Source organism: Pelomonas lactea (assembly GCF_043555885.1).
Lineage (GTDB): Bacteria > Pseudomonadota > Gammaproteobacteria > Burkholderiales > Burkholderiaceae_C > Pelomonas > Pelomonas lactea.
The window spans coordinates 510621-565672 of the sequence record NZ_JBIGHX010000002.1 but is presented as its reverse complement, the minus strand read 5'-3'; the positions used below and the strand labels follow the sequence as shown (position 1 = coordinate 565672).

General features: G+C 67.3%; 58 protein-coding genes, 1 tRNA gene and 1 other RNA gene (2 of these 60 cut by a window edge). 38 read left to right on the top strand and 22 right to left on the bottom strand.

Going from position 1 to position 55052, the window contains the following annotated elements:
* The 6 genes from ACG04Q_RS06850 to ACG04Q_RS06825 form a co-directional block, all read right to left on the bottom strand.
* A protein-coding gene (locus ACG04Q_RS06850; RefSeq protein WP_394510477.1) for a TRAP transporter large permease crosses the window boundary here: on the bottom strand, positions 1–507 show its 5' end (the start). 1062 nt of this gene lie to the left of the window's left edge; the window shows 507 of its 1569 coding nt (coding positions 1–507); the start codon lies at positions 505–507; its stop codon lies beyond the left edge, outside the window.
* On the bottom strand, positions 507–1115 hold the full coding sequence (locus ACG04Q_RS06845; RefSeq protein ID WP_394510152.1) for a TRAP transporter small permease subunit: 609 nt from the start codon (positions 1113–1115) through the stop codon (positions 507–509). Before ACG04Q_RS06845 ends, ACG04Q_RS06850 begins: the two co-directional genes overlap by 1 nt.
* Before the next feature lie 100 nt (positions 1116–1215).
* Positions 1216–1560 (bottom strand): protein tyrosine phosphatase family protein, encoded by a 345-nt coding sequence (locus ACG04Q_RS06840; protein WP_394510151.1) that lies wholly within the window; start codon positions 1558–1560, stop codon positions 1216–1218.
* A 9-nt stretch (positions 1561–1569) separates the two neighbouring features.
* Positions 1570–2016, bottom strand: a complete 447-nt coding sequence (locus tag ACG04Q_RS06835; RefSeq protein WP_394510150.1) for a GatB/YqeY domain-containing protein — start codon at positions 2014–2016, stop codon at positions 1570–1572.
* 110 nt (positions 2017–2126) lie between these two features.
* Positions 2127–2339: a 30S ribosomal protein S21 gene (rpsU, locus tag ACG04Q_RS06830; protein ID WP_012346814.1), complete on the bottom strand. Its 213-nt coding sequence runs from the start codon at positions 2337–2339 to the stop codon at positions 2127–2129.
* Between the two features lie 158 nt (positions 2340–2497).
* Positions 2498–3718 carry a BaiN/RdsA family NAD(P)/FAD-dependent oxidoreductase gene (locus ACG04Q_RS06825; protein ID WP_394510149.1) on the bottom strand — a complete coding sequence of 407 codons (1221 nt, stop codon included), beginning with the start codon at positions 3716–3718 and terminating at the stop codon, positions 2498–2500.
* 220 nt (positions 3719–3938) lie between these two features.
* On the opposite strand from ACG04Q_RS06825, the gene ACG04Q_RS06820 reads away from it, so the two are divergent.
* Positions 3939–4940, top strand: coding sequence for a GGDEF domain-containing protein (locus tag ACG04Q_RS06820; RefSeq protein ID WP_394510148.1), 1002 nt, complete (start codon positions 3939–3941; stop codon positions 4938–4940).
* Here the strand turns inward: ACG04Q_RS06820 and ACG04Q_RS06815 are convergent.
* From ACG04Q_RS06815 to ACG04Q_RS06780, 9 genes are all read right to left on the bottom strand, one after another.
* Positions 4937–5791 carry a sulfite exporter TauE/SafE family protein gene (locus tag ACG04Q_RS06815; RefSeq protein WP_394510147.1) on the bottom strand — a complete coding sequence of 285 codons (855 nt, stop codon included), beginning with the start codon at positions 5789–5791 and terminating at the stop codon, positions 4937–4939. The genes ACG04Q_RS06820 and ACG04Q_RS06815 overlap by 4 nt on opposite strands.
* A complete protein-coding gene (locus ACG04Q_RS06810; RefSeq protein ID WP_394510146.1) occupies positions 5788–6246 on the bottom strand; it encodes an EVE domain-containing protein in 459 nt (152 codons plus the stop codon). Before ACG04Q_RS06810 ends, ACG04Q_RS06815 begins: the two co-directional genes overlap by 4 nt.
* A 25-nt stretch (positions 6247–6271) precedes the next feature.
* A non-coding RNA gene (ssrS, locus tag ACG04Q_RS25705) (6S RNA) lies at positions 6272–6452 on the bottom strand.
* Positions 6453–6469: 17 nt separating this feature from the next.
* Entirely contained in the window at positions 6470–6769 is a 300-nt protein-coding gene (locus tag ACG04Q_RS06805; RefSeq protein ID WP_394510145.1) for a cell division protein ZapA, read from the bottom strand.
* Positions 6766–6978, bottom strand: a complete 213-nt coding sequence (locus ACG04Q_RS06800) for a DUF904 domain-containing protein (RefSeq protein ID WP_268165868.1) — start codon at positions 6976–6978, stop codon at positions 6766–6768. The genes ACG04Q_RS06805 and ACG04Q_RS06800 overlap by 4 nt, the downstream gene beginning before the upstream one ends.
* 14 nt (positions 6979–6992) lie before the next feature.
* The gene (gene nth / locus ACG04Q_RS06795; RefSeq protein ID WP_394510144.1) at positions 6993–7637 is read right to left on the bottom strand and encodes an endonuclease III; all 645 of its coding nucleotides are present in this window, start codon (positions 7635–7637) and stop codon (positions 6993–6995) included.
* 21 nt (positions 7638–7658) lie between these two features.
* Positions 7659–8303: an electron transport complex subunit RsxB gene (gene rsxB / locus ACG04Q_RS06790; RefSeq protein WP_394510143.1), complete on the bottom strand. Its 645-nt coding sequence runs from the start codon at positions 8301–8303 to the stop codon at positions 7659–7661.
* Complete coding sequence (locus ACG04Q_RS06785; RefSeq protein WP_394510142.1) at positions 8300–9622, bottom strand: polyhydroxyalkanoate depolymerase; 1323 nt, start codon at positions 9620–9622, stop codon at positions 8300–8302. The genes rsxB and ACG04Q_RS06785 overlap by 4 nt, the downstream gene beginning before the upstream one ends.
* 128 nt (positions 9623–9750) lie before the next feature.
* Positions 9751–10938: an amino acid aminotransferase gene (locus tag ACG04Q_RS06780; protein ID WP_394510141.1), complete on the bottom strand. Its 1188-nt coding sequence runs from the start codon at positions 10936–10938 to the stop codon at positions 9751–9753.
* A 106-nt stretch (positions 10939–11044) separates the two neighbouring features.
* Here ACG04Q_RS06780 and uvrB point away from each other — a divergent pair, with 106 nt between their 5' ends.
* From uvrB to tsaD, 9 genes are all read left to right on the top strand, one after another.
* Positions 11045–13171, top strand: a complete 2127-nt coding sequence (gene uvrB / locus ACG04Q_RS06775; protein WP_394510140.1) for an excinuclease ABC subunit UvrB — start codon at positions 11045–11047, stop codon at positions 13169–13171.
* Between the two features lie 186 nt (positions 13172–13357).
* Positions 13358–13891: a Fe-S cluster assembly transcriptional regulator IscR gene (iscR, locus tag ACG04Q_RS06770; RefSeq protein WP_025563988.1), complete on the top strand. Its 534-nt coding sequence runs from the start codon at positions 13358–13360 to the stop codon at positions 13889–13891.
* 28 nt (positions 13892–13919) lie between these two features.
* Entirely contained in the window at positions 13920–15140 is a 1221-nt protein-coding gene (locus tag ACG04Q_RS06765; RefSeq protein WP_394510139.1) for an IscS subfamily cysteine desulfurase, read from the top strand.
* 18 nt (positions 15141–15158) lie between these two features.
* Positions 15159–15545, top strand: coding sequence for a Fe-S cluster assembly scaffold IscU (iscU, locus tag ACG04Q_RS06760; RefSeq protein WP_394510138.1), 387 nt, complete (start codon positions 15159–15161; stop codon positions 15543–15545).
* Position 15546: 1 nt separating this feature from the next.
* The gene (gene iscA / locus ACG04Q_RS06755) at positions 15547–15870 is read left to right on the top strand and encodes an iron-sulfur cluster assembly protein IscA (protein WP_056876585.1); all 324 of its coding nucleotides are present in this window, start codon (positions 15547–15549) and stop codon (positions 15868–15870) included.
* Positions 15871–15929: 59 nt separating this feature from the next.
* Positions 15930–16448, top strand: a complete 519-nt coding sequence (hscB, locus tag ACG04Q_RS06750) for a Fe-S protein assembly co-chaperone HscB (RefSeq protein WP_394510137.1) — start codon at positions 15930–15932, stop codon at positions 16446–16448.
* A gap of 6 nt (positions 16449–16454) precedes the next feature.
* Positions 16455–18299 (top strand): Fe-S protein assembly chaperone HscA, encoded by a 1845-nt coding sequence (gene hscA / locus ACG04Q_RS06745; RefSeq protein ID WP_394510136.1) that lies wholly within the window; start codon positions 16455–16457, stop codon positions 18297–18299.
* A 10-nt stretch (positions 18300–18309) separates the two neighbouring features.
* A complete protein-coding gene (fdx, locus tag ACG04Q_RS06740) occupies positions 18310–18648 on the top strand; it encodes an ISC system 2Fe-2S type ferredoxin (RefSeq protein WP_394510135.1) in 339 nt (112 codons plus the stop codon).
* Positions 18645–19688, top strand: a complete 1044-nt coding sequence (gene tsaD / locus ACG04Q_RS06735) for a tRNA (adenosine(37)-N6)-threonylcarbamoyltransferase complex transferase subunit TsaD (RefSeq protein WP_394510134.1) — start codon at positions 18645–18647, stop codon at positions 19686–19688. The genes fdx and tsaD overlap by 4 nt, the downstream gene beginning before the upstream one ends.
* Here the strand turns inward: tsaD and ACG04Q_RS06730 are convergent.
* Positions 19685–20074 (bottom strand): Hsp20/alpha crystallin family protein, encoded by a 390-nt coding sequence (locus ACG04Q_RS06730; protein WP_394510133.1) that lies wholly within the window; start codon positions 20072–20074, stop codon positions 19685–19687. The two genes, tsaD and ACG04Q_RS06730, sit on opposite strands and share 4 nt — an antisense overlap.
* A 384-nt stretch (positions 20075–20458) precedes the next feature.
* Here ACG04Q_RS06730 and rpsO point away from each other — a divergent pair, with 384 nt between their 5' ends.
* The 24 genes from rpsO to ACG04Q_RS06610 all read left to right on the top strand — a co-directional run bounded on the left by rpsO (position 20459) and on the right by ACG04Q_RS06610 (position 45726).
* Complete coding sequence (rpsO, locus tag ACG04Q_RS06725) at positions 20459–20725, top strand: 30S ribosomal protein S15 (RefSeq protein WP_268165882.1); 267 nt, start codon at positions 20459–20461, stop codon at positions 20723–20725.
* Positions 20726–20943: 218 nt separating this feature from the next.
* Positions 20944–23097, top strand: coding sequence for a polyribonucleotide nucleotidyltransferase (gene pnp, locus ACG04Q_RS06720; protein WP_394510132.1), 2154 nt, complete (start codon positions 20944–20946; stop codon positions 23095–23097).
* Positions 23098–23106: 9 nt separating this feature from the next.
* Positions 23107–24093, top strand: coding sequence for an NAD(P)H-quinone oxidoreductase (locus ACG04Q_RS06715; RefSeq protein ID WP_394510131.1), 987 nt, complete (start codon positions 23107–23109; stop codon positions 24091–24093).
* Positions 24094–24103: 10 nt separating this feature from the next.
* Complete coding sequence (tpiA, locus tag ACG04Q_RS06710) at positions 24104–24847, top strand: triose-phosphate isomerase (RefSeq protein WP_394510130.1); 744 nt, start codon at positions 24104–24106, stop codon at positions 24845–24847.
* Positions 24848–24907: 60 nt separating this feature from the next.
* Positions 24908–25297, top strand: a complete 390-nt coding sequence (secG, locus tag ACG04Q_RS06705; RefSeq protein ID WP_394510129.1) for a preprotein translocase subunit SecG — start codon at positions 24908–24910, stop codon at positions 25295–25297.
* A gap of 111 nt (positions 25298–25408) precedes the next feature.
* A tRNA-Leu gene (locus tag ACG04Q_RS06700) sits at positions 25409–25493 on the top strand.
* 185 nt (positions 25494–25678) lie between these two features.
* Complete coding sequence (locus tag ACG04Q_RS06695; protein ID WP_268165887.1) at positions 25679–26038, top strand: NADH-quinone oxidoreductase subunit A; 360 nt, start codon at positions 25679–25681, stop codon at positions 26036–26038.
* A gap of 30 nt (positions 26039–26068) precedes the next feature.
* Positions 26069–26545: a NuoB/complex I 20 kDa subunit family protein gene (locus ACG04Q_RS06690; RefSeq protein ID WP_046113908.1), complete on the top strand. Its 477-nt coding sequence runs from the start codon at positions 26069–26071 to the stop codon at positions 26543–26545.
* A gap of 10 nt (positions 26546–26555) precedes the next feature.
* Positions 26556–27152, top strand: coding sequence for an NADH-quinone oxidoreductase subunit C (locus ACG04Q_RS06685; RefSeq protein ID WP_394510128.1), 597 nt, complete (start codon positions 26556–26558; stop codon positions 27150–27152).
* Between the two features lie 3 nt (positions 27153–27155).
* On the top strand, positions 27156–28412 hold the full coding sequence (locus ACG04Q_RS06680; RefSeq protein WP_394510127.1) for an NADH-quinone oxidoreductase subunit D: 1257 nt from the start codon (positions 27156–27158) through the stop codon (positions 28410–28412).
* 13 nt (positions 28413–28425) lie between these two features.
* On the top strand, positions 28426–28938 hold the full coding sequence (locus ACG04Q_RS06675) for an NADH-quinone oxidoreductase subunit NuoE family protein (RefSeq protein WP_394510126.1): 513 nt from the start codon (positions 28426–28428) through the stop codon (positions 28936–28938).
* Positions 28939–28946: 8 nt separating this feature from the next.
* Complete coding sequence (gene nuoF / locus ACG04Q_RS06670) at positions 28947–30287, top strand: NADH-quinone oxidoreductase subunit NuoF (RefSeq protein ID WP_394510125.1); 1341 nt, start codon at positions 28947–28949, stop codon at positions 30285–30287.
* A gap of 21 nt (positions 30288–30308) precedes the next feature.
* Entirely contained in the window at positions 30309–32615 is a 2307-nt protein-coding gene (gene nuoG / locus ACG04Q_RS06665; RefSeq protein ID WP_394510124.1) for an NADH-quinone oxidoreductase subunit NuoG, read from the top strand.
* 14 nt (positions 32616–32629) lie between these two features.
* Complete coding sequence (nuoH, locus tag ACG04Q_RS06660; RefSeq protein ID WP_394510123.1) at positions 32630–33727, top strand: NADH-quinone oxidoreductase subunit NuoH; 1098 nt, start codon at positions 32630–32632, stop codon at positions 33725–33727.
* 10 nt (positions 33728–33737) lie between these two features.
* A complete protein-coding gene (gene nuoI / locus ACG04Q_RS06655; protein ID WP_119046407.1) occupies positions 33738–34226 on the top strand; it encodes an NADH-quinone oxidoreductase subunit NuoI in 489 nt (162 codons plus the stop codon).
* A 53-nt stretch (positions 34227–34279) separates the two neighbouring features.
* A complete protein-coding gene (locus tag ACG04Q_RS06650) occupies positions 34280–34912 on the top strand; it encodes an NADH-quinone oxidoreductase subunit J (protein ID WP_394510122.1) in 633 nt (210 codons plus the stop codon).
* Positions 34909–35223 carry an NADH-quinone oxidoreductase subunit NuoK gene (nuoK, locus tag ACG04Q_RS06645; RefSeq protein ID WP_394510121.1) on the top strand — a complete coding sequence of 105 codons (315 nt, stop codon included), beginning with the start codon at positions 34909–34911 and terminating at the stop codon, positions 35221–35223. Before ACG04Q_RS06650 ends, nuoK begins: the two co-directional genes overlap by 4 nt.
* A 7-nt stretch (positions 35224–35230) precedes the next feature.
* Positions 35231–37273, top strand: a complete 2043-nt coding sequence (nuoL, locus tag ACG04Q_RS06640; protein ID WP_394510120.1) for an NADH-quinone oxidoreductase subunit L — start codon at positions 35231–35233, stop codon at positions 37271–37273.
* Positions 37274–37293: 20 nt separating this feature from the next.
* Positions 37294–38769, top strand: a complete 1476-nt coding sequence (locus ACG04Q_RS06635) for an NADH-quinone oxidoreductase subunit M (RefSeq protein ID WP_394510119.1) — start codon at positions 37294–37296, stop codon at positions 38767–38769.
* A 20-nt stretch (positions 38770–38789) separates the two neighbouring features.
* On the top strand, positions 38790–40271 hold the full coding sequence (gene nuoN, locus ACG04Q_RS06630) for an NADH-quinone oxidoreductase subunit NuoN (RefSeq protein ID WP_394510118.1): 1482 nt from the start codon (positions 38790–38792) through the stop codon (positions 40269–40271).
* A 7-nt stretch (positions 40272–40278) separates the two neighbouring features.
* Positions 40279–40581, top strand: a complete 303-nt coding sequence (locus ACG04Q_RS06625) for a DUF2818 family protein (protein WP_394510117.1) — start codon at positions 40279–40281, stop codon at positions 40579–40581.
* Positions 40481–41146 carry an NUDIX domain-containing protein gene (locus ACG04Q_RS06620; RefSeq protein WP_394510116.1) on the top strand — a complete coding sequence of 222 codons (666 nt, stop codon included), beginning with the start codon at positions 40481–40483 and terminating at the stop codon, positions 41144–41146. Before ACG04Q_RS06625 ends, ACG04Q_RS06620 begins: the two co-directional genes overlap by 101 nt.
* A 210-nt stretch (positions 41147–41356) precedes the next feature.
* On the top strand, positions 41357–42508 hold the full coding sequence (locus tag ACG04Q_RS06615) for an efflux RND transporter periplasmic adaptor subunit (RefSeq protein ID WP_394510115.1): 1152 nt from the start codon (positions 41357–41359) through the stop codon (positions 42506–42508).
* 17 nt (positions 42509–42525) lie between these two features.
* The gene (locus tag ACG04Q_RS06610) at positions 42526–45726 is read left to right on the top strand and encodes an efflux RND transporter permease subunit (protein WP_394510114.1); all 3201 of its coding nucleotides are present in this window, start codon (positions 42526–42528) and stop codon (positions 45724–45726) included.
* Here ACG04Q_RS06610 and ACG04Q_RS06605 read toward each other — a convergent pair whose 3' ends face one another.
* On the bottom strand, positions 45727–47130 hold the full coding sequence (locus tag ACG04Q_RS06605; protein WP_394510113.1) for an FAD-binding oxidoreductase: 1404 nt from the start codon (positions 47128–47130) through the stop codon (positions 45727–45729). It abuts the gene before it with no gap.
* Complete coding sequence (locus tag ACG04Q_RS06600; protein ID WP_394510112.1) at positions 47127–47507, bottom strand: DUF2069 domain-containing protein; 381 nt, start codon at positions 47505–47507, stop codon at positions 47127–47129. The genes ACG04Q_RS06605 and ACG04Q_RS06600 overlap by 4 nt, the downstream gene beginning before the upstream one ends.
* A 21-nt stretch (positions 47508–47528) precedes the next feature.
* Here ACG04Q_RS06600 and ACG04Q_RS06595 point away from each other — a divergent pair, with 21 nt between their 5' ends.
* Positions 47529–48827 (top strand): YihY family inner membrane protein, encoded by a 1299-nt coding sequence (locus ACG04Q_RS06595; protein ID WP_394510111.1) that lies wholly within the window; start codon positions 47529–47531, stop codon positions 48825–48827.
* Here the strand turns inward: ACG04Q_RS06595 and ACG04Q_RS06590 are convergent.
* The 4 genes from ACG04Q_RS06590 to ACG04Q_RS06575 all read right to left on the bottom strand — a co-directional run bounded on the left by ACG04Q_RS06590 (position 48799) and on the right by ACG04Q_RS06575 (position 52132).
* Positions 48799–49758, bottom strand: coding sequence for a tripartite tricarboxylate transporter substrate-binding protein (locus ACG04Q_RS06590; protein WP_394510110.1), 960 nt, complete (start codon positions 49756–49758; stop codon positions 48799–48801). The two genes, ACG04Q_RS06595 and ACG04Q_RS06590, sit on opposite strands and share 29 nt — an antisense overlap.
* 65 nt (positions 49759–49823) lie before the next feature.
* Complete coding sequence (locus ACG04Q_RS06585) at positions 49824–51047, bottom strand: RNA polymerase sigma factor (protein ID WP_394510109.1); 1224 nt, start codon at positions 51045–51047, stop codon at positions 49824–49826.
* A 20-nt stretch (positions 51048–51067) separates the two neighbouring features.
* Positions 51068–51445, bottom strand: coding sequence for a YciI family protein (locus ACG04Q_RS06580; protein WP_394510108.1), 378 nt, complete (start codon positions 51443–51445; stop codon positions 51068–51070).
* A gap of 126 nt (positions 51446–51571) precedes the next feature.
* Positions 51572–52132 carry a helix-turn-helix domain-containing protein gene (locus ACG04Q_RS06575; RefSeq protein WP_394510107.1) on the bottom strand — a complete coding sequence of 187 codons (561 nt, stop codon included), beginning with the start codon at positions 52130–52132 and terminating at the stop codon, positions 51572–51574.
* Positions 52133–52242: 110 nt separating this feature from the next.
* Between ACG04Q_RS06575 and kbl the strand changes: the two genes are divergently transcribed.
* The 3 genes in view from kbl to ACG04Q_RS06560 are tightly spaced (at most 36 nt apart) and all read left to right on the top strand, a layout consistent with a single transcriptional unit that may run on beyond the window.
* Entirely contained in the window at positions 52243–53439 is a 1197-nt protein-coding gene (gene kbl / locus ACG04Q_RS06570) for a glycine C-acetyltransferase (RefSeq protein ID WP_394510106.1), read from the top strand.
* Positions 53436–54392 carry an NAD-dependent epimerase/dehydratase family protein gene (locus tag ACG04Q_RS06565; RefSeq protein ID WP_394510105.1) on the top strand — a complete coding sequence of 319 codons (957 nt, stop codon included), beginning with the start codon at positions 53436–53438 and terminating at the stop codon, positions 54390–54392. The genes kbl and ACG04Q_RS06565 overlap by 4 nt, the downstream gene beginning before the upstream one ends.
* 36 nt (positions 54393–54428) lie before the next feature.
* Positions 54429–55052: the 5' portion of a MipA/OmpV family protein gene (locus ACG04Q_RS06560; RefSeq protein ID WP_394510104.1), read on the top strand. Its footprint extends 234 nt past the window's final position; only the first 624 of its 858 coding nucleotides appear in the window; it begins with the start codon at positions 54429–54431; its stop codon lies off the right edge, out of view.

The following is a 55052-nucleotide window of genomic DNA, read 5'->3' as shown; positions in this document are numbered from 1 at the left end:
CAGCACGACGAGCACCAGAGACGGCGGCACCAGCTGCGTGATCGTGCCCGAGGCGGCCAGCACGCCGGTCGCGTAGCGCATGTTGTAGCCGTAGCGCATCATGACCGGCAGCGAGATCATCGCCATCGCGATGACCTGGCCCGCCACGGTGCCCGTGATGGCGCCGAGGATGAAGCCGACGATGATGACCGAGTAGCCCAGGCCGCCACGCACCGGGCCGAACAGCTGGCCCATGGAGTCGAGCATGTCCTCGGCGAGCCCGCATTTCTCCAGCAGCGAGCCCATCAGCGTGAAGAACGGGATGGCCAGCAGCAGGTCATTGGACAGGATGCCGAACACGTTCTGCGGCAGCGCGCTCATGAACTCCGGCGGGAACCAGCCCTGGCTGACGGCGAAGAAGCCGCAGGCCAGGCCCAGCGCCGCCAGCGAGAACGCGACGGGGAAGCCGATCAGCATGACGACGATCAGCCCCGCGAACATCAGCGGCGGGAAGCTCTCCATCGAGATCATTGCAGCGGCCTCTCGTAATGCGTGTCCATCTCGAACTTGTGCGCGAGCCAGGCCACGCGCTTGATGATCTCGGCCACGCCCTGCATCGCGACGAGCGCGAAGCCCAGCGGCAGCACCAGCACGGCCGGCCAGCGGATCAGGCCGCCGGCATTGCTGGACACCTCACCGGTCGTCAGCAGCTTGACCCAGTAGCCCGTGAAGCCGAGGCTGGCGACCGAGTCCGTGGCGCTCATGCCCGTGCTGAGCTTGACGACGAACAGCCCCCACGACAGCCAGGCCATGTAGCAGATGACCGGCAGCAGGAAGACCACGAGCCCGAACAGGTCGACATAGACCTTGCCGTGCCCGCTGAGGCGGCTGTAGACCAGGTCCACGCGCACGTGTTCGTTCAGGCGCAGCACCTGCGCCGCGCCCAGCATCACGCAGGTGGCGAACAGGTACCACTGGATCTCGAGGAAGGCGTTGGAGCTGTAGTCCAGTCCGTAGCGGACGACGGCGTTGGCGGCGCTGATGAAGCACGACAGCAGCACGGCCCAGGCGGCAAGCTTGCCGAAGCGGTCGTTGAGGCTGTCGATGTGCCGCGCAAGAGAGAGCAGGGCGTTCATGGGACGGGGCGGCTGAAATGCAAAGCGGTCGCCAATGTAGCGACCGCTCGAGCGCCGACGGCTTCTTTGAGCCGTCGTTCAGGGTAAGCCCCGACGGGGTTCAGCCGAGTTGCTGCGCCTGGACGAAGAGCCGGGTCGAGCGTGCGCCCGAACGGCAGAACACCAGCAGCGGGCGCGGCAGTTCTTCCAGCAGCCGGGCGAACGCGGCAATCTCCTCGGGCGACTGGTGGCCACCCGCCACTGGCAGATGCCGGTACTGCAGGCCCGCGGCCTCGGCGGCGGCCTGGATCTCGGCCGACGTCGGCTGATCCGGCCCGTGCTCGAAGTCGGGCCGGTTGTTGACGACGCTCTTGAAGCCCATCGCGGCGGCCTCGGCCATGGCGTCGGGCGTCAGCTGCGGCGCGGCGCAGATGTCAGGGGCGATCGCTTGCAGGGGCAGGCTCATGGCGGCTCCTTACTTGGCCAGCGCGGCCTTGACCGCAGCCGACACCGCGCTCATCTCCGCGGAGTTGCCCAGGGCAGCCTTGGCGGCCGCCATGACCTTGCCCATGTCGCCGGGGCCGCTGGCACCCAGTTCGGCCACGATGGCGGCCACCTTCTCGGCCACGGCCTCGGCGGACAGGCGCTCCGGCAGATAGCCCTGCAGCACGGCCAGCTCCGCGGTCTCCTTGGCGACGAGGTCGTCACGTCCGGCGGCGGCGAACTGGCTGATGGAGTCCTTGCGTTGCTTGACGAGCTTGTCGACGATGGCCACGAGCGCGGCGTCGTCCACAACGATGCGCTCATCGACCTCTTTCTGCTTCACGGCAGCCAGCAGGCCACGGATGGTCAGCAACCGGTCGCTTTCCTTGGCGCGCATCGCGGCCTTCATGTCTTCGGTGATGCGGTCTTTGAGGCTCATGGGAGGGTCCAGTTCAGAAAGACAAAAACCCGCGACAGCGTCCTGTGGCGGGTTCTGGAGTTCACCGGAACTGCTCTCTCAAACAGGTTCCGGATCGCGTCAGGAGGCTATCAGTACAGCTTCTTGGGCAGCTGCATGCTGCGCACGCGCTTGTAGTGGCGCTTGACGGCGGCAGCCTTCTTGCGCTTGCGCTCGGCGGTGGGCTTTTCGTAGAACTCGCGGGCGCGCAGTTCGGTCAGCAGGCCCAGCTTTTCAATGGTGCGCTTGAAGCGACGCAGGGCGACGTCGAACGGCTCGTTTTCCTTGACGCGGATGGTGGTCATGTATTTCCTTCAGATTGCGCTCGGTGTTCGCGGCCAGTTTCAGCAGCAGGTTCCGGATTACTGCGTCACTTCTTGACGACGGCAGCGAATCGACGCGCGGGGTTTGCCAGCAAAGCCGAGGATTGTAGCCGGGAAATCAAGGACTTGCCAAGATTTGCTCACGCGGGTTTTGAGGCGGCCGCCAACGCGTCCGCGCAGGCCGCCGCGCTGGCCCAGGCCCACTGGAAGTTGTAGCCCCCCAGCCAGCCCGTCACGTCCACCACTTCGCCGATGAAATGCAGGCCTGGCACATGCTTGCTTTCCAGCGTCTGCGAGCTGAGATCCTTCGTGCTGACGCCGCCGCGCATGACCTCCGCCTTGCGCCAGCCCTCGTCGCCGCTGGGCATCAGCTGCCAGTCGTGCACGCTGCGGCCCAGGCGCTGCAGATCGGCGTCGCGGCATTCGGGCAGCGGCCGGGCGGCGTCCAGCCTCGCACGCTCCAGCCAGGCAGCGGCCAGCCGCTGTGGCAGGTGGGCGCCGAACTCGTTGCCCAACTGGCGGCGCGACGTGGCCTTGGCCTCGGTCAGTTCCTTGTCGAGCTGCAGTTCCGGCGCGAGATTGATCTGCAGCGGCTGGTCTGCGGCCGTGCGGTAGCTGGAGATCTGCAGGATGGCCGGGCCGCTCAGGCCCCGGTGCGTGAACAGCAGGTCCTCCAGGAAGCGTCCGCGCGCCTTGCCGCTGCCGACACTGACCTCCACGGGCAGTGACAGCCCGGCCAGTGCCGCGAACGGCGCCCAGGCGTCGGCGTCGAAGGTCAGTGGCACGAGGGCAGGGCGGGGTTCGACGATGGTGTGGCCAAGGCGCTTGGCCAGCCGCAAGCCCCAGTCGCTGGCGCCGATCTTGGGCACCGGCAACCCGCCGGTGGCAACGACGACGCGTGGTGCGGTCACGGATCCCTGGCTGGTATCGAGCTCAAAGCCGCCGTCAGGCAGCGGTCGTACATCGGCCACGGTGCAGGGCTGCCAGCGCGTCACGCCGCCGACCTCGCACTCCTTGAGGAGCATCTGGATGATCTGCTCGCTGGAGTCGTCGCAGAACAGCTGGCCCTTGTGCTTCTCGTGGAAGGCGATGCCGTGGCGCTGCACCAGCTTGATGAAATCCTGTGGCGTGTAGCGCGCCAGCGCCGAGCGGCAGAAGGCGGGGTTTTCTGACAGGAAGTTCGCCGGCCCGGCGTCGCGATTCGTGAAATTGCAACGCCCGCCGCCGGAGATACGGATTTTTTCAGCCAGCTTGGGTGCGTGGTCGATGAGCAGCACCCGCAGGCCACGCTGGCCCGCAAGCCCCGCACAGAAAAGGCCTGCGGCACCTGCCCCCACCACCACCACATCAAAACCCTGCATAGACCTCCCGCGAATGGGGACGCATTCTCGCGGGTCGCGGTGTTGAAACTCTGTAGGATGCCTGCAAGTGATCCAGCGGGGCTTCTAGGGGGGAGGCCCGGTTTGTGGGGTGAGCCGGCCTTGCTGGTGCGGTTTGCGCCCCACTACAGTCATTCGACACCCGGACCCGCCCCGGTTCCCCGCCGACGGCACGCGATCGCACCCAGACGATTCCATGGACATGACCGCCGACACTTCCGCGACGCCGCCCGGCAGCCTGGCACATTGGCTGGCCGGTCACGCCGAGCTGGGCGGTGAAGCACTGGCTGGCCTGGTGACCTTGATTGAGCCGTTAGGCAGCCAGGCCGCGATCAAGGCCGTGGCCACCGGCCGCTATGTGTTTGCGAGCTCCGGCCTGGCGCAGCTGTTCGAATGCGACGCCGTCGTGGGGCGCAACGATGCGGAGCTGCTGCGGCCCGATGAAACGACGGCGTTGCGGCGTGTCGAGCAGACGGTCATGGCGCAGCGCCATGCGGTCGTGTCCGAGCACAAGCTGGAGATCAACGGTCGCCGGCGCGAGTTCAGCGTCACGCGGATGGCTCTGGGGCAGGAGTTCCTGCTGGCGGTCTGGCACGAGCGCACCGAGGAGCGCCATCGCGAGTCGCACCTGCAGCGCGCGCTGGCGCAGATCGAGCAGCAACAGAGCGCCATCGAGCAGATACGCCGCGAACTGCAGCAAGGCTCCGGCCGCGACGACGTGTCGGGCCTGTACCTGCGGCCGCAGTTCGACGATCAGCTGCTGCGCGAGATCGACCTCTCGTCGCGCGAACACCGCGAGTTCGCGCTGGTCGTCATCGCGCTGGACGCTTCGCCGGCCGTCGCGACGCTGGGCGAGGAGGCCCAGCAGCGGCTGCTCGAAGGCATCGGTCGCATGCTGCGCGCCAACACCCGGGCGATGGACTCGGCCTGCCGCATCGGCGCGCAGCGGTTTGCGGTGCTGCTGTCCGGCGTGGGCCTGGCCACCGCGCATGCGCGCATGGAGCAGCTGCGTCGCCAGTGCGCCGCGCAGATCGTCGTGCTGAACGGTCAGGACCTGGGCCTGTCGGTCTCCATGGGCGTGTCCAGCTTCCCGCACACCGCGTCACGGCAGGACGAGCTGATGAACGCCAGCGAGAACGCCGTGCACGAGGCCCAGCGCCGCGGCGGCAACCAGGTCGTGCTGGCGTCCATCGCGTTCGGCTAGAGCAACTCGCTCAACCCCTTCCAGAGCATGTAGGCCGCGAGCGCGAACAGCAGCGTCGCGAAGGCCTTCTTCAGCTGCGCGACGTTCATCGCATGCGCGGCGCGCGCACCCAGCGGCGCCATCGTCACGCTGGCAGCGGCGATGACGGCCAGCGCCGGCAGGTAGAGGTAGCCGAAGGCGCCTGGCAGCGCGGGCTGCAAGCCCCAGCCACCGACGACATAGCCCAGCGTGTTCGCGACGGCGATGGGAAAGCCCAGCGCCGCGCTGGTGGCCACGGCGAAGTGCACCGGCACGTTGCACCACACCATGAATGGCACGCTGACGAAGCCGCCGCCCGCACCCACCAGGCCCGACAGCAGGCCGATGCCAGCACCCGTGCCGAACTGGCCGGCCGTGCCGGGCATCTGCCGGCTCGGCTCGGGCCGCTTGTTGCGCAGCATCTGCCACGCCGAGAAGCTGACGAAGGCCGCGAAGAACAACGCCAGCCAAGCGCCCTTGAGCAGCGCAAACAGGCCCGCGCCGGCCAGCAGGCCGCCGGCCAGGATGCCGGGCGCCAGCCCCTTGACGAGGTCCCAGCGCACGGCGCCTCGCCGGTGGTGAGCGCGTACGCTGGACAGCGACGTGGCCATGATGGTCGCCATCGACGTGGCGATGGCCATCTTGACGGCCAGGCCTGGCTCGACGCCGCGCTGGCTCAGGATGAAGGTCAGGAAGGGCACCAGCAGCATGCCGCCGCCTATGCCCAGCAGCCCGGCCAGAAAGCCGGCGGCGAGGCCCAGCGCCAGCAGCCCGGCCAGAAAGCCGGCGGCGAGGCCCAGCGCCAGCAGCTCGGCGATGAAGCCGGCGCTCATGCCGAATGCAGCCGCGCGAGCACGGCCTGCCATTCGGCGGGCGTGACCGGCGTGATCGACAGCCGGCTGCCGCGCTGCAGCACGCCCATGCTGGCCAGCTCGGGCGCGTCGCGCATCTCCTTCAGGCTCAGCAGCCGCGTCGTCTCGCGCCAGCGCACGTCCACATGCACCCAGCGCGGCGCCTCGGGCTTGGACTTGGCGTCGAAGTAATGGCTGGCCGGGTCGAACTGCGTGCCGTCCGGGTAGGCGGCGCTGCAGACCTCGGCGAGGCCGGCGATGCCGGGCTCGGCGCAGGACGAGTGATAGAACAGCACGCCGTCACCGATGCGCATGGCGTCGCGCATGAAGTTGCGTGCCTGGTAGTTGCGCACGCCGGTCCACGGGAGCGTGCCGGCCTTTTGCAGATCGAGGATGGAGGCCTCGTCGGGCTCGGACTTCATCAGCCAGTAGTTCATGGGGCTGATGCTAGGGGAGGAAGAGGTGTCCACCGCGATCCTGGGGGCCGAGATCCTGAACACCCAGGGGTAATCAGGTGGGCCAGGTCATCCGGACTTCGGGTTCATCTGACGCGAGACGCTCACGCCCATCCGGCATATTCCAAGCCCTTGCTCATAGAGCATCGGATGAAGGAAATTAAAGCCCCGGAGGAACGCAGTGGACGGGGCGGAGTTTACGCCGTCAGAGCAGCTGGCCGTCGTGTCCCAGTGCTTCGTCCAGGCGCTTGATGAGGGTATCGACATCAAGCGATGCTGGCGCGGAGGCTGGGGCGGCCTCGCGCGGCGTGTCTGCCAACTGGTAGGCCAGGTTCAGCGCGGCCAGCACGGCGATGCGCTCGCGCGCCTTGACCTTGCCAGCGTCGCGGATGGCGCTCATCTCGCGGTCCACCTGCGCCACGGCGGCGGTCAGCGCGGCCTCACCGCCAGGCGGGCAGCCCAGCAGGTAGCTCTGGCCCATGATGGTGACTTCCATCTGCTTCATGGCTGCTCCTCCTTGGGAGCCTCGGCGGGCAGGCGTTCCAGCAGCGCGTCGACGCGGGCGCGGGCGGCGCTCAGGCGCGAACGCAGGCTGTCGCGCTCCTGTGTGATGGCGGTCAGCTGTACCTGCAGCAGCAGGTTGGTGCGCAGGATTTCGTCGTGGCGCACGAGCAGGCGCTCAACGCGGTCGGTCAGGTCGGTGAGGCTGGCCATGGAGGGGCTTCTGATCAGGCGGATGCTGATTTTAGGTGGCGACCGTGGTCGCATTCGTCGATGACGGCGCAAACGTTGCACAGGGGCTTGCGCGCCTGGCAGACGTAGCGGCCGTGCAGGATGAGCCAGTGGTGAGCATCGACGAGATAGGCCGCGGGCACGCGCTGCAGCAGGCCCTGCTCGACGGCCAGCGGCGTCTTGCCCGGCGCGAGGCCGGTGCGGTTGCTGACGCGGAAGATGTGCGTGTCCACCGCCATCGTCGGCTCGCCGAAGGCCACGTTGAGGACGACGTTGGCGGTCTTGCGGCCGACGCCGGGCAGGGCCTCGAGCGCCTCGCGGGAGCGCGGCACCTCGCCGCCATGCTGCTCGATGAGGATCTGGCAGGTCTGCAGCAGGTGCCTGGCCTTGCTGCGGTACAGGCCGATGGTCTTGATGTGCGATTCGAGGCCGTCCTGACCCAGCGCCAGGATCTGCGCCGGCATGTTGGCGACGGCGAACAGGCGCCTGGTGGCCTTGTTGACGCCGACGTCGGTGGCCTGCGCGGACAGCAGCACGGCCGTCAGCAGCTCGAAGACGCTGGAGAACTCCAGCTCGGTCTGCGGCGCCGAATTGGCGGCTTTCAGTGTGGCGAAAAAGCGTTCGACTTGAGCGGCGTTCATGCCGTCAATTGTCAGCCGCCTTCAGCCTCGCTTGGCACGTGCTCGGGCCAATGCCGCCTCGATGGCGGCGCGCTTGCGGTCCAGCTGCGCCGGGTCGGTGATGTGCGATGCCGCTGGCAGGTCGGCCAGCTTGGCCTCGGCCTTGGCGGCCAGGCGGGCGTCGTTCTCCTCGGCCTCGCGGTGGCGGCGGAACTGCTTGAAGGCGTAGCGCTCGCGCGCCTCGTCGGCCTGCGGCTGGCTCCAGGCGGCCCAGCCGGTGGCGGTGGTCACCTCGGGCATGGAGATGCAGTCCACCGGGCAGGCCGGCACGCACAGCTCGCAGCCGGTGCATTGCGCCGTGACGACGACGTGCATGGCCTTGGGTGCGCCGACGATGCAGTCCGCCGGGCAGGCCTTGATGCACAGCGTGCAGCCGATGCACCAGGCCTCGTCGATGACCGCCACGCCGCGCGTGGCTTCGATGCCGTTCGCCGGGTTCAGCGGCAGCACCGGGCGGCCGGTGACGGCGGCCAGCCGGGCCACGCCTTCGGCGCCGCCGGGCGGGCACTGGTTGATTTCCGCCTCACCGGTGGCGACGGCTTCGGCGTAGCGGCGGCAGTCCGGGTAGCCGCAGCGGGTGCATTGGGTCTGCGGCAGTGCGGCGTCGATGAGGGCCGCGAGGCTCACGCGCGGCGGGTGCGCTTGGTGGCGGGCTTGGACGCCGCCTTCACCGGCGGGGCCTTGGCCGTCTGCTTCAGCGGGGCGGCTTCGTACTTGGCGATGAAGTCGCGCACCTGCGGGTAGACCTTCTCGCGCCAGCGGCGGCCCGAGAAGATGCCGTAGTGGCCGGCGCCGAGCGCGTCGTAGTGGAACTGGTGGGCCTTGGGCACGCCTTCGCACAGGTCATGCGCGGCACGGGTCTGGCCGGCGCCGGAGATGTCGTCCAGCTCACCTTCGACCGTCAGCAGCGCGGTCGTTTTGATGTCCTGCGGCCGCACCTGCTGGCCGTCGACGAACCAGGTGCCATTGACCAGCGCGAAGTCCTGGAACACGGTCTTGATCGTGTCCAGGTAGTACTCGGCGGGCATGTCCAGCACGGCGTTGTACTCGTCGTAGAACTTGCGGTGCGCCTCGGCGCTGTCGTCGTCGCCACGCACCAGGTCCAGGAAGTAGTCGTAGTGCGAGGACAGGTGGCGGTCCGGGTTCATTGCGACGAAGCCGGTGTGCTGCAGGAAGCCCGGGTAGACGTTGCGGCCGGCGCCGGGGAAGTTGGTCGGCACGCGGTAGATGACGTTGTTCTCGAACCAGCTGAAGCTTCGGTTCATGGCCAGGTTGTTGACGGCCGTGGGGCTCTTGCGGGCGTCGATGGGGCCGCCCATCATGGTCATGGAGCGCGGCGTGGCCTCGCCGGCGGATGCCATCAGCGAGATGGCGGCCAGCACGGGCACGGTCGGCTGGCAGACGGACATCACGTGGCAGTCGGCGCCGCCAACGTGGCGGATGAACTCCTGCACGTAGCGGATGTAGTCGTCCAGGTGGAAGGGGCCCACTTCCAGCGGCACCATGCGCGCGTCGGTCCAGTCGGTGATGTAGACCTTGTGGTCCTTCAGCAGTTGCTTGACGGTCTCGCGCAGCAGCGTGCTGTGGTGGCCCGACAGCGGCGCCACGACCAGCACTGTCGGCTGGTCCTTCATCTTGGCCAGCACGTCGGAGTCGTCGGTGTAGCGCTTGAAGCGCAGCAGGCGGCAGAACGGCTTCTCGATGGCCACCAGCTCCTGGACGGCGACGTCGACACCGTCGACCTCCACCGTCTTGATGTCGAACTCGGGCTTCTCGTAGTCCTTGGCCAGGCGGTGCATCAGGTCCAGCCCGGCGGACAAGCGCTGCGCCATCGGCGTGTGCGTGAACGGCGACAGCGGGTGGCTGTAGAGCTTGGCCGACGCGGCGGCGAACTCGGAGAACGGGCTGAGCAGGGCGCGCTGGGTTTCGAAGAATTGATACAGCATGGCCGGCCTTGGCAAGGGTCAGGAATGGCCCGATGGTGCCAGAAAACGCTTGCAGCGTTGTGCGCTGCAACATGGATTGGCGGTCAAACCGCCAATCCTGCGCACTTCAACGGTGCGTTGAGGGGCGGTCAGCCCTTCATGACGGCCGCCATGCCGGCGGCCACGACGGGCAGGTTGCCCTCGTTCAGCGCGGCGACGCAGATGCGGCCGGAGTCCACGCCGTAGACGCCGAACTCGCTGCGCAGGCGCTGCATCTGGGCGGCGGTCAGGCCGGAGTAGCTGAACATGCCCAGTTGCTCGGTGACGAAACCCAGGTCCTGCGTGACGCCGGCGGCCTTCAGTGCCGCGACCAGCGCCGAGCGCATGGCCTTGATGCGCGCGCGCATGCCGGCCAGCTCGTCCTCCCACATCGCACGCAGCTTGTCGTCGGACAGCACGGCGGCCACGACCTGCGCACCGTGGGTGGGCGGGTTGGAGTAGTTGGTGCGGATGGCGATCTTCAGCTGCGACAGCACGCGCACGGCCTCTTCATCGCTGCTGCAGACGACGCTCAGCGCGCCGACGCGCTCGCCATACAGCGAGAAGCTCTTGGAGAAGCTGGTCGACACGAAGAAGCCGACGCCGGCGGCCATGAACTGGCGCACGGCTTCGCCGTCTTCCTTCAGGCCGAAGCCGAAGCCCTGGTAGGCCATGTCCAGGAAGGGTGTCAGGCCCTTGGCCTTGACGACGGCCACCACTTCAGCCCACTGGGCGGCGGTGATGTCGTAACCGGTCGGGTTGTGGCAGCAGGCGTGCAGCACGACGACGGTGCCGGCGGGGGCGGCGTTCAGCGCGGCCAGCATGCCGGCGAAGTTGACGCCCTTGTTGACGGCGTCGTAGTAGGGGTAGGTCTCGACCGTGAAGCCGGCCTGCGTGAACAGCGCGCGGTGGTTCTCCCAGCTCGGGTCGGAGATCAGCACCTTGGCGGTCGGGTTGAGCTGCTTCAGGAAGTCGGCGCCGACCTTCAGCGCGCCGGTGCCGCCGATGGCCTGCACGGTGGCGACGTTCTTCAGCTCGCTGCCGAACACCAGCTTCTGCACGGCCTTGTCATAGGCGGCGATGCCGTCGATGGGCAGATAGCCCCGCGGCTTGGGCACCGCGGCCATGGCGGCCTCGGCTTCGCGCACGCACTTCAGCAGCGGCAGCTTGCCGTTCTCGTCGTAGTACACGCCCACGCCGAGGTTGACCTTGCCGGGGCGGGTGTCGGCGTTGAACTGCTCGTTCAGGCCCAGGATGGGGTCACGGGGGGCAAGGGCGACGTCGGCGAACAAAGACATGTCGAGATTCCTGAAGGGGCGTTGGCAGCAGGGGGAGGGGGTCAGCGAGGGACTGCGCTTAAGCTGACGGATTGCGCAAGCCGCAGATTTTCCCAGGATTTACCCGATGCAAGACGCCCTGAACGCCCAGACCGCCCCGGAGGGAGACGCCGAGGAACGCAAGGGCGAATTCGTCAGCTTCGAAGGCTCCCCGTTCCAGCTGTTCCAGCCTTTCCCGCCGGCGGGGGATCAGCCGACGGCCATCGCCCAGCTGTGCGAGGGGGTCAACGACGGCCTCAGCTACCAGACGCTGCTGGGCGTGACCGGCTCGGGCAAGACCTTCACGATGGCCAACGTCATCGCGCGCCTGGGCCGCCCGGCCATCATCTTTGCGCCCAACAAGACGCTGGCCGCGCAGCTGTACAGCGAGTTCAAGGACTTCTTCCCGAAGAACGCCGTCGAGTACTTCGTCAGCTACTACGACTACTACCAGCCCGAGGCCTACGTGCCGCAGCGCGACTTGTTCATCGAGAAGGACAGCGCGATCAACGAGCACATCGAGCAGATGCGGCTGTCCTGCACCAAGAGCCTGCTGGAGCGGCGCGACGTCGTCATCGTCGCGTCCGTGTCGGCCATCTACGGCATCGGCTCGCCGGCGGACTACCACCAGATGGTGATGACGCTGCGCGTGGGCGACAAGCTGGGCCAGCGCGACGTCATCGCGCACCTGATCCGCATGCAGTACACGCGTAACGAGATGGAGTTCAGCCGCGGCCACTTCCGCGTGCGCGGCGACACCATCGACGTGTTCCCGGCCGAGCATTCGGAGCTGGCCATCCGCATCGAGCTGTTCGACGACGAGATCGAGGCGCTGTCGCTGTTCGACCCGCTGACCGGCCAGATCCGCCAGAAGATCCCGCGCTTCACCGTCTACCCCAGCAGCCATTACGTGACGCCGCGCGAGCGCGTGCTGGCCGCCGCCGAGGCGATCAAGGAGGAGTTGCGCGAGCGCGTGGCCTTCTTCGTCAAGGAGGGCAAGCTCGTCGAGGCGCAGCGCGTGGAGCAGCGCACCCGCTTCGACCTGGAGATGCTGCAGGAGGTGGGCCACTGCAAGGGCATCGAGAACTACACGCGGCACCTGTCCGGCGCGCAGCCCGGCGACCCGCCGCCGACGCTGGTGGACTACCTGCCGCCCGACGCGCTGATGTTCCTGGACGAAAGCCACGTGCTGATTGGCCAGTTCGGCGGCATGTACAACGGCGACCGGGCGCGCAAGACGACGCTGGTGGAGTACGGCTTCCGACTGCCGTCGGCGCTGGACAACCGGCCGCTGAAGTTCGCCGAGTTCGAGCGCAAGATGCGCCAGGCGGTGTTCGTGTCGGCCACGCCGGGCCAGTACGAGCAGGACAACGCGGGGCAGGTCGTCGAGCAGGTCGTGCGGCCGACCGGGCTGGTGGATCCCATCGTCGAGGTGCGCCCGGCGACTCATCAGGTGGACGATGTGCTGCAGGAAATCCGCGGGCGCGTCGACGTCAACGAGCGCGTGTTGATCACCACGCTGACCAAGCGCATGGCCGAGCAACTGACGGACTATCTCAGCGACAACGGCGTCAAGGTGCGCTACCTGCACTCGGATGTGGATACGGTGGAGCGCGTCGAGATCCTGCGCGACCTGCGGCTGGGCGCGTTCGACGTGCTGGTGGGCATCAACCTGCTGCGCGAGGGGCTGGACATCCCCGAGGTGTCGCTGGTCGCTATCCTCGACGCCGACAAGGAAGGCTTCCTGCGCGCCGAGCGCAGCCTGATCCAGACCATCGGCCGCGCCGCGCGCAACCTGAACGGCAAGGCCATCCTGTACGCGGACAAGATCACCGAGTCCATGCGCAAGGCCATCGGCGAGACCGAGCGCCGGCGCGCCAAGCAGATCGCATTCAACGAGGCTCACGGCATCACGCCGCGCAGCGTGCAAAAGCGCATCAAGGACCTCATCGACGGGGTCTACTCGGAGGAGTCGGGCCGCGACGAGGCGAAATTGCTGGCGGCGGCCAAGGTCGAGGAACTGTCCGAGAAGGACCTGGCCAAACGTATCGCGCAGCTCGAAAAGCAGATGCTGGAACACGCCCGCAACCTGGAGTTCGAGAAGGCCGCGCGGTTGCGCGACCAGCTGGCCCAGTTGCGGGAACAGGCGTTCGGCGCCCGCGTGCACGACAACATCGTGCCGCTGGACTCGGCTCGCAAGACCGGTTCGCGCTGAGCCTGCTGCGGCGCAGCAAAAAGTCCCGCCAAACGCTGGGGATACGCGGCCGCCCTAGGCCGAGCTTGAGTAGTCGAGTAAAATCATCGGAAATGATTCGCTCGGCTATTGTCCGGCCGTCCCGGGTTAACCCCGAATCAATGGCCTGGACAAATCCGGTCCGGGCAACTCGCCAAGGAGTTTCACATGCGTCTCACCACCAAAGGCCGGTTTGCAGTCACCGCGATGCTGGACTTGGCGCTGCGCGAGAATACCGGCCCGGTCGCCCTGGCGGCGATCAGCCAGCGGCAGCAGATTTCGCTGTCCTACCTGGAGCAGTTGTTCGGCAAGTTGCGTCGCCACGAGCTGGTGGAGTCCACCCGCGGCCCCGGCGGCGGCTACTCGCTGGGCCGCAAGGCTGAGGACATCACGGTCGCCGACATCATCGTCGCTGTGGACGAGGCGCTGGACGCCACCGGCTGCGGTGGCAAGGAAAACTGCATGGGCGAGGACAGCGGTCGCTGCATCACCCACGAACTCTGGACCAATCTGAACGCCAAGATGATCGAGTACCTCGACTCTGTGTCGCTGCGCAAGCTGGCGGACGAGCAACTCGCCAAGGGCTTCGAGGTCGAGGCGGCGCCGGTCAAGCGCGCCATCTCCAGCCAGCCGGTCCTCAAGCCCATCCGCGTGACGGCGCCGAACTCGGTGTTTGCGCTGGGTGGCGCGTTCAGCAAGTAAGACAAGAACTCAGAAAAGTAGTCGTTCCATGGACATGACCCCGCACTTCCCGATCTACCTGGACTACGGCGCGACGACGCCGTGCGACCCCCGCGTGGTGGACGCGATGATTCCCTGGCTGCGCGAGCACTTCGGCAACCCGGCGTCGCGCAGCCATGCCTGGGGCTGGGAGGCGGAAGAGGCGGTCGAGAAGGCGCGCGTGCAGGTGGCCGAGCTGATCGGCGCTGATCCGCGCGAGATCGTCTGGACTTCCGGCGCCACCGAGTCCAACAACCTGGCGTTGAAGGGCGCTGCGCAGTTCTACAAGACGCGTGGCAAGCACCTGATCACCGTGAAGACCGAGCACAAGGCCGTGCTGGACACCATGCGTGAGCTGGAGCGCCAGGGTTTCGACGTGACCTATCTCGACGTGCTGGAGAACGGCCTCGTCGACCTGGAAGCGTTCAAGGCCGCGCTGCGCCCGGACACCATCCTGGCCTCGGTCATGTACGTGAACAACGAGATCGGCGTCATTCAGGACGTCGTCGCGCTGGGCAATCTCTGCCGCGAGCGCGGCGTCATCTTCCATGTCGATGCGGCCCAGGCCACCGGCAAGGTGGAGATCGACCTCGCCCAGTTGCCCATCGACCTGATGAGCCTGGCCTCCCACAAGAGCTACGGCCCCAAGGGCATCGGCGCGCTGTACGTGCGTCGCAAGCCGCGCGTGCGCCTGGAAGCGCAGATGCACGGCGGTGGCCACGAGCGCGGCATGCGCTCGGGCACGCTGCCGGTGCACCAGATCGTCGGCATGGGCGAGGCCTTCCGCATCGCCCGCGCAGAGATGGGCGCCGAGAACGAGCGCATCCGCGCGCTGCACAAGCGTCTCATCGACGGCCTGTCGGGCATCGAGCAGACCTTCATCAACGGCGACCTCGAGCGGCGCGTGCCGCACAACCTGAACATTTCGTTCAACTACGTCGAGGGCGAGTCGCTGATCATGGGCGTCAAGGGCCTGGCGGTGTCGTCGGGCTCGGCCTGCACGTCGGCCAGCCTGGAGCCCAGCTATGTGCTGCGCGCCTTGGGCCGCAGCGATGAGCTGGCCCACAGCTCGCTGCGCATGACCATCGGCCGCTTCACGACCGAAGAAGAGATCGACTACGCCATCAGCGTGCTGACCGACCGTGTCGCCAAGCTGCGCGAGCTGTCCCCGCTGTGGGACATGTACAAGGATGGCATCGACCTCAGCACGATTCAGTGGGCCGCGCATTAAGCCCATCAGGAGAACAACATGGCATACAGCGAAAAAGTCGTTGACCACTACGAGAACCCCCGCAACGTCGGCAACTTCGACAAGGGCGATGAGGATGTCGGCACCGGCATGGTCGGCGCCCCGGCCTGCGGCGACGTGATGAAGCTGCAGATCAAGGTGAACCCGGCGACCGGCCTCATCGAAGACGCCAAGTTCAAGACCTATGGCTGCGGCTCGGCGATCGCTTCCAGCTCGCTGGTGACCGAGTGGGTCAAGGGCAAGAGCCTGGACGAGGCGCTGACGATCAAGAACACGCAGATCGCCGAAGAGCTGGCGCTGCCGCCGGTGAAGATCCATTGCTCCATCCTGGCCGAAGATGCCATCAAGGCGGCGGTGGACGACTACCGCGCCAAGCACAGCAGCTGATATGTCCGTCACGCTGACCGAAGCTGCGGCCCGCCACGTCAAGCGCTACATCGCCAAGCGCGGCAAGGGCGTGGGTGTGCGCTTGGGTGTGAAGACGACCGGCTGCTCGGGCCTGGCCTACAAGCTGGAGTACGCCGACGACGTTGCGCCGGAAGACGTGGTGTTCGAGGGGCACGAGGTCAAGATCCTCATCGACCCCAAGAGCCTGCCCTATCTCGACGGCACCGAGCTGGACTTCGTGCGCGAAGGGCTGAACGAAGGCTTCAAGTTCCGCAACCCGCGTGAGAAGGACCGCTGCGGCTGCGGCGAATCCTTCCGTGTCTGACCGACCCTGACGTTTCGCGGAGCGCGGCCCTGCCGCGCTTTTGCTTTTCATCGACCGCCATGCGCCTGACCGACAACGACTTCCAGCTTTTCGGCCTGCCCGAGACGCAGGCCCAGGACCGCGCCGCCATCGATGCGCGCTGGAAGGTGCTGCAGGCCGAGGTGCACCCGGACCGCTTCGCGGCCGAAGGCGCCGCGGCCCAGCGTGTGGCGATGCAGTGGGCCATGCGCGTCAACGAGGGCTATCGGCGCCTGAAGGATCCGCTCAAGCGAGCCGCCTATCTGTGCGAGCTGCGCGGTGCGCCGGTGCAGGCCGAGAACAACACGGCCATGCCGGCGGCCTTCCTGATGCAGCAGATGGAATGGCGCGAGGCGCTGGACGACGCCGACGACGAGGCGGCGCTGACCGCCCTCGACGATGACGCGGCGCAGGCTGAAGCTGCGGCGCTGGCGCACACCCAGCGCCTGCTTGACGACAACCACGACGCGCCGGCTGCCGCCGCGCAGGTGAGGGCGCTGATGTTCATCCAGCGTTTTCGCAACGACATCGACCAGCGTCTTGCGGCGCTGGATGCCTGACCTCCTATGGCTCTCCTTCAGATTTCCGAACCCGGCGCGTCGCCCGACCCGCACCAGCGCCGCATCGCCGTCGGCATCGACCTCGGCACGACGCATTCGCTCGTCGCTTCCGTGCGCCACGGCGTGGCCGAGTGCCTGCCCGACGAGCAGGGCCGTGTGATCCTGCCGTCGGCCGTGCGCTACCTGCCCGAAGGCCGCCGCCAGATCGGCGCCGACGCGCTGGCCGCCCAGGCGGAGGACCCCGAGAACACCATCGTCTCGGTCAAGCGCTTCATGGGCCGCTCGCTGGCGGACGTCGCCAATCGCGAGCATCTGCCCTACCAGTTTGAAGACCGTCCCGGCATGTTGGCCATCGCCACGCGAGACGGCGTGAAGAGCCCCGTCGAGGTGTCGGCCGAGATTCTGGCGACGCTGCGCTTCCGAGCGGAGGACAGCTTCCTGGACGACTTGTTCGGTGCCGTCATCACGGTGCCGGCCTACTTCGACGACGCCCAGCGCCAAGCCACCAAGGATGCCGCCGAGCTTGCTGGCCTGAAGGTGCTGCGCCTCATCAACGAGCCGACCGCCGCGGCCATCGCCTACGGGCTGGACAACGCCAGCGAAGGCCTTTACGCCGTCTATGACCTGGGCGGCGGCACCTTTGATATCTCGCTGCTGCGCCTCACGCGCGGCGTGTTCGAGGTGGTGGCGACCGGCGGCGATGCGGCGCTGGGGGGCGACGACTTCGACCGCGCGCTGGCCGAGTGGGCCTTGGGTGGGCGCGCGCTCGAATCGGCTCACGACAAGCGCGCGGTGCTCGTCGCTGCGCGTGCGGCCAAGGAGGCGCTGTCCGAGGCGGACTCGACCGAGCTGGTCGCCGCGTTGGACGCAGGCGAGCTGCGCGTGACCGTCACGCGATCGCAGTTCGAGGAACTGGCCCAGCCGCTGATCGCCAAGACGCTGTCGTCCGTGAAGCGCGTGCTGCGCGACGCCAAGGTCAAGCCCGCCGATGTGCAGGGCGCAGTCATGGTCGGTGGCTCCACGCGCATGCCGGTCGTGCGGCGCGCCGTCAGCGCGCTGTTCGGTCGCGAGGTGCTGACCAACCTGAATCCGGACGAGGTGGTGGCGCTGGGTGCGGCCATCCAAGCCAACCAACTGGCCGGCAATGCCGCCGATGGCGAGATCCTGCTGCTGGACGTGATCCCGCTGTCGCTGGGACTGGAGACCATGGGCGGCCTGGTCGAGCGCGTCATCGAGCGCAACTCGACGATCCCGGTCGCCAAGGCCCAGGACTTCACCACGTTCAAGGACGGTCAGACGGCGATGGCCGTCCATGTCGTGCAGGGCGAGCGTGAACTGGTCAGCGAGTGCCGGTCGCTGGCGCGCTTCGAGCTGCGCGGCATCCCGCCGATGGCGGCCGGTGCGGCGCGCATCCGCGTCAGCTTCCAGGTCGATGCCGACGGTCTGCTCAGCGTATCGGCCGAGGAGCTGACCTCCGGCGTGCAGGCGGCCATCACCGTGAAGCCCAGCTACGGCCTGGCCGACGATGAGATCGCCCGCATGCTGAAGGACGGCTTCGCCAGCGCCGACGCCGACATGGCCGCGCGCAAGCTGCGCGAGGCGCGCGTCGAGGCCGAGCGCATGGTGCTGGCCACGCGCAGCGCGCTGGCAGCCGATGGCGACCTGTTGCCCGAGCCAGAGCGCGAGGCACTGGAGGCGCGCCTGTCGGCCCTGGCCGCGATGAACGACGACGCCGATGCCATCGACGCGGCGGTCAAGGCGCTGGCCGAGGCCACCGAAGGCTTTGCCGCCGAACGCATGAACCGCTCCATCGCCCGCGCCCTGACCGGCCGCGATGTCAGCCAGCTCTGAGACTCACACCATGCCCGTCATCAAGATTCTGCCGCACGCCGAATACTGCCCCGAAGGCGCGACGCTGACCGGCGCGCCCGGCGCGTCGATCTGCGAAGTGCTGCTGGCCAACGACATCCATATCGAGCACGCCTGCGATCAGGTCTGTGCCTGCACGACTTGCCACGTCATCGTCCGCGAGGGCGGCCGCTCGCTGAGCGCGATGGAGGAGGACGAGGAAGACATGCTGGATCGGGCGTGGGGGCTGGAGCCCGACTCCCGCCTGTCGTGCCAGGCGCTGCTGCGCCAGCAGGACATCACGGTCGAGATTCCCAAGTACTCGATCAACCACGCCAAGGAAGGCAAGTGAGTGCTGTTCAGCGCATCCTGGGTTTTGAGTCGTCGTGTGACGAAACTGGGGTTGCGCTCGTCGAGGTGACGGATGACGCGCCGCCCAGGCTGCTGGCGCAGGCGCTGCACAGCCAGATCAGCATGCACCAGGCCTATGGCGGCGTCGTGCCGGAGCTGGCCTCGCGCGACCACGTGCGCCGCGTGTTGCCGCTGACGCGCGAGGTGCTGTCGCAGGCCGGTCTGGCGCTGCACGACATTGATCTGATCGCCTACACGCAAGGCCCGGGCCTCGCGGGCGCGCTGCTCGTCGGCGCCGGCGTAGCGGTGTCGCTGGCCGCGTCGCTGGATGTGCCGGCGCTGCCCATCCATCACCTGGAAGGGCATCTGCTGTCGCCCTTCCTGTCGGCCGACCCGCCGCAGTTCCCATTCGTCGCGCTGCTGGTCAGCGGCGGCCACACGCAGTTGATGCGCGTGGACGATGTCGGCCGCTACGAGATCCTCGGCGAAACCATCGATGACGCCGCCGGCGAGGCCTTCGACAAGAGCGCCAAGCTGCTGGGCCTGCCGTATCCCGGCGGCCCGCATCTGGCGCGCATGGCCGAGTTCGGCAACCCGCAGGCCTACGAACTGCCACGCCCGCTGCTGCACAGCGGCAAGCCGGACTTCAGCTTCGCCGGCCTGAAGACGGCCGTGCTGACGCAGGTGAAGAAGATCGGCGAGGCCGCCTGTGATCAGACCCGGGCCGACCTGGCTGCATCCACGCAGGCGGCCATCGTCGACGTGCTGGTGAAGAAGTCGCTGCTGGCGCTGAAGGAAACCGGGCTCAAGCGCCTGGTGGTGGCGGGCGGCGTGGGCGCCAACGCGAGGTTGCGCGAGCAGTTGAGCGCCACCTGTGCCAAGCGCGGCGTGCGCGTGCACTACCCGGAGCTATCGCTGTGCACCGACAACGGCGCCATGATCGCGATGGCGGCCGCGCTGCGCGTGCAGCGCGGCATGGCCAAGCCCAGGCGGGACGGCGGCTTCGAAGTGCGCCCGCGCTGGGATCTCTCTGCGGCTTAGTTGATGGTCAACTCGCCGCCGTTCTCGGCGACGCGCTTGACGAGGTTCAGCGTCAGCACGCCGTTCTCGAAGCGGGCTTGCGACTGACCTTGATCGATCTCGACCGGCAGCGAAAAGCTGCGGGCGTAACTGGCGGCGCGGCGTTCGCGGTAGAGCACGCGGGAGCCATCGGTCGGCGCGGCAGCGTCGGCGCTGGCGGTCTCGATGTGCACACGGCGGCCTTCGACGCGGACCTTGACCGCATCCTTGGTGACACCGGGCATGTCCACGGTCACGCTGTAGGCCTTGTCGTCCTCGGCGATGTCCAGCGCCGGCGTGCGGGCGACGTCGGCATCGAACTGGCGCAGGGCGCGGGCGACACGGGCAGGGTGGGTCAGGTAGAACATGGAAAGACTCCGTTGGTTTGCACTGCTGAACCGTTCGGGAGCAGCACCCGATGACCCGGAGATAGGGCGGCCACCAGGCGCTTCAAGGGCGTTTGTGCAGGCCGGCAAGAGAAGTCACGCATTTGCAGGCCAGGGCGGTTTCGGCTCTTGAAACCCAGCGTGCGCACCCCGACTTGCGCCCGCCTGGCCGGCCGCGGTTCGGGTGGCTTCCGGGTTTGAGCTAGAATCCGCGAGTTCTGCGTACCGGGTTCCCTGTACACGGAGCACTAGCACGGCTCGGGGTGGTTTCCCCCGTGTCCGCAAGTCAACCCCGGAAACCGTCTGCGGCAGCGCTCAAGCAGTGCGTCTCGCCCGGCCGGACTTCCGAAACCTTTTGGAAAACAAATGTCCATCGCCGAAAAGAAGGCCGAGATCGTCAAGGCCAACGCACGCAGCGCCAACGACACCGGTAGCCCGGAAGTCCAGGTCGCTCTGCTGACCGCCCGCATCAACGACCTGACCCCCCACTTCAAGACGCACGCCAAGGACCACCACGGCCGTCGCGGTCTGCTGAAGATGGTCAACACCCGCAAGAGCCTGCTGGCCTACCTGAAGCGTGTTGACTCCGCCCGCTACGTCGCCCTGATCCAGAAGCTGGGCCTGCGCAAGTAAGCTAGCGAATCCGTCAAGGAGCCTGTCTGGTCCTCAAAGTCCAGCACAGGCTCTTTGTCCATCTGCCGGAACCAAGCTGACGTGGTCGCGGATCATTCCAAGACGGCTCTCCACCGAGTCGCCCTGGAATGGCATCTGGGCCAAACCCAGCCTCGTTTCCGGCGTTCACCGGGTTGCCTGCGTGTGATGCAGGCGCCCACCACAACCAGGAGATGAGCATGTCCATGTTCAACAAGGTCACCAAGTCCTTCCAATGGGGCCGCCACAACGTCGTGCTGGAAACGGGTGAGATCGCCCGCCAGTCCACCGGCGCCGTCCTCGTCAACATCGAAGGCACCGTCGTGCTGGCCACCGTGGTCGCCAAGACCGAAGCCAAGGCCGGCCAGGATTTCTTCCCGCTGACCGTCGACTACCTCGAGAAGACCTACGCCGCCGGCAAGATCCCCGGCAGCTTCTTCAAGCGTGAAGGCCGCCCGAGCGAGCACGAGACGCTGACCAGCCGCCTGATCGACCGCCCGATCCGCCCGCTGTTCCCCGAAGGCTTCTTCAACGAAGTCCAGGTCGTCGTGCACGTCGTCAGCCTGAACCCTGAAGTGCAGGCCGACATCGCCGCCATGATCGGCACCTCCGCCGCGCTGGCCGTGTCCGGCATCCCCTTCAACGGCCCGATCGGCGCCGCCCGCGTGGGTTACGTCAACGGCGAGTACACGCTGAACCCCAGCAAGTCCGAGCTGGCCAACAGCCAGATGGACCTGGTCGTCGCCGGCACGCAAGCCGCCGTGCTGATGGTCGAGTCCGAGGCTTCGGGCCTGTCGGAAGAAGTCATGCTGGGCGCCGTCGTCTTCGGCCACGAGCAGGGCAACGTTGCGATCGCCGCGATCAACGAACTGGTCAAGGAAGCCGGCAAGCCGTCGTGGAACTGGGTTGCCCCGGCCAAGGATGAAGCCTTCATCGCCAAGGTCAACGGCCTGGCCGAAGGTCCGCTGCGCGAGGCCTACCAGATCCGCTCCAAGCAGGCCCGCACGCAAGCCTGCCGCGCTGCGACCGCCAACGTGTTTGCTGCGCTGACCGCCGAAGGTGTGGCCTTCGACAAGGTCGAGGTCGAAGGCCTGCTGTTCGAGATCGAAGCCCGCATCGTCCGTAGCCAGATCCTGGCCGGCGAACCGCGCATCGACGGCCGCGACACCCGCACCGTGCGCCCCATCGAGATCAGCAACGGCATCCTGCCGCGCACCCACGGCTCGGCGCTGTTCACGCGCGGCGAGACGCAGGCGCTGGTCATCGCGACGCTGGGCACGGACCGCGATGCGCAGCGCATCGACGCGCTGGACGGCGAGTTCGAAGACCGCTTCATGATGCACTACAACATGCCCCCCTTCGCCACCGGCGAGACGGGGCGTGTGGGCTCGCCCAAGCGCCGCGAAATCGGCCACGGCCGCCTGGCCAAGCGCGCGCTGATCGCCGCGCTGCCGAGCAAGGAAGACTTCCCGTACTCGCTGCGCGTCGTCTCCGAAATCACCGAGTCCAACGGCTCGTCGTCGATGGCTTCCGTCTGCGGCGGCTGCCTGGCGCTGATGGATGCCGGCGTGCCGATGAAGGCCCACGTGGCCGGCATCGCCATGGGCCTGATCAAGGACGGCAACCGCTTCGCCGTGCTGACCGACATCCTGGGTGACGAAGATCATCTGGGCGACATGGACTTCAAGGTGGCCGGCACGACGACCGGCATCACAGCCCTGCAGATGGACATCAAGATCCAGGGCATCACGAAGGAAATCATGCAGGTCGCGCTGGCCCAGGCCAAGGAAGCCCGCCTGCACATCCTGGGCAAGATGGTCGAAGCCATGGGCACGGCCAACACCGAGGTGTCGCAGTTCGCCCCGCGCCTGTACACGATGAAGATCAACCCGGAGAAGATCCGTGACGTCATCGGCAAGGGCGGCGCCACCATCCGTGCGCTGACCGAAGAAACCGGCACGACCATCGACATTGGCGAAGACGGCACCATCACCATCGCTTCGACGGACGCCGAGAAGGCCGAGATGGCCAAGAAGCGCATCGCCGAGATCACCGCCGAAGTCGAAGTCGGCAAGGTCTACGAAGGCCCGATCGTCAAGATCCTGGACTTCGGTGCCCTCGTGAACCTGCTGCCCGGCAAGGACGGCCTGCTGCACATCAGCCAGATCGCCCACCAGCGCGTCGAGAAGGTGACGGACTTCCTGCAGGAAGGCCAGGTCGTCAAGGTCAAGGTGCTGGAGACCGATGAGAAGGGCCGCATCAAGCTGTCCATGAAGGCGCTGATCGATCGCCCCGAGCGCGAGTCGCGCGAAGCTGCTCCGGCAGCCGAGCAAGCCCCGGCCGCTGCGGAGTAAATCACCCGCATGCGAGCCATCGCGATCACCCGCCCCGGCGGGCCCGAAGTGCTGGAGCTGGCCGAGCGGCCGGATCCGGTCGCGGGCCCGGGTGAGTGCCTGATCCGCGTTGCCGCGTCGGGCATCAACCGCCCGGACGTGCTGCAGCGCAAGGGCGCTTACCCGCCGCCGCCGGGTGCGAGCGATCTGCCGGGGCTGGAGGTCGCTGGCGAGATCGTCGCGGGCGATGCCGACGCGCTGGCCGCGCAGGGCTTCAAGCTGGGCGACAAGGTCTGCGCGCTGGTCAACGGCGGCGGCTACGCCGAGCTGTGCACTGCGCCGGTCGGCCAATGCCTGCCGGTGCCCAAGGGCTGGACGCTGACGCAGGCGGCCACGCTGCCCGAGACCTGCTTCACCGTCTGGGCCAATGTGTTCGACCGCGCCGGCCTGCAAGCCGGCGAGACGCTGTTGATCCACGGCGGCTCCAGCGGCATCGGCGTGACGGCCATCCAGATCGCCAAGGCACTGGGTGCTCGCGTGCTGGTGACCGTGGGCAGTGCCGACAAGGCGGAGGCCTGCAAGGTGTTGGGTGCCGATGTGGCGATCAACTACCGCGAGCAGGACTTCGTCGCCGAAGCCAAGGCTGCCACGGGCGGCTGCGGTGTCGATGTGATCCTGGACATGGTGGCGGGCGACTACATCGCCCGGGGCGTGCAGGCGCTGGCCGACGACGGTCGCCTCGCGCTGATTGCGGTGCAGGGCGGTGTGAAGTCGGAGCTTGACGCTGGCCTCGTGCTGCGCAGGCGCCTGACGATCACGGGCTCGACGCTGCGCCCGCGCTCGGCGGCCTTCAAGGCCGGTCTGGCGCACTCGCTGCGCGACAAGGTCTGGCCGCTGATCGAGGCGGGCCGGATCAAGCCGGTCGTTTACCGCGAGCTGCCCGCTGCCAGCGCGGCCGAGGCGCACGCGCTGATGGAATCCAACCAGCACATCGGCAAGATCGTGCTGACCTGGTGATGGAGCTGAGATGAGAAAGAAACTCGTCGTGGGCAACTGGAAGATGCATGGCAGCCGCGCTGCCAATGCGCAGTTGCTCGCCGGCCTCAAGGAGGCCGGCCCCTGGAACGCCGACGTCGCCGTCTGCGTGCCGTTTCCCTACATTGCCGAGACGGCGCTGGCGCTGACCGGCACGGCGGTCGCCTACGGCGCGCAGGACTGCTCCTCGCACGAGCAGGGTGCCTACACCGGCGAGGTGTCGTCGGCCATGCTGCAGGACATTGGCTGCCGCTATGTCATCGTGGGCCACTCGGAGCGCCGCGCCTACCATGCCGAGAGCGATCAGCTGGTCGCCGACAAGGCCAAGGCGGCGCTGGCGCACGGTGTGACGCCCATCGTCTGCGTTGGCGAAACGCGCGCCGAGCGCGAGGCCGGCCAGACGGAAGCGGTCGTCAAGCGGCAACTTGCCGCCGTCATCCACACGCTGGGTCATTGCACCGGCGAGATGGTCGTGGCCTATGAGCCTGTCTGGGCCATCGGCACGGGCCTGACCGCCACGCCGGCCGAAGCGCAGGCCGTGCACGCGGTGCTGCGTGCGCAATTGCATGCGGCCACCGACAAGTCGGGCGCGATGCGCATTCTGTACGGCGGCAGCGTCAAGGCCGACAACGCGGCCGAGCTGTTCGCGCAGCCCGACATCGACGGCGGCCTCATCGGCGGCGCGTCGCTGAAGGTGGCCGACTTCGCAGCGATCTGCCGGGCCGCTGCTCACTGAGTTTCCCCGGCGCTCAAGCCAAGGGCAGGGCGCCAAACGTGTTTTGATGGAGTGTTTGGAATGCATTTCTTTGCGAATCTGGTGCTGATCGTTCAGTTGCTCTCGGCTCTGGCGATCATTGGTCTGGTGCTGGTGCAGCACGGCAAGGGCGCGGACATGGGGGCCTCGTTCGGCAGCGGCGCGTCGGGCAGTCTGTTCGGTGCCACGGGCAGTGCGAACTTCCTGTCGCGCAGCACGGCCGTTGCGGCCACGCTGTTCTTCGGCTGCACGCTGGGCCTGGCTTTTCTGGCCAACGGCAACCCGTCGGCGTCGACGGGTGCAGACACCGCGCTGGACCGCGCTCCGGTTGTTGCGCCAGCGCCCGCTGCGTCCGGCGCCGCTGCCATCCCGGGCGCCGTTGTGGCGCCTGCGGTGACGGCACCTGCGGCTGCTTCGGCTGCGTCGAACTAATCCGACTAAAAACCTCGCTTCCTTACCGGGAAGTCCCTTGTTTTCGGTATAGAATGCGAGGCTGTCTGGCAAGCAAACCCTCCCCAGTTGCCAGGCAATATCTGAGTACCTGCCGTCGTGGTGAAATTGGTAGACACGCTATCTTGAGGGGGTAGTGGCGAAAGCTGTGCGAGTTCGAGTCTCGCCGACGGCACCAGAACAATGAAGCGGCCTGTCGCTGCGGTCGCCCGAGTCAATCGGGTTGGTTGTGGCAAGGTTCCAGGCGGGCGCGATCCGCGAGCGACATCCTTCGATCTCGCTGGTGGCGCGCCTGTTTGCTTTTGTGGTCGGCTTGTGTAGCGGTCACGTTCACAGAAGTTTTACCGGCCCGGGAACTCAACGATGAATCTCGAACAATATCTGCCCGTCATCCTCTTCATCTTGGTCGGCGCAGTGGTCGGGATCGCGCCCCAGGTGCTCGGCGCCCTGCTGGGGCCCAATCGGCCGGACGAGGCCAAGAATTCCCCCTACGAATGCGGCTTCGAGGCCTTTGAAGACGCGCGCATGAAATTCGACGTGCGCTACTACCTCGTCGCCATCCTGTTCATTCTTTTCGACCTGGAAATTGCCTTCCTGTTCCCCTGGGCCGTGGCGCTCAAGGAAATCGGTGCCACCGGCTTCTGGGCGATGATGATCTTCCTCGGCATTCTGGTCGTCGGCTTCGCCTACGAGTGGAAAAAAGGCGCCCTGGACTGGGAATAAACGCCACGCCAACCACGCTGGGAATTCGATATGGGTATTGAAGGCGTCCTGAAAGAGGGCTTTGTCACCACGTCGGTCGACAAGCTCATCAACTGGTCCAAGACCGGCTCGCTGTGGCCGATGACGTTCGGCCTGGCCTGCTGCGCCGTCGAGATGATGCACGCGGGGGCCGCGCGCTACGACATCGACCGTTTCGGCATGCTGTTCCGTCCTAGCCCGCGTCAGTCCGACCTGATGATCGTGGCCGGCACGCTGTGCAACAAGATGGCGCCGGCGCTGCGCAAGGTCTACGACCAGATGGCCGAGCCGCGCTGGGTGCTGTCGATGGGTAGCTGCGCCAACGGCGGCGGCTACTACCACTACAGCTACTCGGTCGTGCGCGGCTGTGACCGCATCGTGCCGGTCGACGTCTACGTGCCGGGCTGCCCGCCGACGGCCGAGGCGCTGCTGTACGGCATCCTGCAGCTGCAGGCCAAGATCCGCCGCGAAAACACCATCGCCCGCTGAGCACCAAGGTATGAGCCTGAACCTCGAAACCCTGGCCCAGCAGATTGGCGCCATCCTCGGCGAGCGCGTCGTCGACCTCAAAAATGCGCTGGGCGAACTGACGCTGACCGTCCGTGCCGGCGACTACTTTGCCGTGGCCACGACGCTGCGCGACCATCCCGAGCTGAAGCTCGAGCAGCTGATCGACCTCTGCGGCGTCGACTACAGCGAGTATGGCAACGGCGGCTACGAAGGCCCGCGCTTCGCGGTCGTCAGCCACCTGCTTTCTGTCACGCACAACTTCCGGCTGCGCCTCAAGGTCTTTGCTACGGACGATGACTTCCCCTGCGTGGCCTCGGTCACCCCGGTGTGGAACTCGGCCAACTGGTTCGAGCGCGAGGCGTTCGACATGTACGGCGTCATCTTCGACGGCCACGATGACCTGCGCCGCATCCTGACGGACTACGGTTTCATCGGCCATCCGATGCGCAAGGACTTCCCGGTGTCGGGACACGTCGAGATGCGCTACGACGCCGAACAGAAGCGCGTGATCTACCAGCCGGTGACGATCGAGCCGCGTGAGATCACGCCGCGCATCATTCGCGAAGACAAGTACGGTGGTCTGTAAGCCATGGCCGAAATCAAGAACTACACGCTGAACTTCGGTCCCCAGCACCCGGCCGCCCACGGCGTGCTGCGCCTGGTGCTTGAGCTGGACGGTGAAGTCATTCAGCGCGCCGACCCGCACATCGGCCTGCTGCACCGCGCGACCGAGAAGCTCGCCGAGCAGAAGACCTTCATCCAGTCGCTGCCCTACATGGACCGTCTCGACTACGTGTCGATGATGGCGAACGAGCACGCCTACTGCCTGGCCATCGAGAAGATGCTGGGCATCGATGTGCCCATCCGCGCGCAATACATCCGCGTGATGTTCGCGGAGCTGACCCGCATCCTGAATCACCTGCTGTGGCTGGGCTGCCACGGGCTGGACTGCGGTGCGATGAACATCCTCATCTACTGCTTCCGCGAGCGTGAGGACATCTTCGACATGTACGAGGCGGTGTCGGGTGCGCGGATGCACGCGGCCTACTTCCGTCCGGGCGGCGTCTACCGCGACCTGCCGGACAGCATGCCGCAGTACCAGGTCAGCAAGATCCGCAATGCCAAGGCCATCGCGCAGCTGAATGAGAACCGTTCGGGCTCGCTGCTGGATTTCATCGAGGACTTCAGCCGCCGCCTGCCGAAGAACATCGACGACTACGAAACGCTGCTGACCGACAACCGGATCTGGAAGCAGCGGACGGTGGGCATCGGCGTCGTGTCTCCAGAGCGCGCGCTGAACATGGGCTTCACCGGCGCGATGCTGCGCGGTTCGGGCATAGCCTGGGACCTGCGCAAGAAGCAGCCGTATGACGTCTACGACAAGATGGACTTCGACATCCCGGTCGGCACGAACGGCGACACCTACGACCGCTACGTCGTGCGTGTCGAGGAGATGCGCCAGTCCAACCGCATCGTGCAGCAGTGCGTGCAATGGCTGAAGGCAAACCCGGGTCTGCCGGTCATCACCGACAACCACAAGGTGGCGCCGCCGGCCCGCGTGGACATGAAGTCCAACATGGAAGAGCTGATCCACCACTTCAAGCTCTTCACGGAAGGCTTCCATGTGCCCGAAGGCGAGGCCTACGCCGCCGTCGAACACCCCAAGGGCGAGTTTGGCATCTACATGGTCAGCGACGGTGCCAACAAGCCCTACCGCCTGAAGATCCGCGCGCCGGGCTTCGCCCACCTCGCGGCCCTGGACGAGATGGGCAAGGGCCACATGATTGCCGACGCCGTGGCCATCATCGGCACGATGGACATCGTGTTCGGCGAAATCGACCGTTGAAGCGCAGCAGACGATGACGAGCAGCAACGCCTACACCCTGAGCGACGCGACCCGCGCCCGCTTCGACCGCGAGGTCGCCAAGTACCCCTACGAACTGCGCCAATCGGCCGTCATGGCCTGCCTGGCCATCGTGCAGCAGGAAGAGGGCTATGTCTCCCGTGCCGCGGAAGATGCGATCGCCGCTCACCTCGGCATGGCGCCCATCGCCGTGTACGAGGTGACAACCTTCTACAACATGTACAACCAGAAGCCGGTTGGCAAGTTCAAGCTGAACGTCTGCGCGAACCTGCCCTGCCAGCTGCGTGACGGCCAGAAGGCGCTGGACCACCTGTGCAGCAAGCTCGGCATCGAGCAGGGCGGCACGACGGCCGACGGCCTGTTCACCGTGCAGAAGAGCGAGTGCCTGGGCGCCTGCGCCGACTCGCCGGTGATGCTGGTCAATGACCGTCAGATGTGCAGCTTCATGACCCACGACCGCCTCGACGAGCTGGTCGACGTGCTGCGTGCCGAAGCCGCCAAGGCCTGAGGATGACGATGCTGGACCTCACCAAATTCCAATCCACCGGCAACGAGACCTGTTTCCACGGCCGCCACATCAGCCCGCAGATCTATGCGGACCTGAACGGCAGGAACTGGTCGATCAAGGATTACGAAGCCCGTGGCGGCTACGCAGCCCTGCGCAAGATCCTGGGCAAGGACGGCGGCGAAGGCCTGACGCCCGACCAGGTCATCGCTGAGGTCAAGACCTCGGCGCTGCGCGGCCGCGGTGGTGCCGGCTTTCCGACGGGCCTGAAGTGGAGCTTCATGCCCCGTCAGTTCCCGGGCCAGAAGTACCTCGTCTGCAACAGCGACGAAGGCGAGCCGGGGACCTGCAAGGACCGCGACATCCTGATGTTCAATCCGCATCAGGTCATCGAGGGCATGGCCATCGCCGCCTACGCGATGGGCATCTCGGTCGGCTACAACTACATCCACGGCGAGATCTTCGAGGTCTACGAGCGCTTCGAGGCGGCCCTGGACGAAGCGCGCGCTGCAGGCTACCTCGGCAACAACATCATGGGCAGCAGCTACAGCTTCCAGCTGCACGCCCACCACGGCTTCGGCGCCTACATCTGCGGCGAGGAAACGGCACTGCTGGAATCGCTGGAAGGCAAGAAGGGCCAGCCGCGCTTCAAGCCGCCATTCCCGGCCAGCTTCGGCCTGTACGGCAAGCCCACGACGATCAACAACACCGAGACGTTTGCCGCGGTGCCCTGGATCATCCGTAACGGCGGCCAGGCCTACCTCGAGATCGGCAAGCCCAACAACGGCGGTACCAAGCTGTTCTCGGTGTCGGGCGACGTCGAGAAGCCTGGCAACTACGAGATCCCGCTGGGCACGCCGTTCTCGGTGCTGCTGGAGATGGCGGGCGGCGTGCGCAAGGGGCGCAAGCTCAAGGCAGTGATTCCCGGCGGTTCGTCCGCACCGGTGCTGCCCGCAGACGTGATGATGCAGTGCACGATGGACTATGACTCCATCGCCAAGGCCGGTTCCATGCTGGGCTCGGGCGCCGTCATCGTCATCGACGACTCGCGCTGCATGGTGCAGAGCCTGCTGCGCCTGTCCTACTTCTACGCCCACGAGTCCTGTGGCCAGTGCACGCCTTGCCGCGAAGGCACGGGCTGGATGCACCGCGTGCTGGAACGCATCTACCACGGCGAGGGCAGGGCAGAGGACATCGACCTGCTGAACTCGGTCGCCGACAACATCCAGGGCCGCACGATCTGCGCGCTGGGCGACGCTGCCGCGATGCCCGTGCGCGCCATGATCAAGCACTTCAAGCACGAGTTCGTGCACCTGATTGAACACAAGAAGCCCCTGGTGGCTCCGACCTGAGCTGCCTAGGGAAACACCATCATGGTTGAAATCGAACTCGACGGTCAGAAGGTCTCGGTCCAGGAAGGCAGCATGGTCATGCATGCTGCCGAGAAGGCCGGCACCTACATCCCGCACTTCTGCTATCACAAGAAACTGAGCATCGCGGCCAACTGCCGCATGTGCCTGGTGGACGTGGAGAAGGCGCCCAAGCCCATGCCCGCCTGCGCGACCCCGGTCACGCAGGGCATGATCGTCCGCACCAAGAGCGACAAGGCGATCAAGGCCCAGCAGGGCGTCATGGAATTCCTGCTGATCAACCACCCGCTGGACTGCCCCATCTGCGACCAGGGCGGCGAGTGCCAGCTGCAGGACTTGGCCGTGGGCTACGGCAGCAGCAAGAGCCGTTACTCCGAAGAGAAGCGCGTCGTCTTCCACAAGAACGTGGGCCCGCTGATCTCGATGGAGGAGATGAGCCGCTGCATCCACTGCACCCGCTGCGTGCGCTTCGGCCAGGAGATCGCCGGCCAGATGGAGCTGGGCATGGCCCACCGCGGCGAGCACAGCGAGATCCAGACCTTTGTCGGCCGCACGGTGGACTCCGAGCTGTCGGGCAACATGATCGACATCTGCCCGGTCGGCGCACTCACCAGCAAGCCTTTCCGCTACAGCGCCCGTACCTGGGAGCTGTCGCGCCGCAAGAGCGTCAGCCCGCACGACTCGACGGGTGCCAACCTGGTCGTCCAGGTCAAGAACCATCAGGTGCTGCGCGTCGTCCCGCTGGAGAACGAGGACGTCAACGAATGCTGGATCGCCGACCGCGACCGCTTCAGCTATGAAGCGCTGAACAGCGATGCGCGCCTGAGCGCGCCCATGATCAAGCAGGGCGGCGCCTGGAAGCAGGTCGACTGGACGACGGCGCTGGAGTACGTCGCCAATGGCCTGAAGGTCATCAAGGCCGACCACGGCGCCAAGGCCATCGGCGCGCTGGGCTCTGCCCACAGCACCGTGGAAGAACTGCACCTGCTGGGCGAGATCGTGCGCGGCCTGGGCAGCGACAACATCGACCACCGCCTGCGCCACAGCGACTTCGGCAATGCCGCGCCGGCCGGCCAGGCCCGCTGGCTGGGCCTGCCCATCGCCAAGCTGTCCGAGCTGGACCGCGCGCTGGTGGTCGGTTCCAACCTGCGCAAAGACCACCCGCTGTTTGCCGCCCGTCTGCGCCACGCCGCGCGCCGTGGCGCCGCGATCTCGCGCATCGGCGTGAGCAGCGACGACTGGCTGATGCCGCTGGCCGCGTCTACCAGCGTCGCCCCGTCGGGTTGGGTGCAGGCCCTGGCCGATGTGGCCGCCGCCATCGGCGAAGGCGCTCCGCTGGCCGGTACGGCAACCGATGAGGCCAAGGCCGTCGCCGGCAGCCTGCTGTCCGGCAGTGCCAAGGCCGTGCTGCTGGGCAATGCCGCCGCCGAGCATCCGCAGGCCGCCAGCCTGCTGGCGCTCGCGCAGTGGATTGCCGAGAAGACCGGCGCCAGCGTCGGCTACCTGACCGCTGCGGCCAACACCGTCGGCGCGCAGCTCGTGAAGGCGCAGCCGCAAGCCGGCGGCCTGAATGCCGGCCAGATGCTGACGGGCACCGCCCTGAAGGCCGCGCTGCTGCTGAACACCGACCCGGTGCTCGACTCCGCCAACGCCGCCGCCGCCGCCAAGGCGCTGGAGGCTGCCGAGATGGTCGTCGTGCTGAGCCCGTTCAAGACCGGGCTGGAATACGCCGATGTGCTGCTGCCCATCGCGCCGTTCACTGAGACGTCTGGCAGCTTCGTCAACGCCGAGGGTCGCCTGCAGAGCTTCGTCGGCGTCGTCAAGCCGCTGGCCGAGACGCGTCCGGCCTGGAAGGTGCTGCGCGTGCTGGGCAACCTGCTGAGCCTGCAAGGCTTCAACCAGGACAGCTCCGAGCAGGTCCGCGAGCAGGCGCTTGGTGGCGAGTTCAACGGCCGCTTGTCCAACGCCACGTCGGCCTCGGTGCAGACCGTCGCCAAGGCCGAGGGCATCGAGCGCTTCGCCAACCTGCCGATCTACGCGACCGACGCGCTGGTGCGCAACTCGACCTCGCTGCAGCTGACGACCGACGGCCGTGAAGCCGCCATCGTCGGCCTGCCGGCCGGCCTGTGGCAGCAACTCGGCCTGGCCGAAGGCGACCAGGTCCGCGTCGTGCAGGACGGCGGTGCCGCGCAACTGTCCGCCCGCCTCGAAGCCGGTCTGCCGGAAGGCCTGGCCCGCGTGCCGGCCGGCCTCGCCCAAACCGCCACTCTCGGCGCCGCCTTCGGCACGCTGAGCATCAGCAAGGTCTGAGGGAGCCTGAAGAAATGATCGACTCTCTCTACCAAAACGGCGCCTCGCTGCTGGGGGCCTTGTGGCCCCTGGTCTGGAGCCTGCTGAAGATCGTCGCGGTGATCCTGCCGCTGCTGGGCTGCGTGGCCTACCTGACGCTGTGGGAGCGCAAGGCCATCGGCTGGTCGCAGATCCGCCCCGGCCCGAACCGCGTGGGCCCCTACGGCCTGCTGACGCCCATCGCCGACGCGGTGAAGCTGATCTTCAAGGAGATCATCAAGCCCGCCGCCGCGAACAAGGGCCTGTTCTTCCTGGGCCCCGTCATGACCATCATGCCGGCTCTGGCCGCCTGGGCCGTCGTGCCCTTCGGTCCCGACGCCGCGGTGGCCAATGTCAACGCCGGCCTGCTGTTCCTGATGGCGATCACGTCGCTGGAGGTCTACGGCGTCATCATCGCCGGCTGGGCTTCCAACTCGAAGTACGCCTTCCTCGGCGCGCTGCGCGCCTCGGCGCAGATGGTCTCCTACGAGATCGCGATGGGCTTCGCGCTGGTCGTCGTGCTGATGGTGACCGGCAGCCTGAACATGACCACGATCGTGCAGGTGCAGGAGAAGGGTATGTTCGCGGACATGGGCATCAACCTGCTGTCCTGGAACTGGCTGCCGCTGTTCCCCATCTTCATCGTCTACTTCATCTCGGGCCTGGCTGAAACGAACCGCCACCCGTTTGACGTGGTCGAAGGCGAATCGGAAATCGTCGCCGGCCACATGATCGAGTACTCGGGCATGTCGTTCGCGATGTTCTTCCTGGCCGAGTACGCCAACATGATCCTGGTGTCGGCATTGGCCGTCGTCATGTTCCTGGGCGGCTGGAGCGCGCCGATCTCCTGGAGCCTGCTGGGCATGGAAACGCCCGCCTTCTTCCAGCAGACGATGGCGTTCTGGAACTGGTTCTGGCTGTTCGCCAAGATCTTCTTCGTCGTCACGATGTTCCTGTGGGTGCGCGCCACGTTCCCGCGCTTCCGCTACGACCAGATCATGCGTCTGGGCTGGAAGATCTTCATTCCCATCACGCTGATCTGGCTGGTCGTTGTCGGTGCCTGGATGCAGACGCCGTTCAACATCTGGAAGTGAGGCGGCGACCATGACTGCAATCACGAATTTCGCGAAGACCTTCTTCCTCTGGGAACTGCTCAAGGGGATGAAGCTGACGGGCCGGCACTTCCTGTCGCGCAACATCACCATCCAGTTCCCGGAAGAGAAGACGCCGCTGTCGCCGCGCTTCCGCGGCCTGCACGCGCTGCGCCGCTACGAGAACGGTGAAGAGCGCTGCATCGCCTGCAAGCTCTGCGAGGCGGTCTGCCCCGCGATGGCCATCACCATCGAGAGCGACGTGCGTGCTGACGGCAGCCGCCGCACGACGCGCTACGACATCGACCTGACGAAGTGCATCTTCTGCGGCTTCTGCGAGGAAAGCTGCCCGGTGGACTCCATCGTCGAAACGAGCATCTTTGAATACCACGGCGAAAAGCGCGGCGACCTGTACTTCACCAAGGACATGCTGCTGGCCGTTGGCGACAAGTACGAGCCTCAGATCGCCGCTCAGAAGGAGGCCGACGCCAAGTACCGCTGATCGCTGGCGGGCCTGACGGCCGCCGCGGTCCAGCTCAGCTGGCCTGGATACGTATGGACATCACGACCATCCTCTTCTACGTCTTCTCCGGCATCCTGCTGGTGAGTTCGTTCCGTGTCATCACGGCGCGCAACACGGTGCATGCCGCGTTGTTCCTGATCCTGTCGTTCTTCACGGCGTCCTGCATCTGGATGCTGCTGAAGGCCGAGTTCCTGGCGATTGCGCTGGTGCTCGTCTACATCGGTGCCGTCATGGTGCTGTTCCTGTTCGTCGTCATGATGCTGGACCTGAACACGGACAGCATGCGTGAGGGTTTCTGGAAACATTTGCCCGTGGCGGCCGTCATCGGCGCGCTGATCGCCTTCGAGATGGGCATTGTGCTGATGGGCGGCTTCCAGCTCGCAGACGCGCCAGCGCTGACGGCCGAGCAGGCCAAGCTGGGCAACAGCAAGATGCTGGGCATCGAGATCTACACCAGCTATCTGTACCCGCTGCAGATCGCGGCCGTGCTGTTGCTGGTCGCCATCGTCGCTGCCATCGCGCTGACGCTGCGTCGCCGCAAGGACTCGCGCGCGATGGACGCCTCCGAGCAGGTCAAGGTCACCAAGGCCGATCGCCTGAAGATCGTCAAGATGGCCCCGACCGTCGCCGCTCCCGCGCAACCCACCGAAGGAGGCCAGGCATGATCGGCGCCCTGACCCTGGGCCATTTCCTGACGCTGGGCGCGATGCTGTTCGCGCTGTCGGTGATTGGCATCTTCCTGAACCGCAAGAACCTGATCGTGCTGCTGATGGCCATCGAGCTGATGCTGCTGGCGGTCAACCTGAACTTCGTCGCGTTCTCCCACTATCTGGGCAACATGGACGGGCAGGTCTTCGTGTTCTTCATCCTGACCGTCGCGGCGGCCGAGTCGGCCATCGGCCTGGCCATCCTGGTCGTGCTGTTCCGCAACCGGGCCAGCATCAACGTCGAGGAACTCGACGCGCTGAAGGGCTAAGAACAAGATGTCTGCACAACTGACCCAGAACACGCTGCTCGCGGTGCCGCTGGCGCCGCTGGTGGGCGCCATCGTCGCCGGCTTCTTCGGCAAGACGGTGGGCCGCCGCGGCTCGCACATCGTCACCATCCTCGGCGTGCTGATCGCCTTCATCCTGTCGGCCCAGACGCTGTACAGCGTCGCCGTCGACGGTGCCCGCTTCAACGCCACCATCTACGAGTGGATGGTGCTGGGCCCGCTGAAGATGGAGGTCGGCTTCCTCGTCGATGGGCTGACCGCGATGATGATGGTGGTGGTGACCTTCGTGTCGCTGATGGTGCACATCTACACCATCGGCTACATGGAAGAGGACGACGGCTACCAGCGCTTCTTCTCGTACATCTCGCTGTTCACGTTCAGCATGCTGATGCTGGTCATGAGCAACAACATGCTGCAGCTGTTCTTCGGCTGGGAGGCGGTGGGCCTGGTGTCTTACCTGCTGATCGGCTTCTGGTACAAGAAGCAGAGCGCCATCTTCGCCAACATGAAGGCCTTCCTGGTGAACCGGGTGGGTGACTTCGGTTTCATCCTCGGCATCGGCCTGCTGGTGGCTTTCGGTGGTTCGCTGAACTACACCGAGACCTTCGCCAAGTCCGAGCTGCTGTCCAAGATGGTGTTCCCGGGCACCGACTGGGCGCTGCTGACTGTGGCCTGCATCTGCCTGTTCATCGGCGCGATGGGCAAGTCGGCGCAGTTCCCGCTGCACGTCTGGCTGCCGGACTCCATGGAAGGCCCGACGCCCATCTCCGCGCTGATCCACGCCGCCACGATGGTGACGGCCGGCATCTTCATGGTGGCGCGCATGTCGCCGCTGTTCGAGCTGAGCGACACGGCACTGAACTTCGTCATGGTGATCGGTGCAATCACGGCGCTGTTCATGGGGTTCCTCGGCATCATCCAGAACGACATCAAGCGCGTCGTCGCGTACTCCACGCTGTCGCAGCTGGGCTACATGACGGTGGCGCTGGGCGCGTCGGCCTACTCGGTCGCGGTCTTTCACCTGATGACGCACGCGTTCTTCAAGGCGCTGCTGTTCCTCGGCGCGGGCTCCGTCATCATCGGCATGCACCATGACCAGGACATCCGCAACATGGGCGGCCTGCGCAAGTACATGCCCATCACGTGGATCACGTCGCTGCTGGGGTCGCTGGCGTTGATCGGCACGCCGCTGTTCTCGGGCTTCTACTCGAAGGACTCCATCATCGAGGCCGTGCACGCCAGCCATCTGCCGGCATCGGGCTTCGCTTACTTCGCCGTCATCGCCGGCGTGTTCGTGACGGCGTTCTACTCGTTCCGGATGTACTTCCTCGTCTTCCACGGCAAGGAGCACTTCCACCACAAGCCCTTCCCCGGCGAGCACGACCACCACGACGATGACCATGGTCACGGCCATGCCCACACGCCGCACGAGTCGCCCGCCGTCGTCTGGGTGCCGCTGGTGCTGCTGGCCATTCCGTCGGTGCTGATCGGCTACATGACCATCGAACCGATGCTGTTCGGCGAGTTCTTCAAGGACGCCATCTTCGTCAACCTGCACGCCCACCCGGCGATGGAGGAACTGGCGCACGAGTTCCACGGCGCCGTTGAGATGGCCGTGCACGGCCTCAAGACGCTGCCGTTCTGGCTGGCCTTTGCCGGTGTTGCCACCGCCTACCTGTTCTACATGGTGGCGCCCAGCATCCCGGCGACCTTCGCCAAGGTGCTGCGCCCGGTGATCGTCGTCCTGGAGAACAAGTACTTCATGGACTGGATCAACGAAAACATCCTCGCCCGTGGCGCGCGCCTGCTGGGCACCGGTCTGTGGAAGGGCGGCGATGGGCTGCTGATCGACGGCCTGATCATCAACGGCTCGGCCAAGACCGTCGGCGGCATCGCCGGCCTGGTGCGCCGCTTCCAGACCGGTTACCTGTACTGGTACGCCCTCGTCATGATCCTCGGTGTCATGGGGCTGATGACCTGGCAGCTGTGGCCTTACATCGTGCCCCAGTTCAAGTCCCTGATCGGGTCCTGAGCGAGCGGCGGAGAACAAGAATGTTGCTGAGTCTTGCGATTTTTCTGCCCATCGTCTGCGGCGCACTGCTGCTGGCGCTCGGGCGCGACGAACAGGCCAATGCCGTGCGCTGGATGGCGCTGGTGGCGGCCGTGGCGAGCTTCCTCGTCACGCTCCCGTTGATCACCGGCTTCGACACGTCGACGGCTGCCATGCAGTTCGTCGAGAACCAGCCGTGGATCGAGCGCTTCAACATCCACTATCACCTCGGCGTGGATGGCATCTCGATGTGGTTCGTCCCGCTGACGGCCTTCATCACGGTCATCGTCGTCATCTCGGCCTGGGAAGTGATCGAGAACCGCGTCAACCAGTACATGGGCGCGTTCCTGATCCTGTCCGGCCTGATGGTGGGTGTGTTCAGCGCGTTGGACGGCATGCTGTTCTACGTGTTCTTCGAGGCCACGCTGATCCCGATGTACATCATCATCGGCGTCTGGGGCGGCCCGAACCGCGTCTATGCGGCCTTCAAGTTTTTCCTCTACACGCTGGCCGGTTCGCTGCTGATGCTGATCGCGCTGCTGTACCTGTACAGCAAGGCCGGCGGCAGCTTTGACATCCAGGCCTGGCACAAGCTGCCGCTGACGGGTACCGCCCAGACCTGGCTGTTCTTCGCCTTCCTGGCCGCGTTCTCCGTCAAGGTGCCGATGTGGCCGGTGCACACCTGGCTGCCCGACGCCCACGTCGAAGCGCCCACCGGCGGCTCCGTCGTGCTGGCGGCCATCATGCTGAAGCTGGGCTGCTACGGCTTCCTGCGCTTCTCGCTGCCGATCGCACCCGATGCGGCGCGCGAATGGTCGTGGCTCATCATTGCGATGTCGTTGATCGCCGTTGTCTACATCGGTCTCGTCGCGCTGGTGCAGAAGGACATGAAGAAGCTGGTGGCTTACTCGTCCATCGCGCACATGGGCTTCGTGACCCTGGGCTTCTTCATCTTCAACGAACTGGGCGTCTCTGGCGGCCTGGTGCAGATGATTGCCCACGGCTTCGTGTCCGGCGCCATGTTCCTGTGCATCGGCGTGCTGTACGACCGCGTGCACTCGCGTGAGATCGCGTCCTACGGCGGCGTCGTCAACACGATGCCCAAGTTCGCCGCCTTCGCGGTCTTCTTCGGCATGGCCAACTGCGGTCTGCCTGCCACGGCCGGCTTCGTCGGCGAGTGGATGGTCATCCTGGGCACCGTGAAGTACGACTTCTGGCTGGGTGGCATCGCCGCCACGGCGCTGGTGTTCGGTGCGGCCTACACGCTGTGGATGGTCAAGCGCGTCTATTTCGGCGACGTCGCCAACGACAACGTCCGCGCGTTGACCGACATCAACAAGCGTGAATTCATCATGCTCGCGCTGCTGGCCGTCGCCACGCTGTACATGGGCCTCTACCCGAAGCCCTTCACGGACGTGATGCACGAGTCCGTCGTGGGCCTGCTCAAGCACGTGGCGCTGAGCAAGATTCCGGTCTGACGGCGAGCTGAGGCAAAACAATGAACGACATGAACTGGCTCGCGATCTACCCTGAAATCCTGCTGCTCGTGATGGGCTGCGTGGTCGCGCTCGTGGACCTGTGGGTCACCGACGAACAGCGCCGCCCCACCTACTGGCTGACCCAGCTGACGCTGGTCGTCGTCGGCGGCATGCACTTCGCGTACTTCAATGCCGGCGTGACGACCTACGCCATGCAGGGCATGGTCGTCGCCGACCCGATGGGCCACCTGCTGGCCGGCTTTGCCTGTGTGGCGACGCTGATCACCATGGTCTACGCGCGCCCCTACGCCGCGTCGCGCGACATGCTCAAGGGTGAGCTCTTCATCCTCAGCCTGTTCTCGCTGCTGGGCATCAACGTGATGCTGTCGGCGAACAACTTCCTGGTCATCTACCTCGGCCTGGAGCTGATGAGCCTGTCGCTGTACGCGCTCGTCGCACTGCGCCGTGACCACGCGGTGTCCACCGAAGCCGCGATGAAGTACTTCGTGCTGGGCGCGCTGGCCAGCGGCTTCCTGCTGTACGGCCTGTCCATGATGTACGGCGCCACGGGCTCGCTCACCATCCCCGAGGTCTTTGACGTCATCTCCAAGGGCATTCCCAACAAGGGCGTGCTGGTCTTCGGCGTCGTGTTCGTCGTCGCCGGCCTGGCCTTCAAGCTGGGCGCCGCCCCGTTCCACATGTGGGTGCCGGACGTCTACCAGGGCGCACCCACCGCCGTCACGCTGCTGATCGGCGGAGCGCCTAAGCTGGCCGCGTTCGCGATCACCGTGCGCCTGCTGGTGGAAGGCATGCTGGGCCTGGCTGTGGACTGGCAGCAGATGCTGGTCGTGCTGTCGGTCATGTCGCTGCTGGTGGGCAATCTGGCCGCCATCGCGCAGACCAACCTCAAGCGCATGCTGGCCTATTCCACCATCGCCAACATGGGCTTCATGCTGCTGGGCATGACGGCGGGCGTCGTCAACGACAACACGCTGTCCGCGTCCAACGCCTACAGCTCCGCGATGTTCTACGTCGTCACCTATGTGCTGACGACGCTGGGCACCTTCGGCATGGTCATCCTCCTGTCGCGCGCCGGCCACGAGGCTGAGGAGATCAAGGATCTGGCGGGCCTGGCCAGGCGCAGCCCTTGGTTCGCGCTGGTCATGACGATGTTCATGTTCTCGCTGGCCGGCGTGCCGCCGACGGTGGGCTTCTACGCCAAGCTGGCGGTGCTGCAGGCACTGGTGATCAGCGGCGAGCCGTTCTACCTGTGGCTGGCGGGGTTCGCCGTGGTTGTCTCGCTGATCGGCGCCTTCTACTACCTGCGCGTCGTCAAGGTGATGTGGTTCGACGCGTCGGTCGACACCGCCCCGCTGGCCGCGCCCGCTGACGTGCGCTTCGTCATGACGCTCAACGGCGCCGCCGTGCTGGTGTTCGGCCTGATGCCGGGCGGCCTGCTGGAGCTGTGCAAGGTCGCGATCCGCCAGGCCCTGGCGACCTGATCGCGCAATGGACCAGTCCGTCGCCGTCTGGCTGGTCCTGGCCGTGGCCGTGCTCGCGGCCAATCTGCCGTACTTCAACGAGCGCTTGCTGTTCGTCGGCCCGCGCCGCGCGCCCAAGGCCGTCAGCTGGCGGCTGCTGGAGCTCGTGCTGATGGCCGTGCTGACGTTCGCCGTCGGCGCGGTGCTGGAATCGCGCATCGGCCAGCGCCATGCGCAGGGCTGGGAGTTCTACGCGGCGGGCGCCTGCCTCTTCATCACGCTGGGCTTCCCCGGCTTCGTCTGGAGATACCTGCGCCGTGGCCGAGGCTGATGACCATCTCGTCGAGCGCCTGATCGAAGGCGAGCAGGTCTTCCAGGGCCACTTCCTGGACGTCCGCCGCGACCGTGTCACGCTGCCGGACGGGCGCACCGCGCACCGCGAGTACATCCGCCACCCCGGCGCCGTCATGGTGGTGCCGCTGCTGGACGATGGCCGCCTGCTGATGGAGCGCCAGTACCGCTACCCGATGGGCCGCGTGATGCTGGAATTCCCGGCGGGCAAGCTCGATGCTGGTGAGGCGCCGCTGGTCTGCGGCCAGCGTGAACTGCTGGAGGAGACCGGCTACCGCGCCGCGGAATGGGCCTATGCCGGCGTGTTGCACAACGCCATCGCCTACTCGGACGAGGGCATCCACATCTACTTCGCGCGCGGCCTGACGCGCGGCGAGCAGCAGCTGGACGACGGCGAGTTTCTCGAACTCGTCACGCACACGGTCGACGAGGTCGACCGCATGGCCGCGCGCGGCGAGCTGACCGACGCCAAGACCCTGATCGGCCTGCTGTGGCTGCAGCGCTGGCAGCAGGGGGCCTGGGCGCTGGACTGGCAGCCCGCCTGAGGCCCGCCAAGGGGGCGTCCCCGCGGACGGCAGCGAGCTTGGCAGCGCCGTGAGGCGCCGGCTCGGCCACCGTGGACGGCAGGCATTGCCTACCACGCTGCGCGTTTCTTCTGGGTTTCATTGGGTGCATGACCTCTGGCGGTGTGTTGGCATGCCGTTAAGCTCCGCCGTTTGAGTCGTTCGACCCCTGCTCTTCGAGAAAGCCTCTCCATGACGCGTGCAACGCCGATCCTGACCGCCCTGACCCTGGCCCTGTTGCTCACCGCCTGCGGCAAGGGCGGCAAGCCCGAGGAAGCAAAGTCAGCCAAGCCCGCCGCGCCGCTGCTGCTGGCTCCGGAGGATCTGCGTCAAGTGGGGCAGAGCGGCCTGATCGGCTCGCCGGTCATCACGGGCGCCATCCAACCGGCACGTCGCGCCGACCTGCGCGCCGAGGTGGCCGCCGTGGTGTTGCAGGTGGCCCGCGACAACGGCGAGCGCGTGCGCGCCGGGGACCTCATCATTCGGCTCGACGCCACCGCCATTCGCGACAGCCTCACTTCCGCCGAGGAGGCGCTGCGCGCGTCGCAGCAGAGCTTCGAGCAGACCGAGCGCGTGCTCGCGCGCCAGCGCACGCTGAACCAGCAAGGCATGATCTCCATGCAAGGTCTGGAAGACGCCGAGGTGCGCCGCAATGCCGCGCAGAGCGAACTGGCCGCGGCCAAGGCCCGCGTCGTCACGGCGCGCCAGCAGGTGTCGCGTACCGAGGTGCGGGCGCCGTTCGACGGCGTCGTCAGCGAACGCAAGACGTCGGTCGGCGATACCGTGCAGGTGGGCCGCGAGTTGGTCAAGGTCATCGATCCCACGTCCATGCGCTTCGAAGGCCAGGTCTCGGCCGACCGTCTGGGCGAGCTCAAGCTGGGCCAACCGGTGTCGTTCCGGATCAACGGCTTCGGCGACGCCGAGTTCCAGGGCAAGCTGGCGCGCATCGACGCCGCCGCCAACGCGACAACGCGTCAGGTGGAGCTGGTTGCCGAGTTCAACGACAAGGCCAAGGCGCCGCAGGTGTCCGGGCTGTACGCCGAGGGCCGCGTCGAGAGCACAGAGCGCAAGTCGCTGGTGCTAGCCGAGGGCTCCGTGCAGCGCCAGGGTGACAACGCCTTCGTCTGGAAGGTGGCCGGCAACCAGCTGAAGAAGGTGGCGGTGACGCTGGGCGAGCGGGACGACCGTCGCGGCGAGGTCGTCATCCTGTCCGGCCTCGCGCAGGGCGACCAGGTGCTGCGCTCTCCCACCGGCAGCCTCGTGGACGGCGCGCCGGTGCAGCGCGTCGCCGCGGGGGCGGGCGCCGCGTCGGCCGTGCCCGCTGCGGCGGCGGCCAGCAAGTAAACGCAGGAGGTTCGCGCATGTTCCTCTCCAACTTCAGCATCAGCAAGCCCGTCGCGACCGTGGTCATGGTCATCGGGCTGGTGCTGGTCGGCCTGCTGGCGCTGTCCAAGCTCAAGGTCAACCAGTTCCCCGAGGTCGAGCCGCCGGTGCTCGTCATCAACATCCCGTACCCCGGCGCGTCGCCCGAGACGGTGGAGCGCGAAGTCGTCAACCGCATCGAGAAGGCGCTGCAGAGCATCTCCGGTGTGGACCGCTCCAACTCCACGTCGCGTGAAGGCAGTGCGACCATCGTGCTGATCTTCGATTTCTCGAAGAACATGATCGAGGCGGCCGACGAGGTGCGCAACGCGATCGCGTCGGTGCGCTACAAGCTGCCCACCGAGATCCGCGAGCCCATCATCACGCGGGCCGACCCCAGCGCCCAGCCCATCCTGCAGCTGTCGCTGTCCAGCACGACGCTGACGCATGCTCAGCTCAGCCGCCTGGCCGAGGACAAGCTGGCCGAGCGCTTCCGCGGCATCGCGGGTGTGTCGACCGTGGGTGTCAACGGCGCGCTCAAGCGCGAGCTGTCCATCCTGCTGCGGGCCGAGAAGCTGCGCGAGTTCGGCGTCTCCGTCACCGAGGTGCTGAACGCCGTGCGCGCGCAGAACACGACGGCGCCTGTCGGCAAGGTGCGCGGCGCGCTGGAGGACCAGAGCATCCGCCTGCTGGGCCGGCTGGAAAGCCCGGCCGAGTTCGAGCAGATGATCATCAAGCGCAACGCCGGCAACGTCATCCGCCTGGGCCAGGTGGCCGAGGTGCAGGACGGCTTTGCCGAGATGACCGGCTATTCGCTGCGCAACGGCCGGCCCAATGTCGGCATCTCCATCACGCGCTCGCGCGACGCGTCCACCGTCAGCGTCGCCGACGACTCGCGCAAGCTGGTCGAGGAGATCAGGAAGGAGCTGCCCAAGGGCACCACGCTGGACATCACGCAGGACGGCGGCAAGGACGCCGAGGACAGCCTGCACAACGTGACCCATGCGCTGGTGTTCGGCGCGGGCCTGACCATCTTCGTCGTCTACGCCTTCCTGAACAGCTGGCGCTCCACGCTGATCACCGCGCTGTCGCTGCCCACGTCGGTGCTGGCCGCCTTCATCGCCGTGTGGCTGATGGGCTTCTCGCTGAACTTCATGAGCCTGCTGGGCCTGTCACTGGCGATCGGCGTGCTCATCGACGACGCCATCGTCGTGCGGGAGAACATCGTGCGGCACATGGAGCGCGGCAGTGACCGCGTGACTGCGGCGCGCGAGGGCACGGCCGAGATCGGCCTGGCCGTGGCGGCGACGACGTTCGCCATCGTCGCCGTGTTCGTGCCGGTGGCCTTCATGGGCAACGGCCCGGGCCAGTGGTTCAAGCCGTTCGCGCTGACCGTCGTGGCGTCGGTCATCGTGTCGCTGATCATCAGCTTCACGCTGGACCCCATGCTGTCGGCCTACTGGGGCGACCCGCCGGGCTACCACGAGATGCCCAAGAAGGGCTTCAGCAAGCTGCTGGAGCGCTTCAACCACTGGTTCGACGGCGTCGCCAACGGCTACGGGCACGTCATCGCGTGGGCGCTGCACCACCGCCGCTGGATGGCCGTGTTCGCGGTGTTGAGCTTCGTCGGTGCCATCGCGCTGCAGGCCAAGTTCGGCGGCTCCAGCTTCCTGCCGCAGGCCGATGCTGGCTTCCTCGCCATCGAGGTGCGCAGCCCCGCCTCCAGCAGCCTGGAGTACTCCAAGCTCAAGCTCGACGCCGCCGCTGCGCTCGCGTCGACGATGAAAGAGACCAAGGCGACGACGGCCTACCCGAACGCCAGCGGCGGCCGCATCTATGTCGACATCGGCAAGAGCACCGAGCGCCAGCGCTCGGCGGCCGACGTGGCCAAGGAACTGCGAGAGAAAGTCGGTCGCCTGGTGGGCGCCGAGTACGTGGTGCTGGATGACTTGAACAACGGTGCGCAGAAGCCGGTGCAGATCCGCTTCTACGGCACCGACTCGCGCAAGCTGCAGGAGATCACGCAGGACTTCCAGAAGACCATGGCCGGCATCAAGGGCGCCGTGGACATCGGCTACTCCGAGCAGGACCCGCAGAACGAGTTGCAGATCGAGCTGGACCGGGGCCTCGCCAACCAGATGGGCATCTCCGTCAACGACGCGGCGCAGGCGCTGCGCGTGGCCTTCGCGGGCGTCGAGGCCGGCGACTGGATCGACCCGACCGGCGAGGCGCGCGACGTGTCCATCCGCCTGCACCCGGCCGACCGAGTGGACGCCGCCAACATCGAGCGCCTGCCCATCGCCGTCAGCGGCACCAACCGCATGGTGCCGCTGGACCAGATCGCCACGGTCACCATGGGCAAGGGCCCGGGCCAGATCCAGCATGGCGACGGCAAGCGCACCATCACCGTGAGCGCCAACGCGCAGGGCCGCTCACCCGGCGAGATCACGTCCGAGGCCAAGAAGCTGGCCGAGAAGATCGACTTCCCGCCTGGCTTCGGCATCGAGCTGGCCGGTGCGGCGCGTGACCAGCAGGTCGTCTTCACGGCCATGATCACCGCGCTGCTGTCCGGCATCGCGCTGATGTACTTCGTGCTGGTCATCCAGTTCAACAGCTTCACGGCGCCGCTGGGCGTCATGCTGTCGTTGCCGCTGTCCCTGATCGGCGTCGTGCTGGCGCTCATCATGACCGGCGGCACGCTGAACCTGATGAGCCTCATCGGCGTCATCATGCTGATGGGCCTGGTGGCCAAGAACGCCATCCTGCTGCTGGACGCGACGCGCCAGGAGGAGGCCGCCGGCATCGACCGCGAGGAGGCGCTGATGCATGCCGGCCGCAAGCGCTTCCGGCCCATCCTGATGACGACGCTGGCGCTGATCGCCGGCATGATGCCCGTGGCCATCGGCGTCGGCGAGGGCGGCGAGTTCTACCGCCCGATGGCGGTCGCCATCATCGGCGGCACCATCACGTCGACCATCCTGACGCTGCTCATCGTGCCGACGTTCTACGACAGCATCGAGATCGCCCGCGACCGGGCGCTGGCCAAGTTCCAGCGCCGTGTGCCGCGCTTCACGGTGATTGGCGCGTTCGTCATGACGCTGATCGAGGCGGTGCTGGCGCTGGTGCTGGTGCGCTTCGTGTTCCGCCTCGTGCTGTGGCCCTTCACCCGCGGCCGCCGTGCCGCGGCGGCGGCGGGCTGATCAGAGCAGGCGGCCGGGGTTCAGCAGGTCGAGCGGGTCCAGGGCTTGCTTGATCGCCCGCATCATCCCCAGGGCGGTCGCGTCCTTGCGCGCGGCCAGTTCCTCGCGCTTGAGCCGGCCGATGCCGTGCTCGGCCGAGATCGAGCCGCCGCGCTGCTGCACCGCGTCGTAGACCTTCGCGTTGATGGCCGCCTCATGCGTGGCCATGAAGGCGGCCGGATCGACGCCGGCCGGCGCCTGCACGTTGTAGTGCAGGTTGCCGTCGCCCAGGTGGCCGAAGTCGATGACCTCGATGCCCGGCAGGTAGGCGGCCAGCACCGCGTCCATCCCGGCGACGAAGCCGGGGATGGCCGAGACCGGCAGCGAGATGTCGTGCTTGATGTTGAGCCCCGCCTGCGCCTGCGCCAGCGGGATGGACTCGCGCAGATGCCAGAAGGACCTGGCCTGCTGCAGGTTCTGTGCGATGGCCGCGTCCTGCACGATGCCGCGCTCGATGGCCGCCTCCAGCAGCCCCTCGAACACGCCGCGCGCATGCTCGGCGCTCTCGGCGTCGGACAGCTCCAGCAGCACGGTCCACGGCACCGATGGCAGCGGCTGCGCCAGCAGGGGCAGCTCGCGCGCCACCAGCGCCAGCGACGCCTGGTTCATGACCTCGAAGCCCGTCAGCGCATCGCCGGCGCGCTCGCGCGCCAGGCCCAGCAGCGCCACGGCGGCGTCCAGCGAGCCGCAGGCGGCCAGCGCCGTCAGCCGGTCCCGCGGCTGCGGGTACAGCCGCATCGTCGCCGCCGTGATGATGCCCAGCGTGCCCTCGCTGCCGATGAACAGGTCGCGCAGGTCGTAGCCGGTGTTGTCCTTGCGCAGGCCCGACAGGCCCTGCCACACCTCGCCGGTCGCGGTGACGACCTCCAGCCCCAGGCACAGCTCGCGCGCATTGCCATAACGCAGCACCTGCGTGCCGCCGGCATTGGTCGCCAGGTTGCCGCCCAGCGTGCACGAACCCTCGGCCGCGAGGCTGAGCGGGAACAGCAGCCCGGCGCCGGCCGCGGCGGCCTGCACGTCGGCCAGCACGCAGCCGGCCTCGGCCGTCAGGCTGGCGTTGGCGACGTCGATCTCGCGCACGCGCTTCATGCGCGTCAGGCTCAGCACCAGCTGCCGGCCGCTGTCGTCCGGCGTCGAGCCGCCCACCAGCCCGGTGTTGCCGCCCTGCGGCACGACGGCCACGCGGTGCTCGTGGCACAGCCGCATCACCGCGGCCACCTCGTCCGTCGATGCCGGCCGCGCGACCGCGAGCGCCCGGCCCACGTAGCGCTTGCGCCAGTCGGTTTCAAAGGCTGCCAGGTCGCCGCCGGTCAGCAGCCCGGCATCACCGAGCACGGCGCGCAGCGCGTCGAGCAAGGCGCTCATGCCGTCTTGGCCGCGGCCAGCCGCTGGCGGATCTGCGCCGTGCAGGCCGTGAACGCGACAACGCTCAGCGCCACTTCGCCCAGCGCCAGCCACTGGCCCGGGCCGCTCTCGCTGGTGCCGCGCACCAGGCCTTCCAGCACATAGAGCCAGATGGCCAGCGCCACCCAGCGGTAGGTGTACATCCGGTAGCGCCACAGGCCCAGCGGCGCTGGCAGCAGCGGCAGCACCTTCAGCGCCAGCGTGCCGCGGCCGGTGGGCGCCAGCCACAGCTCCCAGGCCAGACACAGCAGGATCAGCGCGACGACGGCGGCCACGGCGAGGTTGCGCGACAGCTGCTCGGCGGCGGTGGGCTCGGTTCTTTCGGGGACGGTGGACATAGCTGCGGCATCATAGAAGCCATGTCCCTGCCGCCCGTTCCCGCCGAGGCTGTCGCTCCCGCCACCGACAACCCCGACGCCCCGCTGTCCCGCAACCCCATCGCGTTTGCGCAGAACTTCATCACCCAGCTGCTGGCCTGGCCCTGGCTGCAGACGCTGCAGACCTTCCGCCAGCGTTTCCGCGAGGAGAAGCTGGGCCTCACGGCCGGCAGCCTCACGTTCACGACGCTGATCTCGCTCGTGCCGCTGCTGACGGTGATGCTGGCCATCTTCACGGTCTTCCCGATGTTCTCCAGCTTCCAGTCGGCGCTGGAGCAGTACTTCCTGAAGAGCCTGATTCCGCCCAACATCGCCAAGCCGGTGCTGGCCTCGCTGACGCAGTTCGCGGCCAAGGCCAACAAGCTGGGCGCGGTGGGCCTGGTGTTCCTGGGCCTCACCGCGCTGGCGCTGATGTTGACGATTGACCGCACGCTGAACGCCATCTGGCGCGTGCGCCGGCCGCGCCCCATGGCGCAGCGCGTGCTCGTCTACTGGACCGCGCTGACGCTGGGCCCGCTGCTGCTGGGCGGCAGCCTCACGCTGACCAGCTACGTTGTCAGCGCCGGCCAGGGCGTCATCACCAAGCTGCCGGGCAACCTGGCCGCGCTGCTGGGCGGCGCCGACATCGTGCTGCTCGGGCTGGCCATCGCGGGGCTGTTCCACTACGTGCCCAACACCCATGTGCGCTGGCGGCACGCGCTGCTGGGCGGTGCGTTCGTGTCGATCGGCTTCTCGTTCGCGAAGTCGCTGCTGGCCTGGTACGTCAAGCAGGTGCCGACCTACTCGACGCTGTACGGCGCCTTCGCCACCGTGCCGGTGTTCCTGGTGTGGGTGTACCTGGGCTGGGTCATCGTGCTGTTGGGCGCCATCCTCGCGGCCAACACGCCGGCGCTGACCGGCCGGCTGCACCTGCGCCCGGACAGCCCGGGCCAGCCCATGGCGCTGGCGCTGGAGGTGCTGCGTGAGCTGTGGCGCGTGCGCGAGGCCGGGCGCCAGGGGCTGTCCGATCTGGGCCTGGCGCGCGCGCTGCGGGTGGACCCGCTGCAGCTCAGCCCGGTCGTCGACAAGCTGCTGGCGATGGACTGCATCGGCCGGCTGGAGGAGGAGGGCGCCCAGCGCCTGGTGCTGCTGTGCTCGCCCGAGCGCACGCCGGCCGAGCCGCTGATCGTCACCTTCCTGTCGGGGCGCGAAGGACTGCTGGCCAATCTGTGGACGCAGGGCGACTGGCCGCAGCTGACGCTGGACCGCCTGCTCACTGCGGCTGGAAGCCCCCGGCCTTGATGATGCGGGCCCAGGCCGCCGCGTAGGCCTTCTCGCGCGCGGCCAGTTGCGCCGACGTCATCAGGCCGACCGACAGCCCCATCTCCGTCAGCCGCGCCTTCACGCCCGGCTGCGCGATGACGCCGGCCAGCGCGTTTGCGTAGCGCTCGATGACCGCCGGCGCCGTGCCGGCCGGCGCGAACACGCCGTAGTAGGGCAGGTCCTCGAAACCGGCAATGCCCAGCTCGGCGAAGGTCGGGACGTCGGGCAGCACCGCCTGGCGCTGCTGGCCCATGACGGCGACGATGCGCAGCTTCTTCTGCTGGTGTTGCGTGATGAGGTCCGGCACCGAGCCCACGCCGGCGCTGATCTGCTGGCCCAGCATGTCGGCCACCATGGGCGCGCTGCCGCGGTAGGGCACGCTCTGCAGCGCCAGGCCGTTCTTCTCGCCCAGCAGCTTGACGAGGAACTCCGGCACCGAGGCCGGCGCCGGCACGCCCACGTTGGCCTGGCCGCCCTGTTTCTTCACCCAGGCGAGGTAGTCGGCCAGGCTCGTGGCAGGCGTGCCGCCGGACAGTGCGAACGCGTTTGCGAAGGTCGCGAAGCCGGCCACCGGCACGAAGTCCTTCGCGGGCTCGAAGCCCGGGTGCTTCAGCACCAGCGGCAGGATGGAGATGGTGTGGTCGTGGCTGACGAAGAACGTCGTGCCGTCGGGTGGCGCGGCCTTCAGCGCCTGCGCCGCCAGTTGGCCGCCGGCGCCGGGCCGGTTGTCGACAATGACCGCGCTGCCCAGCGACGCCTGCAGCGCCTCGGCGAGCACGCGCGCAATGGCATCGGTGCCACCCCCGGCGGGAAAGCCGACCAGCAGCCTGATGGGCTTGTGCTCCTGCGCGCGAGCGGCGAAGGGCAGAGCGGCCAGCGTGGCCAGGGTTGCGCGACGGGTGAGCTGCATGCAAGCCTCCTTGGGTGGACGCCGCAGTCTACGGATCAAGGCCATCCGCATCGTCGCGGCTGCCGTCACGACCCGCCTGGACCGTCGCGCCGATCGGTCAGAAAGGCCCGCAACGGGGCGTCCACGGTGAGAGCGATGGCCTTGTCGAACGCGGCCCGGGCCTCGTCAAGGCGGCCCAGTCGCCTCAGCAGGTCGGCACGGGTCGCCCAATGAGGCTGGAAGCGCCGCAAACGTTCGGGGTCCGACACCAACAGTTTATCCAGCCGGGCCAAGGCCGCCGCGGCGCCCTCAACGTCAGCGCGGCACGCCGCTTCGGCCACATGCGCCCCGAGCGACGGCGCGTGCGCACAGAGCGCTCGATGCAGCTGCCACAGCATCAGCGGGTCGGCGCGCGCGCCGTGGCGCCGTGCCGCGTAGGCAGACTGGATGGCCGCCTCCAGTTGGAAGCGCCCGGGGCGGCCCAGCGCGTGGGCTTGGTGCAGCAGGGCCTCGCCGAGATCCAGGCGGGCGTGGTCCCAGCGCGCGGGGTCCTGGCTTTGCAGCGCCACGAACCGGCCAGCCTCGTCGAGACGTGCGCCGCTGCGGGCCTGACCGAGGGCGATGAGGGCGGCGAGTCCCAGCACTTCCGGCTCGTGCGGCAGCAGCTCGGCCAGCAGCCTGGCGAGGAACAGGGCCTCATCGGCCAGGGAGTCGCGCGGCGCGCTGCCCGACACCGGCAGCCAGTCGATTGCGTAGGCGCCGTAAAGCGCTTCCAGCACGGCGGGCAGGCATTGTGGCCAGGTGGCTGGCCCCGGCACGGTGAACGGAATGCCTGCGTCCCGGATGCGCCGCTTGGCGCGCACCAGTCGTTGGGCCATGGTGGCCTGCGGCACCGCGAAGGCGGCGGCGATGTGCGCGGCGTCCAGCCCCATCACGGTCTGCAGCATCAACGCGACCCGGGCGTCTGGGGCGATGGCCGGATGGGCGCACACGAACAGGAGCGCCAGCCGCTGGTCGGGCAGCGCGGCTGGCGCTTCCACCGCTGGCGAGGTGAGCAGCTCGGCCAGCTCGTCAATTGGCACGGCCGCCCGCTGGTGCGGCGCGCGTCGGTGGTTGCGCAGCCGGTTGCGCGCCACCGTGAACAGCCAGGCTTCGACGTTGTTGGGCGCGCCGTCACGCGGCCAGCGGCGAAGCGCCTGTTCAAAAGCCTCGGCTAGCGCATCTTCGGCGGCGGCGATGTCACCGTCGCGAGACGCCAGCAGCGCCAGCAGGCGGCCGTAGTGGTGCCGCAGCGCGTCGGCGGCGGCCACGCCGGCCGACGCCATCGAGCTCAGTGGGGTGGCCGCCACTGGCCGTCACGCACGGTCAGCGCACTGGGGCGCAGTTCGATGTGGCCGTAGTGAGCGCCGGGACATGCTTCGGCCCAGGCCAGCGCTGCGTCCAGGTCCGGCACCTCGATCAAGAACACGCCGGCCAGTTGCTCCTTCGTGGCGGCGTATGGGCCGTCCTGGATGGTTGCTCGCCCGTCGCGCATCGACAGCGTGGTGGCCGTGGACGAGGGGGTCAGGATGTCCGCCGAGACCAGCACACCCGCGGCGTGCAGGTCGTGGGCGTACTTGTTGAAGGCCGCTTGCATCGTGGCGATGAGCTCTTCCTTCACCTGTCCCGGCTCCGGTTCACCGGCGATCATCATCAAGGCATAGCGCATGGGTCATTCCTTTGGTTGGTGCGAACGCCGATCGCGTTCAGCGCTATGACCATGTAGCCCTTGCCGAATCGACAGGGCCAGGAAGAATTTTGATGCGAGTCACGCCGCTGCGCGAGGGGCGGTGGCTCAGGGGTGCAGCACCACCAGCAGCGCGCTCGCGGCCGATTTCGTCGGGTTGCGGATGGTGTGCGGCCCGTCCACGGCATAGCGTGCCGTCTCGCCGGCCTTGAGCTTGCTCGTCACGCCTTGCGCGGTGACCTCCAGGCTGCCGGTCAGCACGGACAGGTGCTCGCGCGAGCCCGGCTCGTGCGCCTGGCTGTCCAGCACGCCGCCGGGCTGCACGCTGAGCTCGTACCACTCGAACTGGCCCGCCAGTTCGATGGGGCCCAGGATGCGCAGCTTGCACAGCCCGTCCGGGCTGGTGAGGCCCGGCGTCGCGTGGGCCGGCACCGTCTCGATGGCCGGCGGGGCCGCGCGCTCGGCGCCCAGCAGCTCGCCCATCTCCACGCCCAGCGCGTTCGCCAGCCGCCACACCACGGCGACCGTGGGGTTGGCCTGGTTGCGCTCGATCTGCGACAGCATGGACTTGCTGACGCCGGCCCGCTTGGACAGGTCATCCAGCGACAGCCCCCGGCTGCTGCGCAAGGCCTGCAGGGCGGCGCCCACGCGGGGCGGTTCGATATCCATGTTCATGGCTGGTCGTCGCTTGACGTCGATAGACGTTTTTCAGATACTGCACGCAAGTTCGATATATCGAACGCGTTCAATTTACCGAATTGTGCACCAGGAGCTGCGCCATGAGCCAAGCCTTCTATCAACACCTGCAGTCCGAGCTGGACGGCATCCGCGCGGCGGGCCTCTACAAGGCCGAGCGCATCCTGACGACGCCGCAGGGCGCGGTGGTCAAGACCAGCGAGGGGCGCGAGGTCATCAATCTGTGCGCCAACAACTACCTGGGCCTGTCGTCGCACCCGGCCGTCATCGAAGCCGCGCATGAGGCACTGCGCACGCATGGCTTCGGCCTGTCGTCGGTGCGCTTCATCTGCGGCACGCAGGACCTGCACAAGACGCTGGAGCAGCGCATCGCCCGCTTCGTCGGCTGCGAGGACGCCATCCTGTACGCCGCCGCATTCGATGCCAACGGCGGCCTGTTCGAGCCGCTGCTCGGTGAGCAGGACGCGATCATCAGCGACGCGCTGAACCACGCCTCCATCATCGACGGCATCCGCCTGTGCAAGGCGCAGCGCTACCGCTACGAACACAACAACCTGGCAGACCTCGAGCGCTGCCTGCAGGAAGCCAGGGCCAAGGGTGCCCGCCACACGCTGGTGTTCACCGACGGCGTGTTCAGCATGGACGGCACCATCGCGCAGCTCGACAAGATCCGCGCGTTGTGCGACCAGTACGACGCGCTGCTGGGCGTTGACGAATGCCACGCCAGCGGCTTCATGGGCAAGACGGGCCGCGGCACGACCGAGCATTGCGGCGTGTTCGGCAAGATCGACATCGTCACCGGCACCTTCGGCAAGGCACTGGGCGGCGCGTCGGGCGGCTTCACCGCGGCTCGCAGGGAAGTCATCGAGCTGCTGCGCCAGCGCTCGCGGCCCTATCTGTTCAGCAACACGCTGGCCCCCAGCATCGCCGGTGCGTCGCTGGCGGTGCTGGACCTGCTGGAAGGCTCCACCGCGCTGCGCGACAAGCTGGAGGCCAACACCGCCTACTTCCGCGAGGCGATCCAGGCCGCCGGCTTCGAGATCAAGCCCGGCACCCACCCCATCGTGCCCATCATGGTCTACGACGCGGTCAAGGCGCAGGAACTCTCCAAGCGCATCCTCGAGCTGGGCATCTACGCCGTCGGCTTCTTCTTCCCGGTGGTGCCCAAGGGCCAGGCGCGCATCCGCGTGCAGGTCTCGGCCGTGCACGAGCGCGAGCATCTGGAGAAGGCCGTCGCCGCCTTCACGCAGGCTGGCCGCGAACTGGGGCTGGTGAAATGAGCAAGCCCACCCGCATCCTCATCATCGGCGCCAACGGCCAGATCGGCACCGAACTGGCCACCGAACTTGCCAAGCTGCACGGCAACGACGCCGTCATCACCAGCGACCTGAGCCCCCAGGGCCGCGTGCCCACGCTGAAGCACGAGATGCTGGACGTGACCGATGCCGGCGCGCTCACCACCATCGTCAAGCGCCACAAGGTCACGCAGATCTACCACCTCGCCGCCGCGCTGTCGGCCAACGGCGAGAAGCACCCGATGTGGGCCTGGGACCTGAACATGAAAGGCCTGCTCAACGTGCTGGAGCTGGCCAGGCACGAGAAGCTGGACAAGATCTTCTGGCCCAGCTCCATCGCCGCCTTCGGCCCAAGCACGCCGGCCGTCGACACGCCGCAGACGACCGTGATGGACCCGACGACGGTCTACGGCATCAGCAAGCTGGCCGGCGAGCGCTGGTGCGCCTGGTACCACGCCAAGCACGGCGTGGACGTGCGCAGCCTGCGCTATCCCGGCCTCATCAGCTGGAAAACTCCACCCGGTGGCGGCACGACGGACTACGCCGTCGAGATCTTCCACTCGGCCATCAAGGACGGCCGCTACACCTGCTTCCTGGAGCAGGGCCAGGCCTTGCCGATGATGTACATGCCCGATGCGCTGCGCGCGACCATCGAGCTGATGAACGCGCCGGCTGAACGCGTGAAGCAGCGCGGCAGCTACAACCTCGCCGGCGTCAGCTTCACGCCCGAGCAGATCGCCGCCAGCATCCGTCGCCGCATCCCCGGCTTCACGATGGATTGCGTGCCCGACTTCCGCCAGGCCATCGCCGCCAGTTGGCCGCAGCGCATCGACGACGGCGCGGCGCAGGCCGACTGGGGCTGGGCGCTGAAATACGACCTGGACGCCATGGTCGACGACATGCTGTTGAATCTGGCACGCGAGCTGAAGGCCGGCTGACAACCGGCAGCGTCACGGGGCTGGTAGGCTGGCCCGATGCCACATCGCCTGACCGCTGCCCTGTTCTGCACTGCGCTGGCCTGCATGGTGACGGCGCAGGCGCAGGAATCGTCCGCGGCCGAGAAGGTCAACAAGCCCGACAAGCCCGACAAGCCAGACGCGGACGAGAACATCCGCTACTTGCTCGGCGCCTCGCTGGCCATCGGCCCCGAGTACGACGGGTCCAGCCGGCAGCGCGTCAAGATCAAGCCGCTGTGGGCCGCCAAGATCGGCCGCTTCCGCATCGCCACGTCGGGCGGCAGCGCGCTGCTGGGCTTTGGCCGCGACGGCGCCGGCCCGGGCGCCAGCACGCAGCTCATCGAGCGTGACAAGTGGCGACTGGGCGTGTCGCTGCGCGTGGACAGCGGCCGGGACAGCGGAGACGCCCGCAGCACTCAGGGCCTGCCCGACGTGAAGCGCACGCTGCGCGCCCGCGTTTACGTGAACTACAGCCTCACGCCCGACTGGAACCTCGGCGCTTCGTTGTCGCAGGACGTGCTGGGCCGCCAGGGCGGCCTGACCGGCAGCGTGGACCTGGGCTGGCGCTTTTACCGCAGTGAGCACACCGAGTGGAGCACCGGCCTGGGCGTGTCGGCCGCCAATGCGCAGAACCTGCGCAGT

Coding starts and splice junctions, on each gene's coding strand:
- ACG04Q_RS06845 (WP_394510152.1), bottom strand. CDS start 1,115: ATGAACGCCCTGCTCTCTCTTGCGCGGCACATCGACAGCCTCAACGAC.
- ACG04Q_RS06840 (WP_394510151.1), bottom strand. CDS start 1,560: ATGAGCCTGCCCCTGCAAGCGATCGCCCCTGACATCTGCGCCGCGCCG.
- ACG04Q_RS06835 (WP_394510150.1), bottom strand. CDS start 2,016: ATGAGCCTCAAAGACCGCATCACCGAAGACATGAAGGCCGCGATGCGC.
- rpsU (WP_012346814.1), bottom strand. CDS start 2,339: ATGACCACCATCCGCGTCAAGGAAAACGAGCCGTTCGACGTCGCCCTG.
- ACG04Q_RS06825 (WP_394510149.1), bottom strand. CDS start 3,718: ATGCAGGGTTTTGATGTGGTGGTGGTGGGGGCAGGTGCCGCAGGCCTT.
- ACG04Q_RS06820 (WP_394510148.1), top strand. CDS start 3,939: ATGACCGCCGACACTTCCGCGACGCCGCCCGGCAGCCTGGCACATTGG.
- ACG04Q_RS06815 (WP_394510147.1), bottom strand. CDS start 5,791: ATGAGCGCCGGCTTCATCGCCGAGCTGCTGGCGCTGGGCCTCGCCGCC.
- ACG04Q_RS06810 (WP_394510146.1), bottom strand. CDS start 6,246: ATGAACTACTGGCTGATGAAGTCCGAGCCCGACGAGGCCTCCATCCTC.
- ACG04Q_RS06805 (WP_394510145.1), bottom strand. CDS start 6,769: ATGAAGCAGATGGAAGTCACCATCATGGGCCAGAGCTACCTGCTGGGC.
- ACG04Q_RS06800 (WP_268165868.1), bottom strand. CDS start 6,978: ATGGCCAGCCTCACCGACCTGACCGACCGCGTTGAGCGCCTGCTCGTG.
- nth (WP_394510144.1), bottom strand. CDS start 7,637: ATGAACGCCGCTCAAGTCGAACGCTTTTTCGCCACACTGAAAGCCGCC.
- ACG04Q_RS06785 (WP_394510142.1), bottom strand. CDS start 9,622: ATGCTGTATCAATTCTTCGAAACCCAGCGCGCCCTGCTCAGCCCGTTC.
- ACG04Q_RS06780 (WP_394510141.1), bottom strand. CDS start 10,938: ATGTCTTTGTTCGCCGACGTCGCCCTTGCCCCCCGTGACCCCATCCTG.
- uvrB (WP_394510140.1), top strand. CDS start 11,045: ATGCAAGACGCCCTGAACGCCCAGACCGCCCCGGAGGGAGACGCCGAG.
- iscR (WP_025563988.1), top strand. CDS start 13,358: ATGCGTCTCACCACCAAAGGCCGGTTTGCAGTCACCGCGATGCTGGAC.
- ACG04Q_RS06765 (WP_394510139.1), top strand. CDS start 13,920: ATGGACATGACCCCGCACTTCCCGATCTACCTGGACTACGGCGCGACG.
- iscU (WP_394510138.1), top strand. CDS start 15,159: ATGGCATACAGCGAAAAAGTCGTTGACCACTACGAGAACCCCCGCAAC.
- iscA (WP_056876585.1), top strand. CDS start 15,547: ATGTCCGTCACGCTGACCGAAGCTGCGGCCCGCCACGTCAAGCGCTAC.
- hscB (WP_394510137.1), top strand. CDS start 15,930: ATGCGCCTGACCGACAACGACTTCCAGCTTTTCGGCCTGCCCGAGACG.
- hscA (WP_394510136.1), top strand. CDS start 16,455: ATGGCTCTCCTTCAGATTTCCGAACCCGGCGCGTCGCCCGACCCGCAC.
- fdx (WP_394510135.1), top strand. CDS start 18,310: ATGCCCGTCATCAAGATTCTGCCGCACGCCGAATACTGCCCCGAAGGC.
- ACG04Q_RS06730 (WP_394510133.1), bottom strand. CDS start 20,074: ATGTTCTACCTGACCCACCCTGCCCGTGTCGCCCGCGCCCTGCGCCAG.
- rpsO (WP_268165882.1), top strand. CDS start 20,459: ATGTCCATCGCCGAAAAGAAGGCCGAGATCGTCAAGGCCAACGCACGC.
- pnp (WP_394510132.1), top strand. CDS start 20,944: ATGTCCATGTTCAACAAGGTCACCAAGTCCTTCCAATGGGGCCGCCAC.
- ACG04Q_RS06715 (WP_394510131.1), top strand. CDS start 23,107: ATGCGAGCCATCGCGATCACCCGCCCCGGCGGGCCCGAAGTGCTGGAG.
- tpiA (WP_394510130.1), top strand. CDS start 24,104: ATGAGAAAGAAACTCGTCGTGGGCAACTGGAAGATGCATGGCAGCCGC.
- secG (WP_394510129.1), top strand. CDS start 24,908: ATGCATTTCTTTGCGAATCTGGTGCTGATCGTTCAGTTGCTCTCGGCT.
- ACG04Q_RS06695 (WP_268165887.1), top strand. CDS start 25,679: ATGAATCTCGAACAATATCTGCCCGTCATCCTCTTCATCTTGGTCGGC.
- ACG04Q_RS06690 (WP_046113908.1), top strand. CDS start 26,069: ATGGGTATTGAAGGCGTCCTGAAAGAGGGCTTTGTCACCACGTCGGTC.
- ACG04Q_RS06685 (WP_394510128.1), top strand. CDS start 26,556: ATGAGCCTGAACCTCGAAACCCTGGCCCAGCAGATTGGCGCCATCCTC.
- ACG04Q_RS06680 (WP_394510127.1), top strand. CDS start 27,156: ATGGCCGAAATCAAGAACTACACGCTGAACTTCGGTCCCCAGCACCCG.
- ACG04Q_RS06675 (WP_394510126.1), top strand. CDS start 28,426: ATGACGAGCAGCAACGCCTACACCCTGAGCGACGCGACCCGCGCCCGC.
- nuoF (WP_394510125.1), top strand. CDS start 28,947: ATGCTGGACCTCACCAAATTCCAATCCACCGGCAACGAGACCTGTTTC.
- nuoG (WP_394510124.1), top strand. CDS start 30,309: ATGGTTGAAATCGAACTCGACGGTCAGAAGGTCTCGGTCCAGGAAGGC.
- nuoH (WP_394510123.1), top strand. CDS start 32,630: ATGATCGACTCTCTCTACCAAAACGGCGCCTCGCTGCTGGGGGCCTTG.
- nuoI (WP_119046407.1), top strand. CDS start 33,738: ATGACTGCAATCACGAATTTCGCGAAGACCTTCTTCCTCTGGGAACTG.
- ACG04Q_RS06650 (WP_394510122.1), top strand. CDS start 34,280: ATGGACATCACGACCATCCTCTTCTACGTCTTCTCCGGCATCCTGCTG.
- nuoK (WP_394510121.1), top strand. CDS start 34,909: ATGATCGGCGCCCTGACCCTGGGCCATTTCCTGACGCTGGGCGCGATG.
- nuoL (WP_394510120.1), top strand. CDS start 35,231: ATGTCTGCACAACTGACCCAGAACACGCTGCTCGCGGTGCCGCTGGCG.
- ACG04Q_RS06635 (WP_394510119.1), top strand. CDS start 37,294: ATGTTGCTGAGTCTTGCGATTTTTCTGCCCATCGTCTGCGGCGCACTG.
- nuoN (WP_394510118.1), top strand. CDS start 38,790: ATGAACGACATGAACTGGCTCGCGATCTACCCTGAAATCCTGCTGCTC.
- ACG04Q_RS06625 (WP_394510117.1), top strand. CDS start 40,279: ATGGACCAGTCCGTCGCCGTCTGGCTGGTCCTGGCCGTGGCCGTGCTC.
- ACG04Q_RS06620 (WP_394510116.1), top strand. CDS start 40,481: ATGCGCAGGGCTGGGAGTTCTACGCGGCGGGCGCCTGCCTCTTCATCA.
- ACG04Q_RS06615 (WP_394510115.1), top strand. CDS start 41,357: ATGACGCGTGCAACGCCGATCCTGACCGCCCTGACCCTGGCCCTGTTG.
- ACG04Q_RS06610 (WP_394510114.1), top strand. CDS start 42,526: ATGTTCCTCTCCAACTTCAGCATCAGCAAGCCCGTCGCGACCGTGGTC.
- ACG04Q_RS06605 (WP_394510113.1), bottom strand. CDS start 47,130: ATGAGCGCCTTGCTCGACGCGCTGCGCGCCGTGCTCGGTGATGCCGGG.
- ACG04Q_RS06600 (WP_394510112.1), bottom strand. CDS start 47,507: ATGTCCACCGTCCCCGAAAGAACCGAGCCCACCGCCGCCGAGCAGCTG.
- ACG04Q_RS06595 (WP_394510111.1), top strand. CDS start 47,529: ATGTCCCTGCCGCCCGTTCCCGCCGAGGCTGTCGCTCCCGCCACCGAC.
- ACG04Q_RS06590 (WP_394510110.1), bottom strand. CDS start 49,758: ATGCAGCTCACCCGTCGCGCAACCCTGGCCACGCTGGCCGCTCTGCCC.
- ACG04Q_RS06580 (WP_394510108.1), bottom strand. CDS start 51,445: ATGCGCTATGCCTTGATGATGATCGCCGGTGAACCGGAGCCGGGACAG.
- ACG04Q_RS06575 (WP_394510107.1), bottom strand. CDS start 52,132: ATGGATATCGAACCGCCCCGCGTGGGCGCCGCCCTGCAGGCCTTGCGC.
- kbl (WP_394510106.1), top strand. CDS start 52,243: ATGAGCCAAGCCTTCTATCAACACCTGCAGTCCGAGCTGGACGGCATC.
- ACG04Q_RS06565 (WP_394510105.1), top strand. CDS start 53,436: ATGAGCAAGCCCACCCGCATCCTCATCATCGGCGCCAACGGCCAGATC.